The organism is Paenarthrobacter sp. 10L412, assembly GCF_056395565.1.
Genome location: NZ_JBFTJT010000009.1, coordinates 1 through 54,553, shown reverse-complemented (window position 1 = coordinate 54,553; position 54,553 = coordinate 1). Strand labels below are relative to the sequence as shown.

Genomic DNA, 54,553 nt, shown 5'->3' with positions numbered 1-54,553 from the left:
ATGGCTGCCTGCGTGAGCCATGGGGACATGGAAAACGCCACCAGCGTACCGGTGAGCAGTGCTGCGAAGGAGGCGATCTGGGCGTACGAGGTGATGATGCCGCGCTTGCCCTCAGGGGCGTGCTCAGCGAGGAAGGTCATGGCGCCGGCAGCCTCGCCGCCCACCGAGAAGCCCTGAAGAAGACGCAGGAGGACAAGCAGAATCGGAGCCGCAACACCGATGGCCGCGAATGGCGGCAAGAGGCCGATGCCAGCGGTGGCAACACTTATCAGGAGGATCACAAAGACCAGGAGCTTTTGCCTGCCGATCCGGTCTCCGAGGTAGCCACAAACAACAGCGCCGAGGGGTCGCACGAAGAACGAAACGGCGTATCCAGCGAACACGAAGAGCAGGGCGTTGTCCGGGTTACCCGGTGCCAGGAAGACGAGCGCCAGCGTGCCCGCCATAAAGGCGAAAATGCCGTTGTCGTACAGTTCCACGAAGATGCCAACGCAACCGGCGGTGACAACTTTGCGGGTTTGGCGGCCCGTGAGCCGCTCATGCTGCGTGGGCGCAGCGTTGGTGCTTGCGGTCATGACTTTTCCTTACTAGATGAGCGTAGCAACGCCTACTGGTATGACGACAGGGTCTTTAGCTGCATGCCGCAACTGGTAGGTCCTGCCACTGGGGACGGCATCCGATGCCGAGGAGTCCGAAGACGGTGTTGACGGATTCGCGGAGGGTTTCAAGCTGCGCCCGCGAGCGCCGATGGGCGGCAGTTGCTTCTGCCACTGTGGTTTTCCGAAAACGGACTTTGTCCCCCGGCCGTGCTTGGGCCAGGACATCCAGTCCGGTGCTGGTTACTACTGCGAGTACGGGATACCCGGCGGTGACGCCGCGTCCCCGGTGCAGCACCAGCAGTTCTTCCCTTGAAGGAACCTCGACGGCGCCCACAGGCACTCCGCGGGAAAGGACCTCTCCGGTGGAGGTTCTTTCCGGAAGGTCTCCGCCAAGTCGCAGGCCGATATGGTTGCTGCGGCCGCTGACGGTGTACTCCGAGGTGAAGAGCAGTTCACCGGATTCGCCAAACTCGGCGATGTCCGGTCCGTCGGTCACATCGACCGACAGATCTGATCCCATGGTTGGCCGTTCAAGGCCCAACCGGAAAAGGGGGAGGTCGAAGTAAGGCTGGCGCACCGGGCCCACGCTCCGACGGGTGGGAAGGCTGGTACCTTCCTTGAGCTGGAGTCCAAAGCCCACCACGGTGTCCGGGGCTACACTGCCAAGCAGCGTGTCTGCCTCGATGGAACCATGGATAGCGAGGTAGGCGCGCAGTCCGCTATTAAGTCGACGAATGGACACTGATTCTCCCGCCCTCACTGACACCGGTTCCCATTGGCTCGATGGGCGACCGGCGACGGTGAGCGTGAGCGGGGTTCCGGTAACGGCGATCAGGATGTCAGTGGTGGCTTTCATGCGGAAGTCGAGGGCTGTGATCTCGATCAGCGCATCGTTGTCCAGATTGCCCACCAAAATGTTGGCCGCTCGGGCTGAGTACTGGTCCAAAGCTCCATTGACCGGCAGCCCGAAACGGGGGCCGCGTGTACGTCCGAGGTCCGTGACCACCGCGTTACCGGGCTGCTGGATGAGGATTCCGCCGTTCATGGCCGCACTCCGGACCCCGAGGGAGCCAGTTCCAGCGGCTCCAATTCCAAGCCCGCGTAGTGGTTGAAGTCCTCGGGATGGATCTCCCGGAAACGCAGGATGTCGCCCGGCTTGTACGGGACCAACGGTTCCCGGCGGATATTCAGGACTGACAAGGGGGTTTGGCCAATGACGCACCAGCCGCCGGGGGCCACAGCCGGAGCGATGACGGCTTGGCGGCCGGCGACTGCAACAGCACCTGCCGGAACACTCAGCCTGGGATCCTTGAGGCGGGGTACGGGCTTGGGGAACGCGGGTCCGTCCATCATGGGCGAGCCTGCAGGCGCACCCAGGCAACGAACCGTGTATGTCTTTTCGGTGTGTAGCCGGATGACTTCCTCAGTATCAATCCCCTGATACTGCGCAACGCGCTCCAGGTCCGGGCCGTAGTGGCCGCCATAGACCACGGGAACATCGAACTCGCGGGGAGCCGTTGCGGTTTCGCCCGTACGTCCAATTTCAAGCAGTCCGAGTTTCACGAATGCCCGCATCTGGCGGGCGGAAACCAGGATCGGATCGAATTCAACCAGCACCGAATCGTATGTAGGAACCGCCCCGTGAAGGCCCTCGGCGCCGCAGCTTTCCAACCAGTCTGCCAGGCGGTGAACGGTCAGCCAGTTGTCTTCGCTGGCCTGGGAGATAGCTACCACGCGCAGTGCGGAGTCTCCGGATTCGTAGATCTCGGTGGGAGCCGCTGTGAGCACTGGCATGTCAGGCCGCCTTCCTCTTGGCGTCCATGACCTCGGCGAGCGGGGCGACGCGGACACCTGCGGAGATGAGCTCCGAGCGGATTAAGCGGGCGAGTTTTACGGCACCGGGGTTGTCCCCGTGCAGGAGGACGGTGTCGACGTCGATCGTCATGTCCACGCCGTTGGCGCAGCGGATCTTGCCCTCAATCACCATGCGGAGGGTCCGCTCAACAATCTCGGCAGAATCGTGGAGCACGGCACCGGGCTGGCTGCGGGGAACCAACGTGCCGTCCTCCTGGTAAGCGCGATCCACGATGCCAACAATGGCCACGTCCAGTCCGGCGGCACGGGCGGCGGTGGCCAGCTCGCCTTCCTGCGCCACCACAATGAGTTCGTTATCCACCCGCGCTGCCGCCTCAGCAACAGCCCGGGCGTAATCGGGGCGTACGGCCACCAAGTTGCCGAGCCGGCCGTGGGGCGCGAGGTGGGTGACCTTGGTGCCGTGGAACGCGGCGAAACCGTTGAGCGCACCCAGCTGGTAGAGGACGTCGTTCTGTACTTCGCTGGCGGAGAGGCCCATATCGCGCCGGCCGAAACCTCGCAGGTCCGGGAAGCTCGGATGTGCACCGATGCCAACCCCACGGCGAACACATTCAGCAACAGTGGTTGCCATAATGTCCGGATCACCGGCGTGGAACCCGCACGCAATATTGGCACTTGTGACGATCTCCAGGAGGTCGGAGTCGTCGCCAATGGTATAGGCGCCAAATCCCTCTCCGAGATCCGCTACAAGATCAATTGTCGGGTTCACGTGATTCTCTTTCCGTGGTTGTCATTACGCATGGGGAAAATGGCAGCGTCTCCGCAGGCGATAAATTGAATTCGGGGGAATTCCCTGCGACTTCTACAATCCACATCGCGGCCTGAAGTTCTTCCAAAAGTCTCGCACCGCCCAACGACGTTGCACAAAGACCTAATAGCTATCCCGTAATAGCTCTCCGTTATGACGTGCACCACCCTGTACTGTGGCGTGGGTCCCAGTGCTGCCAGATAGAATTTCCCCATGGCATGCCACCCGGGGACGTGGCCCCTCCAGGAAGGCAGACATGGATACGCGCAAACTCGCATACTTCGTGCAAATCGTTGACTCCGGGAGCATCACCAAGGCAGCTGCTGCCCTCCATGTTGCCCAGCCGGCCCTCAGTCAGCAGGTGTCTGCACTCGAAAACGACCTCAAGCAGCGTCTGCTGATCCGCAGCAAGCAAGGCGTTGAACCCACCGCGGCGGGACACACCCTCTATCGCCACGCCCAGTCGATCCTGCGCCTGGTTGAACAAGCCCGGCAGGACGTGGCCTCCTCAGGCGCCGCCCCCTCCGGCAGGGTCTCCATCGCGATCGCGCCCTACAGTATGGCGTCGAGCCTCACGCCCAGGATCATCAGCGAAGTCGGCCGACGCTACCCGGACATCGTGCTCCACTTGACCGAAATTTTCGGCGGTGTCCTGAGCGAGGCCATCAAGAACGGACGCCTCGACATGGCGCTGATCTATGAGCCGGGAAAGATCCGGGGCGTGCAATTTACCACCATGATCGTCGAAGACCTCCACCTGGTGGTCCATCCCGACGTGGATGTCAACCACGGCAAGGACACGGTCACTCTTGCGGAAGCGAGCACGGTGGGGCTGTTCCTTCCGGAGAAGAACCACACCTTGCGCCAAATCATCGAGAAGGGCCTGGCCGACCAGGATCTGCGGCTCCGCCTCGTGGGGGAAGTGGAGTCCGTCCCCTCCCTGACCCGGCTTATCCGCGCCAACCTGGGTGGCACCGTGCTGCCGAAGTCAGCCGCCGACGCCCTCTTCCCGGATCAGGACTTCAAAGTGCTGCGGATCGTGGAGCCCGGGCTGCAAAGCAAAATCGCCCTCTGCACCCCGGACCACGAGCCACTGTCCGAGGCAGCGTCGGCGGTGCTCTTGGTGGTCAAGGAGATGCTGCATCAACAACTCATCAGCAAGTACGGCACCGACCCCGTGCAGTTGCCGGCCCATCCATAACAAACACTTATCCGGACAGACAGCTTTGGTCTTATTCAGCAGCGTTTTAATTTCCTAGTATCGAATTAGCAAGAAATTCGAAAGCAGCTCACGGATTCCGCGGGCAAGTTCAAAGGAAATAACGGTGAAAAGGATCAGCACAGCCGGATGGGTTTCGAATCCAACGCGCGGAACGATGAGCGCACGAACCGGATTTCACTGCCCACGGAATGGTTTTTGGCGGCCAATCGGCGGCATCGGCGAACCATTATTCGTCTTCGAGGGAAGCCTGATGCCCGCCCACGCTGGAAACAGCATCGAATGGCACCTCGTCGATACCCGCCCGGGACACTCCGGACTCGACTAAGCCCTCCCGAACCTGACCCGGCCCACTCCTCGCCGGCCCTCCTCTCTGAACCCGGCCATCCGCCGTCGTACTTTTACCCAAGCTGCAGCACCCTAAGGCGCCCTGTCACCGACAAGGCGCCTTTTCCGTGCGCAAAAAAGTGCACACCAAAGGGCCGGCCACAACGCCATTCAAGACGCGCGACCGGCCCGGACGGAGGTGCCTAGTCTTCGACCAGCAAGCCCTTGGCCTTCAGCTTCTCCGCCAAGCCGCAGAGCTCAATGGTGTTGCCGCCGTCGTGGTACAGCTTGATGAGTTCACGCTCATGGTCGTCGCGGGCCTGGGACAAAGCGATGACTTCCTCAGCCTCTTCCCGGCGGACCACCACGACGCCGTCAGCGTCGCCTCGGAGAATGTCGCCGGGGTAGATGATTTCATCGCCGAAGACGATCGGGTGGTTGATGGGGCCAAGCGTTTCCTTGACTGTGCCCTTGATGCTGACGCTGCCGGAGAAGACAGGCAAACCGAGTTCGATCAGGTCCTGGGTGTCGCGCACACCGGAATCGGTGACCATCGCGGCGATCCCCTTTGCCTTCATGGCATTGCCCAGGACGTCGCCGAAGGTGCCGGCCTCGGCCATTTCCTGCGCGCCGACCAGCACCACGTCGCCCGCCTGTGCATAGTGGATGGCGACCTGGAGCATCAGGTTGTCCTGCGGTGCACAAGCGACCGTGACGGCCGGGCCGCAGAAGGACATGGAGCGGTCGATCGGCTTGATCTTGGAGCTCAATGCGCCGCGGCGACCCTGGGCTTCATGGATGGTAGCTGAGGAAAAGGCAGCGAGGCGGCTGACGACGTCAGCGTCGGGGCGCTCGAACTTGGTCTTGACGTGGATCATTTTTCAAGATCTTTCTGTGGGCTTAGGACAGGGCGTTGACGGCATCGCGGATCGAGTCCACGCCGTCGTTGATGGTCTCCAGCGAGGTGGCGAAGGAGATCCGGAAGTAGGGGCCAAGGCCGTAGGCCGAGCCCTGGATGACAGCGACGCGGGCAGCGTCCAGCAGGTACAGCGTGAAGTCCTGGTCGTTCTCGATGACGTTGCCATTGGGCGTGGTCTTACCGATGACGCCCGAGCAGTTCACGTACGCGTAGAAGGCACCTTCCGCTGGAGAAACGGAAAGCCCATTGATAGCGTTCAAACCTTCGACGGCGGCGTCCCGGCGTTTGCGGTACACCTCCACACTGTCGCGGACGAAGGATTGATCTCCGTTGAGCGCCGCTACGGCCGCGGCCTGGCTGATGGACGACGGGCACGAAGAGGTCTGCGATTGCAGTTTGTTCATGGCCGCGATCAAAGGGGCTGGGCCGACGCCGTAGCCAAGGCGCCAGCCGGTCATGGCGTACGCCTTGGAGACGCCGTTGACCAGGAGGATCCGGTCCTTCAGCGCCGGCACAGCGGTGACCAGACTGATGACGCGGCCATCGCCGAAGTGGATTTCGTCGTAGATCTCGTCAGTGAGAATGAAGACGTGGGGGTGCTCCTCAAGGACCGCCCCCAGCGCCTGCAGTTCCTCGCGGGAGTAAACGGCGCCGGTCGGGTTGGACGGAGCGTTAAGGATGAGCCACTTGGTCTTGGGGGTGATGGCTTTTTCCAGGGCAGCCGGCGTGAGTTTGAAGCCTGTATCTTCGCCGCAAGGAACGATCACCGGTGTGCCATCGTTGGCAAGGACCATATCGGGGTAGGAAACCCAGTACGGTGCCGGGACGATCACTTCATCGCCAGCGTTGAGCGAGGCCATGAGCGCAACGTAGAGAACCTGCTTGGCACCGCCGCCGATAGTCAGCTGGTTCCGTTCGTAGTGGTGGCCAGTGTGGTTCTCGATCTTGTGCAGAATGGCCGCCTGCAACTCGGGTGTCCCAGTCACCGAGGTGTACTTGGTCTCGCCGGCCTTGATCGCCTCGATGGCTGCGGCCTTGATGTGGTCAGGGGTGTCGAAGTCCGGCTCGCCGACGGTCAGGTCGATGATCGGGATGCCTTCAGCTTTTAGTTCGCGGACGCGGGCGGCGGCCGCAACGCTGGCTGAGGACTTGATGCGGGTGACCCTCGACGCCGGCAGGTAGTCGGACATGTCTCCTCCAGGAATGTGGAACCCGGGACGCGCGGATTCGCGCATCCCCTTTTTCGAGACTAGGGATCCGCGAGCGCTGTGGATAAGACCTAATGTGCGTGGATCAATAAGGGACTCTTATGACGTCTGGGCCTGTACAGGGATTCGCGCGCCCTTCGACGTGTTTTCTCGCTTATATGGGTTGCTTCCATGCACTTTGCTTATGGGTTCACGCGGTATTGGTATTTCCGCGGCTCGGTGAACGCAGCCTAGATTCATAGCTCAGAAGTGTTCGCCAATCGTCGGAAAGGGAGCCAATGCGAGCCTCAACCACTTCCGTTTCAGACCGGTTACGCACCGGGCGGTACACCTATCGAGCCAAGGCACCCCGCCCGGCCCGGGCTGCGGCCAAAGGGGAGCACGCCAAGCTCACGCGCGCCCTCGGAGTGCACAGGCAGCTCCTCTCCCACGCCTGCAGTGCAATCCGCACTCTGGCCGCTGCCCGGAACGAGATGATCGCCCAGACATTGGAGGATGGGCTCACGTTGGCAACCATCTCGGCCGTGACTGGTGAGAGCATTCGGGCAGTACGAAACATCGCCTTGGCTTATGACGACCTCCAAGCGAGCGGGCTCCCCCGCAACGCACAACTCGACGCGCTGAAGGCCAAGAGCGAGGAGTTGAAGGCGGCAGAAGGGCACCGCGACCAGATCACGGAACGCCGCGAAGCTTTGATTGTCATGGCTCTACAAACCCAGGTCTGCGACGAGCTCGAGCTTGCCTCACTCACCGGATTGACGCAGGACCACATTCGCCGGTCGACACGAGGCCACACCCGGTCAGCGTAGAAGCCTTCCCAGTTACCTCCCCACCGTTGAACCCCCAGGTCCCGGAGGGTAGAACGGAGGCATGACCGACGTGAACTCCTGGATGAGCCAATACATACGCGCGTGGACCTCGAATGAGCCCGATGACATCCGGGCGTTGTTCACTGAGGACGCCATCTACTACGACAGGCCGAACACTGAATCACCGTGGAACGGCCATGAAGAAATCGTGCAAGCATGGACCGACGCTGGCGACAAGCCCGATGATTGGACCTTCGAGTGGACACTCCTTGGCCAGGATGGTGACACGGCTTTCGTCCAGGCCGTGACCACATACCTCAACGGTGAGCCCACCTACGACAACCTTTGGGTCATCCGCTTTGCCGAGGACGGCCGTGCGCGCGAGTTCACGGAGTGGTACATGGCGCGGAAAGACACCCCCGCCGAACCCAACTAATACGAAAGTAGAGCGGGTCAGGTGCGGCAGCGCCGCTCACCTGCTACTTGGGTCAGTTTCGGGATGGCTTGCTGATCAGGACATTCTCGTGGATCAGGGTCCAGCCCTGATATTCCGGTCGGTTGGCGTCGACGCCGTCGTTGATGAGCTTCGCCTCTGTGCCGTCCCCGCCAGTGATGGTGACGATCTGCTCGCTTGTCGCGACCGCTGCGCAACCCGGCCGGACCCGAGCAGCCGGTAAGCCCCAGCGCGGCGACTACGGAAAACACAGCTATCGCACGACGATTCATAGCGCTGCCGCCTCAGGCTGTGGTTCGTCGAGCTTAACCCATCCGGGTACGTCAGTAGCTGTCGCGCTCCGCCGTTTCGGACACGGGAATGAACGTCGAGGCGAACCCTTCCGAGGCCCGCGCCAGGACAGCAACATCGGCCCCCACCAGCACAAAGGAGGCACCGGCGTCGAGATAAGCGCGGGCCGTGGACTCATTGAACGCGTTCACGCCGGCTGGCTTGCCGGCCGCTTTTGCAGCTTCAAGGCAATGCTCGACGACGGCCTTCACCAAGGGATTTTCCTGCTGTCCCAGCAAACCCATGGAAGCTGCGAGGTCCGAAGGCCCGAGGAAGATGCCGTCCACGCCATCGACGGCCAGGATTTCCTCCACAGCCGAAGCCGCTGCCTCGGATTCAATCTGGACGGTGAGGCTGATCGATTCTGAAGCAGCAGCAAGGTAGTCAGGAACGCGGTTCCAGCGTGACGCCCTGGCCAAAGCAGAACCCACACCACGAACACCCAGCGGCGGATACCGGACGGCGGCCACCGCAGACGCGGCTTCGAACGCAGAATTCACCATGGGAATCAGGAGGTTCTGCACTCCGAGGTCAAGGTATTGCTTGATGACCACGGTGTCGTTGACCGGCGGGCGGACCACGGCCTGAACGGGGTAGCCACTCACGGCATGGAGTTGCGCAAGGATCGATTCGAGGCCATTGGGACTGTGCTCGGCGTCGATCAACAGCCAGTCCAGCCCCGATCCCGCACAGACCTCAGCCACCAACGGGCTACCGGAACAAACCCACATGCCAGCCAACGGACGGCCAGCCTCTGAGAGGGCTGAATAGAACGTGGGGTTCAGTCGAAATTGCATGTCACGACTCCCAAGGGTCCGTAGTCCGCGTGTACGGTATCACCTTTGTACACCCACAAGGGCCGGGTAAACGAGCCCGCAAGGATAATATCTCCGGCCTTCATTGAGTCCCCGTGCGCGGCGATTTTATTGGCCAGCCAGTGCACGCCGTTCGCCGGGTGATCAAGCACTCCGGCTGCCACTCCGGTCTCTTCCACGGTCTGGTTTTTGTACAAAATCGCGGAGACCCAGCGCAGGTCGACGGCGTCCGGACGCACTGGTCGGCCGCCTATCACCATGGCCCCCATCGCGGCATTGTCCGAGATGGTGTCCACGATGGTCCGGCCCTCCATTTCGATCCTGGAGTCCAGGATTTCGAGGGCCGGAACCACGTAGTCGGTGGCGTTGAGGACATCGAAAATCGTGCAACCAGGCCCCTTGAGTGCGTCCTTCAGCACGAACGCTAGCTCCACTTCGACACGGGGGTGCGTGTACTGGTCCCATTGCACGGAGCAGCCGGTTTCCAGGACCATGTCATCGAAGATCGCCCCGTAGTCCGGTTCGGTGATGCCGGTTGCGGCCTGCATGGCTTTGGACGTGAGGCCGATCTTCCGCCCCACCAACGTGCGCCCGGCTTCCTCGTTCCGTCGCCGCCACAACTGCTGGACGGCATAGGAATCCTCCACCGTCATGTCAGGGTAGCGGGCGGTGAGGCGGGGGACCGGCTTGCGGTTCCGGCCGGCCTCGAGCAGTTCGTCGGCAATGGCTTCGATCGTCTTCGCGTCCATCATGGTTAGACCTGCGCCCCCAATTTGAAACCTTCAGCAGCCTCGCCGGATGAACCTGAGGGGCGAGTGTAGGAGAAACCGTCGGCGCCGACGGTGACGGCCATTTCGGACTTCTCTTCGCGTTCGATGACGGGCTGGGTGTTGCCGTCCAGGTCCAGGACCAGGGAAGCCTCGGTGTACCAGGACGGGACGACGGGGTTGCCCCACCAGTCGCGGCGCTGGTTGTCGTGGACGTCCCAGGTGACGGTGGGGTTGTCCGGGTCGCCGGTGTAGTAGTCCTGGGTGTAGATCTCCACACGATGGCCGTCCGGGTCAAGGATGTAGAGGTAGAACGCGTTGGACACGCCGTGGCGTCCGGGGCCGCGTTCGATGCGGTCCGAGATGCGCAGGGCACCCATCTTGTCGCAGATCTGGATGATGTTGTGCTTCTCGTGGGTGGAGAACGCGATGTGGTGCAGGCGGGGTCCGTTGCCGCCGGTCAACGCGGTGTCGTGCACGGTTTGCTTGCGGTGCATCCACGCGGCGTACGTGACGCCGTCGGAGTCTTTGATGTCCTCGGAGACGCGGAAGCCGAGGTCTTCGAGGTACTTGCGGCCGCGCGGGACATCCGGGGTGACCTGGTTGAAGTGGTCCAGGCGGACCAGTTCGCCGGCGGAGTAAAGGTCGTAGCGCTGGGTGAGGCGTTCCACGTGCTCCACGTCGTAGAAGAATTCATAGGGGAAGCCCAGCGGGTCTTCAACGCGGACGGAGTCGCCCACGCCCTTGGTGAAGCCTTCCTTGCGGCGCTCCACTCGGCAGCCCAGTTCGCGGTAGTAGGCCTCGGCGGCGTCCACCTCGGCCGGGGACTTCACCCGGTAGGCGAAGGCAGCGGCGGCGGCGACCGGTCCTTTGCGGAGGACCAGGTTGTGGTGGATGAACTCCTCGAAGGAGCGCAGGTAGATGGTGTTCTCGTCTTCCTCGGTGACGTGCAGGCCGAGGAGGTCAACGTAGAACGCGCGGGACTTGGCGAGGTCCGTGACCACGAGTTCCAGGTAGGCGCAGCGGACGATGTCAGGGGCCGGAACGGTCGGGGTGGGGATGGGGCCGGTAAACGGGTTGTTCATGGGATTCTCTCTTCGTTGAAAGGGTGGTGCGGGAACCCAACTGAGTAGCAGTAGATGCCGTTTTGGAGGCTCAAAACGCGCACTATTGCGACCTAGTTGGGTACTAGGCGCCGAACTTGGGTGTGTGCACGGAGCCGAGGGTGATGTGCACGGCCTGCTGGTCGGTGTAGAAATCGATGGAACGGTAGCCGCCTTCGTGGCCCAGACCAGAGGCCTTCACGCCACCGAAGGGGGTGCGGAGGTCGCGGACGTTGTGGCTGTTGAGCCACACCATGCCGGCTTCAACGTTCTGGGAGAAGTTGTGGGCCCGGGTCAGGTTCTGCGTCCAGATGTAGGCCGCCAGGCCGTACTTGGTGTTGTTCGCCAAGGCGAGGGCTTCGTCGTCGTTCTCGAAGGGCGTGATGGCCACAACCGGACCGAAGATTTCCTCTTGGAAGATCCGCGCGTCAGGCGCGACGTCGGCAAACACCGTGGGTGCGATGTAGTTGCCTTCGGGCAGGTGGTCGGGTCGGCCGCCACCGGCAAGCAGCCGGCCCTCGGACTTGCCGATCTCCACGTAGGACGCCACTTTCTCGTAGTGCTCCGGGTGGACCAGCGCACCCACCTGGGTCTTGGGATCGTGGGGATCGCCCACCACGATGTTCTTGGCGCGGGCGGCGTACTTTTCGCAGAATTCGTCGTAGATGGCCCGCTCCACCAGGATGCGGGAACCGGCGGTGCAGCGTTCGCCATTGAGGGAGAAGACACCGAACAAGGCGGAGTCGATTGCGGCATCGAGGTCGGCATCGGCGAACACGACGCACGGGGACTTTCCGCCGAGCTCCATGGACAGGCCCTTGAGGTTGGCTGCGGCGTTGCGGAAAATCGTCTGGCCCGTGGTGGTCTCACCGGTGAAGGAGATCAGCGGCACGTCCGGGTGCTTCACCAGTGCGTCGCCGGCTTCTTCGCCCAGGCCGTTGACCAGGTTGAACACGCCGTCGGGAAGGCCAGCATCCTTGAAGATCTGCGCCCACAGTGACGCGGACAAAGGCGTGAACTCGGCAGGCTTGAGGACCACCGTGTTGCCTGTAGCCAGCGCCGGAGCGAGTTTCCAGGACTCCAGCATGAACGGAGTGTTCCATGGCGTGATCAAGCCCGCGACTCCGATCGGCTTGCGGTTCACGTAGTTGATCTGTGAGCCGGGGACCTTCATGGCGTCATCGAACTGTGCCACGATCAGGTCAGCGAAGAAGCGGAAGTTCTCGGCTGAGCGCAACGCCTGGCCCTTGGACTGGGTGATCGGCAAGCCGGTATCAAAGGTCTCCAGCTCGGCCAGGCGCTCTTCCTGGGCCTCCACGGCGTCGGCGATCTTGTTCAGCACACGGGCACGTTCGCGCGGCTTCATCTTCGGCCACGGGCCATTGATGAACGCTTCACGGGCTGCTGCCACAGCGAGGTCGATGTCTTCCTTCTGGCCGGCCGCTGCCGTGGCGTAATTTCCGTTGGATACCGGATCCAGGACGTCAAAGGTCTTCCCGGAAACGGAGTCTACGAACTCACCGTTGATGAAGTGCTGGATGTGCGTGGGCAGGTTCTCGGGCACGTGGTGCTTTGCTGATGTTTCTACAGGGGTCGTCATCGTTGTCTTCCTTTTTCATCCAACGCGGGGTCACTTATGGCCCATGTGGGGTGCGTTTGGGGGCCATAAGTGACCCCGGGTTGCTTTAGTTGGTGGTGGCGAGATACGCGTCCAGTGTTGCGGCGCGGTGCCGGCGGGCGGCGTGTTCGATCGTGTCGGCGTCCGCTCCAGACTCGATGAGCTGCAGCAGCGCCTCGTGTTCTTGCACCGATTCCTGCGCGCGGCCGGGAACAAAGCGGAACGTCGACGAGCGGAGCGATGCCAGCCGGTTCCATCCACGATGTACCAGGTCAAGAATGTGCGGATTGGGGCAGTGCTCAAACAAGACACTGTGGAAGTCCTGGTTCAGCGCGGTGAAACGAACGGGGTCGAAGTGCTCCAGGCATTCCCGCATTTCCTCGTTCACGGCGCGGGCTCGGGCAATCGCGACGGAATCGATCAACGGTGCGGACAACGCGGTGGCCGCCCCCTCCACAATGCTCAGCGTCTGCATTGTGTACAGGTACTCCGTGGGATCAATCCCGGAAACGGTGGCACCAACGTTCCGCTCGAACTTCACCAGACCTTCAGCTTCCAAGCGGCGGATCGCCTCCCGGACGGGGACCACGCTGAAGCCCAGGTCCTCGGCAATCTTCGCGAGCACCAGCCGGTAACCCGGCGTGTAGATGCCTTCCACGATCCTGGCCTTGACCGCGGTATACGCCTGTTGGGACTTGCTTTGCGCAGCGGCGCTTTCGACGACGGTTTCAGTCACTGTTGGCTCCCTTGCCGGCTCTGCCAGTCAGCTGTGACCCACTCTGCGTACCGCGTCTGCCATTCCTTGTTCATCGGGTAAAGCCCATCCACGCCGTTGCCTTCCTTGACCATCTGGAAGATGAACGCCTCTTCCTTTTCCTGCTGGATGCAGTCATCCACCAGTTCCTCGGCGATGGCGGGCGGGATCACCAGGATGCCGTCCGAATCGGCAACAATGATGTCTCCCGGCTGAATTGTTGCACCACCGCATGCGATGGTGATGTCCGTATCCCACGGAATGTGCCGGCGACCAAGGACTGCCGGGTGCGGATTCGCGAAGTAGGTTGGCATGTCGAGATCAGCCACGGCGGAGTAGTCACGGACGCCACCGTCGGTGATGATCGCAGCGGCTCCACGGACCTGGGCGCGCAGAGCGAGGATGTCGCCAACGGTGCCGGTGCCCTTCTCGCCGCGGGCTTCCATCACGAGGATTTCGCCTTCATTCACGGAATCGATCGCGCGCTTCTGTGCATTGAATCCCCCGCCGTGGGTCTTGAACAGATCCTCGCGGTTGGGCACATAGCGCAGGGTCCGGGCAAGGCCAACTACCTTGCGGTCGGGGCGCGTGGCCTGCAGGCCGTCGATGCTTACGTTGTTCAGTCCGCGCTTGCGGAGCTGTGAAGAAAGCGTGGCGGTTGCGACGCTTTCCAGCTTCGCCTTCAGCTCGGACGTCAGGACAGAGACAACAGCAGGCAGGCCCGCCGCTTCACGCGATCCGTACGCCTCTTCCCGCTGGGTGTCATCAGTCTTGGGCTTGGCACCAAAGTCCGCGAACGGCGTCGTGCCTTCCGCTACTTTGGTGGTCAGGCGGCCGCTGCTGAAGCTACTGCCACTGACCTCAACCTCGACGACGTCACCCGGTTTGGCGACCGATGCACCGGCTGGGGTGCCCGTGAGGATAATGTCGCCCTCTTCGAGCGTGAGCAGCTGTGAGAGGTCCGCGACGAGTTGCGTGAACGGGAAGAGCAGGTCCTCGGTGGTGTCGTCCTGGACGAGGTCGCCGTTGTGCCAGGTGCGGATCCGCAGCTGGGCTGGATCAACGGCGTCGGCAGGGATCAACAAGGGCCCCACCGGCGTGAACCCATCGCCTCCCTTGGACCGGACGTTGGAGCCCTTGTCTGCGTAGCGCAGATCGTAGACACCCAGATCATTGGACGCGGTCACCCACTCGACGTGGCTCCAGGCATCCTCGAGGCCAACGCGGCGGGCCGACTTCCCGATGACGAGGGCAATTTCGCCTTCATAGCCGAGCAGCTCGCAGCCGGCAGGGCGCTCAACGATGCCAGGAGTTTCGGCGGAACCGAGCGCCAGGGAAGACGGCGGCTTCAGGAAGTACGACGGTTGCCCTGGGGTGCGTCCGCGCTGGGCCGCACGGCTAGGGTAATTGATATGGACGGCAATGACTTTGCGCGTACGGGCCAGCATGTCTTGGCTGACTTCCCCGGTCCGGAACTCCAATGTCACGGCGCCTCCTCCTGATCGAACATCTATCGAGTACGAAATCGTATACGATAACTATTGCCTCCGAAGCGCATGTCGTCAACCCCTTTTCCCAAACACATTCGTCCGGCCATAGTGGTTGTTCTGAGCTCCAAAGCAGTGGAAGGAAGTACGTGGCCGAAAAGAATGAGCTCCAGCTGCTGAGGTTTGCCAACGGTTCCGAATGGGAGTCATGGCTCGCCGCGAACCACGAAAAGAGCGCCGAAGCCTGGCTCGTGATCGGCAAGAAGAACGCCGGTGCCCAGCTACTCAGCATTGGGGAGGCTCTGGACGGCGCCCTGTGTTTCGGCTGGATCGACGGGCAGCGCAAAGGCAATGACGAAGCGACTTTCCTGCAGCGCTACTCCCGACGCCGGGCACGGAGCTCCTGGTCACAGGTGAACGTTGGCAAGGCGGAGGCGTTGATCGAATCGGGGCGCATGCATCCCGCGGGGTTTGCTGAGATCGACACCGCAAAGGCTGATGGCCGCTGGGAAGCCGCCTACGTTTCGCAGGCCAACGCGGAGGTCCCGGAAGACCTGGCAGCAGCTTTGGCCAGCAATCCAGCGGCTGGCGAAGCCTTCGAGCGCCTCGGCAAGACCGAGCGGTACCTCATCATCCTGCAGTTGCTCAAGGCCCGCACTCCGGACTCGCGCGCCAGGGCAATGACACGTTCCCTTGGCAAGCTGACGGCCAAAGCCTAATTTCTGCTGGATCATCAAGCCCGTCGGTGGCCCCAGGACCGGCCCGGCGCGGACATGACGAGGTGGTCTGCCGAATGATCCAGCAAAAATGAGTGCATCCTCCGCATGGACTCCCGTAGGGTACCCGCATGGACATCATCCTGGTACCTGGTTTCTGGTTGGACGCGTCATCATGGGCGGAGGTGACGCCGCCGCTTGTGGCAGCTGGGCACTCGGTTCACCCCCTCACGCTTCCCGGGCTGGAGTCCGTTGACGCCCCACGCGCCGGGATTGGCCTTCGCACACACATCGACGCCGTGGTGGACAAGGTGGATTCCCTTGGCGGCAATGTGGTGCTGGTGGGCCATTCAGGCGGCGGCGCCATCATCCACGGCGTTGTTGACGCCCGTCCGGATCGCGTGGACCGGGCCATCTATGTGGACAGCGGGCCACTAGGTGAGGGCGGCGTGATCAATGACGAACTGCCCGAGGACGGCGACGAAATTCCGCTCCCACCCTGGGAAGGCTTTGAAGACGCGGACCTCATCGACCTGAGCGATGACCGCAAGGAAGCCTTCCGCGCACGGGCCATCCCGGAACCGAAGGGCGTCGCCTTCGACCAACAACACCTCCACGATGTCCGGCGCTATAACGTCCCCGCCACCATCATCGCCTGCCAGTTCCCATCATCACTGCTTCAGGAGTGGATGGACGCCGGGCACCCGTTCACAGCGGAACTCGCGCGGATCCGGGACGTCGACTACATCGACCTACCCACCGGACACTGGCCACAGTTCACCAAGCCACGTGAACTGGGCGAAGCCATCCTGTCGGCCGTCGAGCGCACCAAGTAACGCTCAACGGCGGGACGGGCCTTTCGGGCAAGGGGAACCCCCGGGAACGCGGACCTTTTGAGGCTTGCCCGTAAAGGGTCAGGGCTTGGCGGGCGTGTTGGTCGCGGGCCCTTCCGGCGCCGCACCGCCTTCGTCCGTCCAATCGCTTCCCGTCTGATCATCGAGTGCGGGATCGGATACTACGTCCGATCTGACTGGAGGCGTTGAGGTAGAAGCCGGAGCGGAAGCAGAAGCAGAGGAACCGGTGCTGGAGTTGCCTTGGTGCCCGGACTTTGCCTCCAGGATGCCCGGAAACATCGTCTCTGCCTTCTCCAGGAGCTTCTTGCCCGCGGCGTACAGATTATCCAGGATGTCCGGGACTGATTCCTGGACGGTTTCAGTGGCCTGATGGACGTTGTCTTGAACCTCCGGGTTCTTCCAGACCTTTTGGGCGCCTCCGCGAACGCGCCGATACACCTCCGGCCAAGACTTGGACCCCCACACATAGCCAACAGCGATGCCAGCGGCGAACAATGCTTTCCCTTTCACAGGACCAACTCCTTTCGAGGTGCTATTCCTACGACACTAGTCCGGCCTTCACCCACTGTCACGTGTGCTTTCAAGGCTGGACGGTTAATGGCCATTTGCTGAATTGAGAAAGAGGACTAAACTTTAATGCCAACCAGCGGAAAACCCGCAGGCCACAACCACATGGCAACCCGAGGAGTGAAAACCATGGGACTGGATGACAAGATCAAGAATGCCACGGAAGAAGCAACGGGCAAGGTCAAGGAAAAGACCGGCGAAGCCACAGGCGACCGGGACCTCCAGGCCGAGGGCGCGGGCGAGCAAGCGTCTGCCAATGTGAAGCAGGCTGGCGAGCACGTCAAGGACGCCGCGAAGGACGCCTTCGGCGACAAGTAGCCGGATTTCAAGGCCATACCACCCCCGTTCGAGGGGCACGGACCCTGACCGGCAAAATAGCAAGGTTACTTGCTGTTGTTCCCGGGACCAGCTAGCGTTGCTGTTGTAGTACTACGGTCCGGCCCCTTGGACAGGAGTGCTTTTGGCTGCACTTAATAATTCATCGACGTTTGCAAAATAACGTCCCGCCCCATATTCCACTGGGCCTCATGTGGCCCTGTTACAGCGCTTATCCGCTGGAACTGACAACCGATGAACGGAACCGCTTCACCGAGTTCATGGAATTTCCATCAACAAGAAAGTAGGAGCAAAAATGGGTTTCTTTGGTTTTCTTTTGCTCGGCCTTTTGGCTGGGGCTATCGCAAAACTTATTCTTCCGGGACGCCAAGGAGGCGGCTGGTTCGTTACCTTGCTGCTCGGCGTCGTTGGCGCCCTGTTGGGCGGCTGGATCGGTGGCCTGATCTTCGGCGAGGGACTGACACAATTCTTCGCCATTCGGACGTGGCTCCTGGCCATTGGCGGATCCATTGTCGTTCTGCTGATTTACGGCCTGGCCACAGGAGGACGCCGGGCCCACCATGGCTGACGAAACCACGCCCAACACCAACGAGGACGACCTTGAGGGTCAGTACGCAGAAGGTGATTACGGCGCTGCCGGAGCATCTCCTGAGGCCCTGAAAGAAGACGCTGGCGGGGACTATACCGCAGGCGACTACGCCGAGAAGACCGTCCCGTCTGCGGACGCTGAGCTCGACGAGCGCAATACGGAGGACACGCCCGCGGACAGGCCGTTCTCATCCGAGCCGGATGACGAAGCTTCCGGCTCGGGACACCCTTAACCCTCAGGCATCCGCAAGGGTCCTGAAAACCACAAGAACCCGGAGACTGCAGTTGCAGCCTCCGGGTTCTTGCTCTGCCCGTGTCCTGGCGCTGCGAAACGCATTGGCGCTGCGAAATGCATCGCCGCGGGGCTGATATTCGCGGGCCTGATATTTTCGGGCATGGATAGTCGGGGCAGCGGCTGAGCCGGCACCGTAGCGTGATGGTCAGGAATGGGGCGACAGTGCAGGAATGGACCCGGGCGCTTGAGCTCATCGAGCAGGACCTTACTGAATCGGTCGAGGTCAGCACCCAGCCTCAGCTAAGGTTCCACCTCCGTATTGAAGGGAATACCGTCATGAAGCACCGAATAGTCAACAAGGAGGCCTTCCGCCTGATCGGCCTCAAGGTCCGCGTTCCGCTGGTCCACGAAGGTCCAAACCCCGCAATCATCCAGTTTCACCGCAGCATCGACCCGGATGCCACGAAGCGTCTGATGACGTTGGCCGACACCGAGCCATCCGGACCCCTGTCCGTAACGGACAAGATTGACGAAGAGCGCCGCGAGGGCAGTGAGCTGGACTATTGGCATGCGGTGGCTTCTACCCAGCCGGCTCCCGAAGGTTTCGAGAGCCTGGACATCCCCGCCGGCCAATGGGTGGTGTTCGAAACCGAAGGAAAATTCCCGGACGCCCTGCAGCGCATGTGGGCGGACGCTGCTACTGAATGGTTCCCGGCCAACCCGTACTTTTGGGCACGCGGCCCCGAACTGCTCAGTGTCAGGCCGGACGCGGATGGCACCCGCGGGAGCGGGCAACTCTGGATTCCCATTGAGTCCAGTCAGGAGCCCTTCAAGAGTTCCAGCACGTCGTCAAGCGGCAAGACCCTCTGACGATATTCACGGGTAAGAACCCGGAGGACTGCCTCCGCAGCCTCCGGGTTCTCTGTTGCCACGGCCTCAGCCGCATAAATCACCCGGATGTTATGGGCGAAAGCATCAGCAGCAGTCTGGGCAATGCAGTTGTGGGCCGAGACCCCGGCCAGAATTACGGTTTCCACACCCCAGTTCCTGAGGCGCATCCCCAAGTCGGTGCCCATGAAGGCGCTGACGCGCGTTTTGACCATCTGTGGGAAATCGGCCGTCACCAGGCCAGGAACGAAACTGGCCTGCTCGCTTCCCCTGAAGATGAAGCCTTGGTCATCGTCAAGCATGTTCAGGCTCCACGTGGATTTGTCCCGCTCATGCTGGGTACCAACCAGGAGCACGTTTGCCCCTGCCTCGCGCGCTGCGCTGGTCAACGAGTTGCAAGCAGCAACAACTTCTTCCTGACGCCGTTTCAGTGCCGGTTCCTCAAAAAAGGCGTTCTGCATGTCGATTACCAGCACAGCAATCATGCGCGCATGCCCTTCCCTGTCCTGGGTCAGAGACCCTTGCCGCCGGTCACCGGAAGCACAGCGCCTGAAATATAGGAGCCTTCGTCAGATGCGAGGAGCACATAGGCAGGTGCCAGCTCAGCAGGTTGCCCGGCACGGCCCAGCGGCGTGTCCTGGCCGAATGTGGGAAGCTTGTCCGGCCACTCGGTGGCGGGGATCAACGGCGTCCAGATCGGGCCCGGGGCCACGGCGTTGACACGGATTCCCTTGGGCCCGAGTTCCTCTGCCATGGCTTTGGTGAATGCCACTTGGGCTGCCTTGGTCATGGCATAGTCCACTAGTTGGGCGGAAGGATTAAAGGCCTGGATAGACGCCGTGACGATGATCGACGCCCCTGGGCGAAGGTGCGGAATCGCAGCCTGTGCTGTCCAGATCAAGGAGTACAGGTTGGTTTTGAACACCCGGTCGAATTCCTCGGTAGGAATGGTCTCCAAACCCTCGCGGTTCTTTTGGTACGCGGCGTTCAGGACCACAACGTTGAGGCCGCCGAGCTCCTGCACCGTTCGCTCCACAATCTCAGCCGCAAACTTTTCGTCGCGCGCGTCGCCGGGCAGCAACAGTGCCTGCGCCCCGCACTCACGGATCCATTCCGCCGTCGACTTCGCGTCTTCTTCTTCCTCTGGAAGGTAGCTGATGGCGACGTCGGCACCTTCGCGCGCATAGGCGATCGCTACGGCTGCACCGATGCCCGAGTCACCGCCGGTGATCAGGGCCTTCTTGCCCTGCAGGCGGCCGTGCCCAACATAGCTGGACTCGCCATGATCGGGCTGGGGGTTCAAGGGCTTGGTCAGGCCAGGCTGTTCTTGTTCCTGCTGGGGAAATTCGTCGGAGTGATATCCGCTGCGGGGATCCTTGGGTGCCGAGGTGAGGCGGTGATCCCCGCTTGCTTGCTGTCCGCTGTGGTTTGGGTCGGCTTGAGTCATGGTTCTGGCCTTTCTCAGATGTCTGATTCCCGGCTTGCGACGCTACCGTTGGCTGTACCCAGGCACATTGGACTCTAAACGCACACCAAGGGCTAGGTCCGGAGCGTTTTGGCCTTCACCATGAGGAACAGTCCGTAGGCGATCAGGCCCACGGCAACGGCTGCCAAAAGGTACGGACCGTACGGTTGCTCCCTCAAAGCCCGCAGGCTTCCATCAAGTCCTGTGGATTGCTCGGGCTGAACGCGAACCGCGGCAATGACCACCAGCAGGCCTACGAGCAAGAGGGCTATGCCTTTGGCGATGTAGCCTACGACGCCAACACCCGATTGGAACTTGCGGGCCGGCTCATTGACGGACAGCGCGAGGTCCTTTTCGAAGGTCCTCATAAAGCCGCGCACCGCGAAGACAACGCCGGTGATCATGATGCCGGCGCCAATTGCGACAAGCAGGACTATCCCGAATGGCGCTTTCATGAGCGTCACGGTTACATCGCTGGCAGACTCCCGGCTGTTTTTTCCCCTGCCCATGGTGAAGGACAGGATGGTGGCCGCCAGCCCGGCAAACACGATTGCCTGGGCCACAGCGGAAAGCCGTTTGGATGGCTTGTTGTCCGACGCCTTGCGGTAGCCGAGGGTTGCGTTGCCCAATTGCCACAGGGCCAAGGCAGCGCAGGCGCCGAAGCACGCCCACAGCAGGATGGGACCCACCGGTTGTGCGGCCAGTTGGGCAACAGCGCCACTGACGTCGGCTTCACCGCCGCGCCCAAAGGCGAGCTGAAACGCAATTGCCCCGATGAGTAAGTGCAGGAGTCCGCTGACGGCGTATCCGGCCCTCGCAAAAATAGTCAGGGCACGTGAGTTTGAGGCTTCCTCGGCCACATCAGCGGCCTTCTTCATCTCCTCTTTGATGACAAGCCTCCTTATTATTTTGTGACTTGTCACCATGGTGCCACTCGAACGAGTACAAGACCACGGGGCGCAGGTGGCTTGCTAGAAACCACACACCGACTGCGGCCAGATGCTCCGAAGCCCCACACCCAAAGGGTTGAACTGCTCGCGGACGGAGGTCACCGCACGGGCCTGGCCAGGGACTTCGCCTCCATGACCGCCGGCCTCCGCGGTACCCGCGAGGGGGTCAGACTTTACGTGGGCAGCTCCGGTATTCAGGGACGTGGCTGCGATCTGGTCAGGCATTTCGGTGGTCCTTCCTGAGAGTTCCCATCAACTCCATTGGCTGATAGTTCAACCATGGGACGGGGCCCTCAAGAAGGACGCCTGGTCATCTCAAGATTCACTCAAGAATCCACGCGGCCTTGAAAAGCTTGCTGGGAAGGCAGGTTCAGAAGGCGAAAAGGACCTCCAGTTGTTGCCCCGTCGACAGGGTAACGTGCCCCCTGACGCGCGCTCCGTCGTCGTCAATCACGACGGCGGCAGGAACCGCTGCAGGTGCCTCGCCTCCCAGGTACACCAGTGATGCGAAGATGCTGCGCGCTCCTGCCAAACGGCCTTCCAGATATCCACAAGCGGCGTGCACACCCAAGGGCGACACGCCCTCGGCGCGGAAGGTGCCGTTGTCGAAGTATCCGTACAGCGGCCATATGCCTGCGTGAAGTCCGTCGACTCCAAGAACGTGGTCACGCAGTTCAGGCGTCCGGGTGGCTGCGAGCGCATATCCGCCGTCGCGGACGCGCAGCCTGGACGGCCCCAGCCCTGGGTTGGCCGCGCCCACGTTTGGCGCCTCAACCACGTGGACCCGGAGCTCATATCCGCTGGCAGCAGCTGTCGCTGTTGCCACCCGCCAGCGGGAATTGGCGGGATCCTCCACGTCGTTCCAGACTGGCGCATGCCAGCTTGCGGCTTGGCCTTGCGCGGCTTTGAGATGCCCGGCTTTGAGCCGCTGGATCCGGGCGCGACGACTGGGTGTTCCACTGGCGTCGAGGACCGCGAAGTGGTTGTCCACGGGGTTCTCGGTGAAGAGCGGCGCGGTGTGGCTCGAATAGGCCAGGCGGCGGTAGTGGGGGTCATCCGGTCCGGGCGCGTAGTACTTGTCGCTGCCGTGGTTGAGCAGGCGTGCGATGCCGTCCACAGCCGTGGAGTGGAGCAGGTAATTGGGGCCTTCTGTATGTCTGATGGCGTCCATGCACTCCAAGGGCGAGGGCTCTTCGACGGCGGTCCACACCGGATGGTCGGCGGGGAGGAGAAGTCCCACGAACGCCTTGGAGGTCCAGTACGGCGAGGCCGGGCCGGAATAATCCTGGGTCATCGGCTCAAAGGCGCCGAGCCACCCGAGTGACGGCCGTCCGTCGTCGTAAGCGCCGCCGTCGAGGAAGAACTTTGCGGCGCCGCTGGCGATCCGGCGGCTCTGTCCGGGGTTGAGGGGCGTCGCGCCGATGGCCTCCCCGAGGAACAGCGGCGCCACAGCGGCGTAGCGGTAAATCAGCGAGCGGCCCTGGAAAACCGGGGCGCCGTTCCCGCCGAAGAAACTCACATGATCATCCAGGAACTCGGCGAGACGGGCGCGGTAGACCTCCGACCTGGCTTGGGCCTCCGGGTGCCGGTTGGCCGCAAACCCGGACCACAAGACCGGATAAAGGTGGAGGGCCCAGCCGCAGTAGTAGTCGAAGAAATCGCCCGTGCCGTCGTTATCCCCGTCCCGGTACCAGCCATCGCCGACGTACCAGTCCTCAAGCCGCTTCAGTCCATGTTCGATCTGCGCCGCGTTGTGCTCGAACCCGGCGCCAGCCAGGAACTCGGCGATCAGGACCTGGAAGAGCACCCAATTGTTGTCCACGCAGGTGCTTCGCGAGGAACCTTGCAGCCACTCGGCCACCTGGGCCTGCTCGCCCCCGGACAGTGTGTCCCATAGCCAAGGTTTGGTCAGGTGCAGACCCAGCACAATGGACGCGGCTTCCACCATCGGCTGCGAGCGATCAGAAATGGGTAGCCACGCTTCAGGACTACCCGGCCGCGTACCCTCAAGGAGGCCCGTCTTGTACAGGTCAAGATGGCCGTGCGGGTCGTCGCCCTGTTCCCCCGCCACGCGGAAGGCGGCCAGCATAAACGTCCTGGCGAAGCCCTCCATCCCGTCAGACAAAACACCCGACGACGACGGGCGGCCGCTCAACCGGATCAGCGCCTTCTGCGCGGAGAAGTAGGGGCGCACCGCGAGAAGCTGCTGATCCGCGAAAGCGACCCAATGCTCCCGAGTCCACCCAGTGATGGGGCTGAGATGGTAATCCGGGGCGGGCATGGTGAAGCCGGTGGCCATGGGTCTCCTGCGGGCGTGCTGACTCGTAAGCCCTAACCGTAGGCTCCCCAGCGGCGACATGGCGCGAGTTGAACAAAACCGAACGTGTCCCTCCCGTCTTGGACCGAGTGCGCGATAGTTCATAATGAACAAACTGAACATAAATGAACTTGAAGGTGGAAACCTGCATGCTGTCCGAGGATCGTCAACAGCTCATCCTGAGGGAATTGGCCCTACACGGATCCCTGAACGCTGCCGAGTTCGCAGCCAAGCTGGGAACGTCCGGCATGACCGTTCGGCGGGACCTTGCAATACTCGCTGAGCAGGGCTTGCTCGAACGGGTCCACGGCGGAGCTGTACCGCTTGGCGGCCGTACTGCCGGAAGTAGCGCAACAGCACAGCAATCAACGTCGTGGCGGCCGGGCGGAAGGCGACCCTTGGCGACGATCGGGATGATCGTTCCCTCGGCGTCGTACTACTTCCCGGGGGTGATCCGCGGCGCCGAGGCCGCTGCCCACGAAGCGGGTGTGCGGTTGGTGTTGGGCGTGACCAACTACTCAAGCGAGGAGGAACGCCGCCAACTCCGCCGCCTTTATGAACATGGGGTGGACGGGATCCTGATCACGCCGAGCGAGCAATCCTTGGCTGGTACAGAGACGCTGGACCTGTTGGCCGAAGCGGAGGTGCCGGTAGTCGTCGTCGAGCGTTCCATTGACAACGCGCTGGGCCATGGCCGGCTCGAAGCCGTGCGAAGTGATCACGTGCGGGGCGCGGAGATCGCCATCAACCATCTCCTGGGCCTCGGCCACCGCAAGATCGCCATGTGCCTTCGCGAGAACAGTCCGACGGCGCCGCAGCTGATCGATGGCTACCATCTGGCCATGCAGCGTGCCGGGCATCCGCCCGAGGACTCGATGGTTCGTTCGATGTCCCGGGCCCAGAACGATCCGGAGGCCCATCGCCTGGTGGTGGACGGCATCCTCGATTGGTGCGCCAAAACCGATGTCACGGCGGCGATTATCCACACCGATGAGGACGCACTCCAGTTCGCCAGCGCCTGCCAGGAACGGCAGCTTCGCGTCCCGGAGGACTTTGCGATCATTGCATACGACGACGAAATCGCCGCCCTGGGGGCCGTTCCCCTGACCGCGGTGGCGCCTCCGAAGTACGACGTCGGGCACCAAGCCCTGGTGATGTGCCTGAACCGGATCGGCGCACGACGTGGAAGCACGTCAGCCCTGCAGCGCGTGAACCTCTCGCCGGAGTTGGTGGTTCGGGAGTCAACGCAGGTGTAGAGCGCGCTACATCATTTGTTTACTTCTGTTCACTTCATTGCCCATGTTCACTTTTGTGGCTTTCATTGTGCCTAGTCCAAGGTGCCGCCAGTGCACACCACGACTTCGCATCGTGAACTTCAAAGGAGAACAGAATGAAGCGTCGCCAGCTTCTGCTAGGAGCCGCCAGCATCATGGCAAGTGCTGCCCTCATCACCGGCTGTGGCAGCACCCCGGCAGCCACGCCAACGCCCGCTGAAGACCCCTCAGGGACCATCACGTTCTGGTCGTCGATGGCGGGGATGGACAAGGTGGCCGCGGCCTTCAACGCGAGCCAGGGCAAAATCAAGGTTAACTTCGAAACCGTCCCCAACGGAGCGAGCGGCGGCTACGCCAAGCTCTCCACAGCGATCACCGCAGGCAACGGCCCGGACGTCGCCACGATCGAATACCCACAGCTTCCCCAGTTCGTCAGCAACGGTCAGCTCCAACCTCTGGACGGGCTGATCAACAAGGCCGAAACAGTGGACAAGCTCACGGACGAGACCAAAGCCCTGGTGCAATTCGGCGAGGAGACCTACGCCCTTCCGTACGATGCCGCGCCGATGATCATGTGGTACCGGAAGGACATGCTGGATAAGGCCGGCGTCGGCGTCCCCAAAACCTGGGACGAATTCGAAGAGGCCGGCAGGAAGCTGAAGGCAGTAGCCCCGGAAGCACACCTGGCCAGCTTCAACCCCAACGAAGCTGCACTCACTGCCGCCCTGTCCTGGCAGGCCGGAGCCAAATGGTTCGGCACCGAGGGCGACAGCTGGAAGGTTGGCGTGAACGATGAGCCCACCCAAAAAGTCGCTACTTTTTGGCAGAAGCTGATCGACCAAAAGATCGTCAAGGTCCAGCAGTCCTTCAGCGACGAATGGTCGGCAGATTTGGCGAGTGGCGCCGTCGTGGGTGTTCTGGGCGCCAACTGGAGTGCCACCGGCATCCAGAAGCGTACGGAAGCCAGCGGCCAGAAGGGACAGTGGATCGCTGCGGAGGTGCCCAACTGGGGAACTCCGGCAGATGCGTTCTATGGCGGCTCCAGCTTCAACATCACCAAGAGCAGCAAGAATCCGGCCGCTGCGGCCAAGTTCATCGAGTTCCTCGCAACCAACCCGGACGCCATCAAGGCCCGCGGCAACACCGGTTCGGCTTTCCTCGCTTTCCCGGGACTGACACCCGTTGCACAGCAGGCATTCGACGCCAGCTACTTCGGCAACGACATCTACGAGGTCTTCGACAAGTCGTACTCCACCATCACCCCGGGCTGGCAATGGGGTCCCAACTGGGACGTCACCAACACCGCCCTCAAGGACGCCTACGGAAAGTTGACCACCGGCGGGAAGGTCCTGGAAGCCGTTGAATCGGCCCAGACGGCAACCGTAGCCGGACTCAAGCAGAACGGTCTCTCCGTCAAGGAGTAGGCCCGCAGGGTGGGGTGGTCCCTTCACAGGGGCGCCCCAGCAGCGAGGAGAATAATCATGGCCAACCAGGCACCTGCCACCTCCCGGAGCAAACCGCGAACGATGTCCGGAACCGGCGGCCGCACAGCGGCGCTCTTCCTGACCCCGTTCTTCGCGGTGTTTACCCTGGCGATGGTGGCACCCGTCATCTACTCGATCGTGCTCAGCTTCTTCGCCCAGCAGAAGTCGGGACTCGGCTTCGGCCAAGCCAAGACCTCGTTCGTGGGACTTGAGAACTATCTGCAGGTCCTGCAATCGGAGAGTTTTGTGGGCGGAATAGGCCGCCTCATCATGTACTGCCTGCTGTACATCCCGTGCATGGTGGGCGGAGCGTTGGCGTTCGCACTTCTGCTTGATGCCGCCGCAGCGCGTGCCCGGAAGCTCTTCCAACTCCTCGTCTTCCTCCCCCACGCGGTGCCCGGCGTCATCGCCGCACTGATCTGGGCCTACCTCTACACACCCGGTGTCAGCCCGATCGTTTCGGTCCTGGAAACGGGCGGCATTTCGCTGAATTTCCTGGACAACCACATGATCCTGCCGTCCATCGTGAACATCGCGGTGTGGGAGTGGACGGGGTACAACGTCATTGTGCTGTTCACCGCGCTTCAGGCGGTTCCGCGGGAAACCCTGGAGGCCGCCCGCGTGGACGGCGCCGGCGAAATCCGTGCCGCCATCAGCATCAAGCTGCCCCTGATCCTGCCGGCACTTAGTGTCATCATGCTGTTTACCGTGATCGGAACCCTGCAGCTGTTCACCGAGCCCTCCATCATCTCCAAAGCCACGGCATCCGTTACCAGCACTTGGGTTCCCAACATGTGGGCCTACGATGCCGCCTTCAACCGGCACAACCTCAACCAGGCCGCGGCTGCCTCCATCATCATCGCGCTCATGGCAGCGGTGCTGTCCTGGGCCGTCACCCGCTTCAGCTCAAGGATGAACAAAGCATGAGCACGTCAACGTTGTCCCGTCCGGGGCTTACCAGTCCGGTTGCGGCATCTGGGAAGCGGCGCCGGAATCGCGGCTCCAGAGGCGGCTTCGCGAGTGCGTTCACAGTGAACGCACTGCTGATACTGGGTTGTGCCTACATGGTGCTGCCTGTCCTGTGGTTGTTCTTTGCCTCCACCAAGAACGCCGCCGACCTCTATTCCACTGGTGCGTATGCTTTCGGGCAGCCTTCCTTTGTGCAGAACGTTGGCGCAGTTCTTGGGCAGGATGGTGGCGTGTTCTTCCGCTGGATGGCCAACTCCATGTTCTATGCGGGGTTTGGGGCCATCTTTGGTGGACTGATCTCTGTCATGGCCGGCTACGCGTTCGATAAATTCCAGTTCCGCGGCAAGGACTCATTCTTCGGCCTGGTCGTAGTGGGCGTGCTGATTCCCAACACAGCCACGGTCCTCCCGATGTATTTACTGGCCTCCGTGTTTGGCATCACCAACACGATCTGGGCCATCCTCATCCCCGTCCTCTGCAACCCGTTCGGCGTGTATTTGGCGCGGGTGTATTCGGCAGCATACGTCCCGGCCGAAACCCTGGAGGCAGCTCGCGTGGACGGAGCCGGACCGATCCGCTCCTTCTTTTCCCTGGGGCTGCCCATGATGATGCCGGGGTACATCACCATTGCGTTGTTCCAGTTTGTTGGCGTGTGGAACAACTTCATGCTCCCGCTGGTAATGCTCCAGGACCAGCAGCTGTTGCCTGTCAGCGTCGGAATTTCGATCTGGCAGGGATACTCACTGCCCCAGCCTGAGTTCACCCCGATGGTTATCACCGGATCACTTTTGTCCATCATTCCGTTGCTGCTCGCGTTCATCATGCTCCAACGCTTCTGGAAATCCGGTCTGACGGCGGGAAGCGTGAAATGAGCCTGAACGTTGCCTTGGCCATGCCTGTCCACACTGCCCGTGCCGTATTCCCGTCCCGAAGCCTGGATCCGCTGGAACCTGCTCTGAACCTGCTCAGCCGGGAGCCGATCGAAGACTTCGGTTCAGGCTCCGGCCGAGCCTTGTTGAAGGAAGCGGACATCCTCATCACTGGTTGGGGTTGTCCAATGATCGACGACGACGTCCTGGACGCTGCTCCACGGCTACGTTACGTGCTGCACGCCGCCGGAAGCGTCAAGCACCACATCAGTGACGCGTGCTGGGAGCGGGGCGTGTTGGTGAGTTCCGCCGCGGACGCCAACGCCATTCCAGTGGCCGAATACACCGCGGCCATGATCATCCTGGCCAACAAACGGATCCTGCAGATAGCCCGCGCCCTTCACACGAGCCGGATGGAGGTCCTGCCGGAACAGCTGTTTCCTGACATGGGCAACTACCGCAAGCGTGTCGGGATTATCGGGGCGTCAAAGATCGGCCGTCACGTCATCCGGCTGCTTGCCGCTTACGAACTGGACATCGTGGTGGCCGATCCGTACCTGTCGGCAGCTGAGGCGAGCGCTCTCGGCGTCGAGCTTGTAACTCTGGACGACCTGGTGGCGGGCTGCGACATCGTCAGCCTCCACGCGCCGTCGTTACCGTCCACAAAGAACCTCATCGACGCCGGTCGTATCGAACGGATGCGGCCGGGGGCTACGTTTATCAACACCTCGCGCGGCGAGTTGGTGGACCAGGGTGCCCTGTTGGCCCGGCTTGAGCGCGGCGATTTATACGCTGTGTTGGACGTGACGACGCCGTGGGTGCTGCCTTCCGATTCCCGGTTCTACACGCATCCCAACGTGCTGCTGACACCCCACGTTGCGGGGTCGCTGGGCAACGAGCTGGAGCGGATGGCGGCAAGCGCAGTGGGCGAAGCTTTGCGGCTGTCCAAGGGGAAAGCACTGCAATTTCCAGTGGCGGCGGAAGACCTGGCGTTCATGGCATAGCGCATTCTCGGTGGGCTGTCGTGGCGCCGCGCCGCGCCGAAGTAATGTTGCGCAGATCACATTTGCTGCCTACGCTGGGGTGGCTGCAGCGTGGCAGCGAACGGATGAAAGGCAGCATATTGACCAGCGAGAAGCTCTCTGTAGTTGTTCGAGTCGACCTTGACGGAGCACAGATCCAGATCGCAGCAACCGGTCACGTGACCACCTCCAATCTCCACGCGCTGTATCCAATCGTTCAACGCACCAACAGCCTGGCCGACGGCAGGGACGTCGAGATGGACCTTACGGGTGCCCTGATCGAGCCGGATGCGCTTGAACAACTGCAGGGCTACGCGATGCTCCACGAGTTGCCGGTTCGGGTTGATCCCGGCCCAGCGGATCCGGATCTGGCGTCGCTGTCTTCCCTCCCGGCCCTGGCAGGATCGAAAATGGCGGGGGCCGGGCTGGCGGCGTGAGTTGCGCCGGCCCTCAAGCCGAAGACTAACCTGACTGACATGACTCAGTCAGCGCGGGCGTGGATCGGGACCATTGTCTTCCTCTTCCTCGCGCCCGGCATCGTGGCAGGTCTCATCCCGTGGCTCATCTCGGGATGGCGGCTCTACGACTGGGACGGCATGGCGTGGCTGGTGATGCCCGTCGCCTGGATCGCGATCACCATAGGGGTGGCTTTCCTGCTTCACGCCTTCGCGCTGTTCGCCCTCCACCGGGGCACGCCCGCGCCGGTCGCGCCGACCCAGACGCTGGTTGTCACCGGGGTTTATCGATTCGTGCGCAATCCCATGTACCTCGCGGTGCTCACGATTATCCTCGGCCAAGCACTACTCTTCGGCAGTTGGTGGCTCGTCATCTACGCCGGGATAGCCCTCATCGCCGTCGTCACTTTCGTGAAGGCGTATGAGGAACCCACCCTTACCGACACGTATGGCGAGCAGTACCTCGAGTACCGGCGCAACGTCCCCGGGTGGTGGCCGCGGCTGACGCCTTGGCGCGCGGGATGACGGGCCGAGGCTTAAGCGTCCGCCAAGACAGCGGGATCACATGTGATCCCGGGTGTGATGCACCCGTTGATCAGGCCTGCGATCCATGAAAGTATGGGTCCATGACTGCAGTCGCAGGAGCCCGTGGAGGGCTGAAAGCGCATCAAGATTCCATCAGGTTGCCCGAGGCCGAGCTGGTCCGCGACCTCAGGGACATCCTCGGCGCAAAACTCGTTGCCTACATCGGGTCGGTGAAGGAAACCCGCGCCGTGCGCCAGTGGGCCGACGGTGACCGGAAGCCATCCGCCGAGGTCATGACCCGGCTGCGGCATGCCTACCATGTGGCGGCACTGTTGGCCGAACGGGATTCCAGGGCTGTGGTGCAGGCCTGGTTCCAAGGCATGAACCCCCAACTTGATGACGTTCCTCCTGCACGACTGCTTCGTGAAGGCCACGTGGACGAGGCTGCACAAGCGGTCCTTGCCGCTGCCCGGGCCTTCGCGGCAGCGGGCTAACGGGTGACTGAGGACGAACTGAGCCTGGTCTCTGCCGCAGGAACAGTGTGGCGTATTGGCTTCCAGCCGGAACCCTGGGCATGGAGTGGCTGGGAATGGGCCACGGACGGCAGGTTTCCCGGGCGGTGGGATGATCTGCACGGCAACTTCCGCACCATCTATGCCGGCTCCAGTTTGAAGTCATGCCTCCTCGAAGTGTTGGCAGGCTTCCGTGCGGACGCCCGGCTCACTGCGGAACTGGACGAGATCGAGGAGGACGACGAAGACAATGTCTTTCACCCCTCAGTACGGCCGGGCGAAGTGCCGCGCGAGTGGCTCAATACGCGGGCGGCAACACGTGCGGAGCTGTCCGGCAAATACTGCGCCGTCTCGTCGTCAAAGACTGTTAGCGCCCTATACCCGCACTTCATCGGCGTAGCGCTGAGCCTTGGCTTGGCTGATTTCGACGCAGCGGCGCTGAAAGACGCGCGCCCCAGACAGCTGACCCAGGCCATAGCAGCATGGCTTTACGAATCCACTTCAGTGGACGGTGTCACCTTCACTTCCCGCCACGGCGACGACCTTCAACTATGGGCAATGTTCGAACGGCCAGATAATGGCGCTGTCAGCCCGAAACTCACGGGCGCCGAAACCGTTCGGCTCCATCACGACTCTGCGGCCATCCAGGAAGCCTTCGAAATCCTCCGCCTCAAATGGCGGGACGAGTAGCGGTCTTGGCCGCTGTCGGATGGAACTGGCGGCGGAAAGTTTCCTGACCGAACCCGAGCGACACGATTTTGCTGGATCATTCGCGGGCTCCACTCGCTGATGCCTATATAGGTGCAGACAGCAAACCCTTGGCCTCACGGATGATCCAGCAAAAAGTCGTCCGACTGCGAACGTCCCGCCATCGAACGATGTCTGCCCTCCACACAGCCACCGTCAGCCAACTCCCCCGACCCAGCCAACTCACCGGCTCAGCCGAGCGGCCGCCTCCTGCTGGACGCGCGCAGCCTTGCTTGAATAATCCGCGATGATCCGGAGTTCGTCGTCGCTATAACCCTCCAGCAGCGCGGCCATCCCGGCCATGAAATCGGTGAAATAGGGCGCCGCTGCGGCAACCTGGTCACCCACGAGCTCGATCAGGACCTTCCGCTTGTCCTCGTCGTGCTTGACCCGCCGGGCCACGCCTTTGCTTTCGAGTCGCTGCATGAGCCCGGTGACCGATGCGGGGGCCAGCCCGGACTGTTCACCGAATTCGCCCGCCGTCATTGGACCGTGGCGCAACAGGATATCGATTGCCTTACCTTCTGTCGCTGACAGGCCTCGGAGTTCAGACAGTGCGGTGTGAAACATGATCGCGGCAGTGGACAGCTCCCGGCCCGACGCATAAACGGCTTCCAGCAGAGCTTCGCGTTGCCCCTGATTCGTCATGCTCCGAGGCTAGCAAAGTCTTTCGCTTGACCGAAACGATTGACCGGCGCAGGGCGCAGGATTATATTTCTTTTAACCGAACGAAATAAATCCACCAAGGAGCTCCCGTGCTGAACTGTCTTGTTATCGGATCCGGCGTAGCCGGCCTTTCCACGGCCCTCTCACTTCAGAAAGCCGGCCACTCCGCCACCGTTTTTGAGGCGCACAATGGACCTTCTGACGGAGTCGGCGCCTTCCTCACCCTCGCCGTCAACGGTTTCGACGCCCTGGACACGCTGGGCCTCAAGGAGCAAGCCGCGCAACTGGGCTTCAGCACCCCGCTCATGTCCATGTACTTGGGCAGCACGGGTCGCCACCTGATCGATTTCGATTTCGGCGGCACGCTCCCGGATGGCACCACGGCCCGGACCATGACCCGCTCGGAGCTTTACGCCCACTTGCGGGAGGAGGCGCTGCGCCGTGGGATCCGGATCGAGCACGGCAAGCGACTGACAGCGGTGGAGGAACAGCCCGACGGCGTCACAGCAGTTTTCGACGACGGCACCTCCGCCCGCGGCGACCTGCTGGTGGGCGCCGACGGGCTGCGCTCAGCGGTGCGGCCGCTGATCGACCCCGCCTCCCCCGCACCGCGCACCATCCCGCTGCTCAACACGGGCGGCATCATTCCTGCCAACACCGCCTTGGCGCTCAAGGATGTGGATCTGGGTGTGAACCCGGGGCGCATGAAGATGGTGTTCGGCAAGCGCTGCTTCTATTGCTACATGCCCAGCCCCGACGACAGGATCTGGTGGTTCGCGAATCCGTTGCAGCGCTCCAGTGCTGATCCGTCTTTGCTGGGACAGGAGGAACTCCGGGCTTGGTTAACAAGCTTGGTAAAGGGAGACAGGACACCTATGGCGGCCCTGATTCGCGCCACGGAAGACATCATCAAGCCGTATTCCACGTTCGATTTCCCAAGCGTCCCCCGCTGGCACCGAGGCAGGTTGGTCCTGGTGGGCGATGCCGCCCATGCCGCTTCCCCGTCCTCCGGGCAGGGCGCGTCGATGGCAATCGAGGACGCCGTCACACTGGGCCGCGCCCTTCGGGGAGCCACGAGCGACGACATAGAACCAGGAAGCCTCACCACCCGGTTTGCGGCCTACGAAGCGGAGCGCCGCCCCCGTGCAGAGACGGTGGTCGCCTGGGGCCGTCGGAATTCTCAACCCAAGGTCAGGAACCAGTTCACCCGCGTGCTCCAGGACCTGGCTATGCGTGCCATTTTCCGGGGACTTGCCCGGAAGGCGGCGGACAACTTCGACTGGCTGTACGGTCATCACATCGACTGGGATGCTGTTCCCGAGTCTGCCGGCAGATGACCACGCCACTTACCCGGAAGACGCTGCGTCAGCACCCCCGGTAGCAACGCTCCCGCCACCGCCTCCTTCCGCTGCCTTCTCCAGATAGGACGCCGAGACCCTCCGGTAAACGGGCGTCAGGAAGGCGATCAGTGCCGCGGCAATGAGAATGAATCCGGCAATAAGGAACACGAGGGCGATCCCCCGGGACGTGCCCTGACCCAATAGTGGTTCGAGTTGGGCGGCGCCCTCGGCGGAGCGGGCGTACGGGATGATCCAGAACTGGGCGATCGGGGCGATGAGGAAAGCTGTGATGGGCGCTGCGGCGGACTCGAAGGCCATGGCGAAGCCGAATACCCTGCCCTGCCGGTTCAGGGGAACCACCTGTTGGATGACCGTCTGCTCGGCAGCTTCCACAATGGGAACCAAGGCCAGATACAACCAGATACCCGCAACATAAAGCCATGCCCATTCACGCAGGGTGAACACTGCACCCAGGAACCCCATGACGGCGACAACGATCAGCATGGTCCGCAAGGGATTGGAGCCGAGCCCAAACTTTCCTACCACCGCACCGCCCACCAGGAATCCGGTAGAGCCCAGGGCAAAGAACGTTCCCCACATCTCAACGGAGAACATTTCCAATCCGTAGGGATCCATCAAAGCCATGTACACACCGCCCACGAAGTTGTTGAACGTGGAAAATATGATCAATGCAAACAGCCCGGAGATGGCCAGCACAGCAGCGAGGGAACCACGGAAGTCGAAACCGCCCTTTGCGTCAGTGGCTGCCGCTTGCACCTCTTCGGGCATTCGCAAGGTGAGTAGGTGTGCGAACGCCAGCGCGGTGAAAACCAGTGAAGCCACAATGGTCCAGCCCATGCCCAGCAGGCCCACTGACAGTCCGGACAGGACCGAAGTAACAATGAACATGAGTCCCTGCACCATCCCCACCATTCCGTTGGCATTGGCCCGGCGATCAGGCTCAATGAGGATGGTGACGGTGGTGGAGAGGGCAATGTTGCGCAGGTTTTCCACGACCGCACCCACGAGGATGATCAGGGTGAAAATCCAGAACCAAGGCTGTGTCAGGTCCAGCAGAAGGCTTGTAGGGGTGACGAGAAACAGCACTCCGGACAGTACGAACATCACCAGGGTGAACCCAGCAGCGAAGCGCATCACAGCAAGCTTCCGATACCTGTCCACGAACGTGCCGAAGCTGATGCTGGAGAGTGCAATCAGCAGCATGTAGGCACCCCCGACGACCCCCGTCGCAATAACGTTGCGGGTTTCGAGGTAAACCCAGAATGTCAGGGCGAACCAGAGATAGCTTGTGGTGATATTTGCCAGGGCGGTGTTCACCAGGATCCCCATGAAGGTACGGGATCGCTCTGCCGGAGTGCGCAGGGAGAGGTCAATAACTTCAGTAACCCCAGCCGGTTCCTGCTCGGTCATGCGTTCCAGTGTACTGACACCAATTGCCTCAGATAAGGGCCAACGCCAACGCAAACCTTGTGACAATCCAACCCGGCTAACCTCCCGGTAGGATCGGCAGGGAATCCTAAAGAAGCCTGGGGGAAATTCTTGATGAAAGGTGCAAAAGGCCAGCTCGCCTTCACCGGCGACCTTAGCCGGGATCTGGAGTTGCGGGAGTACGGCCTGGACCCCGGAGAGGACTCCACCCTGCTTCCCAACTCCGCCGTCATGAGCGCGCTGCAGAACCTCGTGCGCCTTGCCACTGAGCTTTGCGGCGCCCCATTCGGGGTAGTCAACATCATCAGCGCCGAATACCAATACCAAATTGGCGCATGGGGCGTGGAACCGGGGATGTGCTCGCGCGAAGATTCCATGTGTGCCAAGGTGTTCCTCTCCCGCGAGATCACCGTTATCCCCGACGCTTCGCTGGATCCGCGGTCCGCTGACAACCCGTTCGTCACCGGTGAATTGGGCCGGGTTCGGTTCTACGCTTCGGTTCCACTGCAAACAGAATCAGGATTCGTTCCCGGCACTTTGTGCGTTTTCTCTGACAAACCCAAAGAGATACGGCCCGAGCAAGTCAGCATGCTGGAAGTCCTGGCCAAGCAGGTGGTGGAGCTGTTGGAGCTGCAGCACCGCACCATCCAACTGGACCGCACCTATGCAGAGCTGCGGGAGAGCAACGCCAAGTTGGCTGGTTTCGCGGGCCGCGTCAGCCACGATCTCCGGATTCCGCTCACCACCATCCTGGGTTATGTGGAGTTGGTGGAGGACGACCCGGACGTCCAGACAGACAGCGCGGCAGCCAAATACCTGAGCCGCATCGGGGCGAGTGGCCGCCGAATGCTGGGGATGCTGGAAGATGTCCTGAGCTACTCGAGGGTGGGCGGCGGCATCCAGCCGCAGCAGGTCTCACTTAAAGAGGCGGCGGGTGAGGTGGCCCGGGACCTCGGCATCGAGTACGACATCCTTGAAGTGCAGGACCTGAACCTCCAGGCAGACAAGGGCCAACTGCGCACATTGCTGCAGAACCTGCTGTCCAACGCCATGAACTACCGCAGCCCTGAAAGGGATCTGCATGTCCGGATCAGCGGCGTCTCCAATTACCATGGCGCCACCATCTTCGTGGCTGATAACGGCAAAGGCATCAACCCGGAGGACCGGGCCGAGGTCCTGGAACCGTTGGTGCGCCTGCGCCGCCAAGGCGACGGACCGGGCTCCGGCCTGGGACTCGCCACCTGCAGCAGCATCGCCAAGGCCCACGGCGGCGAACTCACCCTCTCGGAAACTGCAGGCGGCGGAACCACGGTGGCGGTGAGCTTCCCGTCCGAGCCCTAGCGGCAAGTTAGGCAAGAAAACGCACGACTGCGACCTCCGCCGTCGTGCGTTGGCCGCCTCAGGCGTTACCCGTGACCGTTCCCCTTACCTTTTTCAGGCTTGGTTTCGCTCTTTCCGCCGCTCTTGGCGTCCGCGAGATCTTGGGGATCAGTGCCTGCACCATCTTGGGCAGGCAAGGTGGCTTGAACGGCTGGCGCCGGAACGGGCTGCTGATCTTGCACATCCACAACTTCGACTGCAGGCGCCACCGCCGGCGGAGCCGTTTCCACCGGAGTCGTCGGCCCGCCCGGTTGGGACTCAACAACGGAGACACCGGGATCGACCTTCCGCGTCGGTTCGGCTGAAGGTTCCGACGAAAAGACGCCATTGGTGAGCAACGCCAACGCGACCGGAACGGCGAGGGCAGCCGCAACCAGCCCGGCGAGCACCTTGGGCTGCTTCCCAAAAGCCCTTGGACCCGTAGCGGAAGCGCGCCTTCCCGGGGCCGAAGCAGCCACGTTCGGACGGGAAGGCACCACATGCGGCGGCCGCGACGGCAAAGCCGGCTTCGATGGGACTGCAGGCGCCGCTGAAACTACCGGCAGGATTTCCGTTGCCATAGGCGGCAGCTTCCGACGTCGGCCCGCCAGGACCTCTTCAACGTCGCCCGCCGTCGGACGTCGGTCCGGATCCATGTCCGTCATTGCTTGGAGGAGTCCGCGCAGCCCGTTGGGAAGTTCTTCCGGGATCTCGGGTGCCCGATGAAGTCGTGCCGAGGCCGTCTCCACCGGGGTTCCTGGGTATTCGGGCTTGCCGGTGAGGCACTCCAGGAGCACCAAACCCAAAGAGTAGATGTCGCTGGCAGGCGTCAGGTGCAGCCCTTGTGCCTGCTCCGGGCTGAGGTACTGGGCTGTGCCGACGGTGAAGCCCGTTGCGGTGAGGCGGCTATCGTCCATGACCAGGGCGACGCCGAAGTCCGCCAGTTTCACAGATTCGGTGCCATCTGCCCCCTCGGAAACCAGGATATTCGCCGGCTTGATGTCGCGGTGAATGACGCCCTGGGCATGCACCTGGGCAAGGGCGCCAGCGAGTCGCACGCCGATGCGGGTGGTTTCGGGATGCGTCAGGGGCCCGTCGGATAGTACGGCCTTCAGGTCACGACCCTCTGCGAGTTCCATGACGAGGTAGGCGCGTTCTTCGCCATTGCGGGTATCCACGCCCGCATCGAAGGCCGCCACCAGGCCTGGATGGTCAAAGGCGGCGAGCAACCTCATCTCGGTTTCCTGGCGGGCCCTGAACGAGTCGTCGCCAGAGCCAGGCAGAAAGATCTTGATTGCTACGTCCCGGCCAAGGAGCAAGTCCGTGGCCCGGTACACCGTGGACATAGCTCCTCGGCCCAAAACAGGTCCCAGCTGATAGCGGCCAGCGATGGTGGCAGCCACACTGGCATCGGTCACGTGGAACTCCACGGCCTCGTCATTGTTGCCCACGAATTGTCACGCCCTTCAGGCCCACCTGCGTGCCTCGGACCCCAACAGGGTCCGCTGCTACCAGGCAACGCCGCCGATCAAACTTTCACGAGAGCCGCGCAGCCGCCCTGTTCGGCGAAACCGCTACGGCTTGAGCAGTCCTGCGTCAAACAGCATCATCCGGATTCACCAGACAAGTCATCAGGATACTTAGTATTGGCCCGGAAGGGAAACGCGTCATCAATGAGGAGGCCGATTAGTCCTCCGCGAGCGCCGTAAGTCGCGACACGAGCAGGGCCTGCAAATGCCGCCGCTCGCTGGCAGTCAACCCCTGTCGCAACCGATCTTCCACCTCGTTGGCAGCCTCACTCGCTGCCTTCAGTCGCTTACTACCCAATGGAGTTAGCTTCACGGGGAGTGCCCGCCCGGCGACAGGCTGCTCCGGCCTTGAAACCAGCCCGTCCCGTTCCAGGGCCTGCAAAAGCACGTTCATTGACTGCCGGGACACGAAGGCTCCGCGGGCAAGATCGGAATTGGAAAGGCCTGGACGTTGCGCCAGGAGCTCAAGACATGCGTACTGCGACACCGTCATTCCGAGGGGTCGGAGGGCGGCGTCCATTGCGCTCCGCAAAGCACTGTGCACTTGCTTCAGGAGATAACCCAGGGAGGTGTCCAGATCCACGCCACTGCCGTCTTGACTCATGTCAACATTCTGACATAGCTTGTCCATGTCAACATACTGACATAACAAGGAGAGCAAGCATGGCTACAATCGGTCCAGATTTCATTTCCCTGCAGGTCCGCAATCTTGAGCGTTCGGCACTGTTCTACGAGCAGCAACTCGGGCTGACGCGCTCGGTGGCCGGTCCGCCGCACGCCGTCGTTTTTGACACCAAACCGGTGGCCTTTGCGGTGCGGGAGCCACTGCCGGAAACCGAGCTGGATTCGCTCCCGCAACCCGGCGAAGGTATTGCCTTGTGGCTGCGGGCCACCGACGCCCAGGAACTCCATGACACGCTCTCCGCCCACGGCACGCAGATCACGGCAGCACCCATCGACGGACCCTTCGGGCGCACCTTCACCTTCGCAGATCCGGACGGGTACCGGATCACCATCCACGACGCCGCCTGACGCCAACCGCAACAAGCGTCCGACGGCGACCTCCCGCCGTCGGACGTTTTCCTTACGTGACGCACGGAACTGCGGCCCGGACGGCCGGAAGGCACAATGGAAGGCATGACCCTTACTACCTTCGCCCTCGTCCGCCATGGCCAGACCGACTGGAACGCGGAGCGCCGGTTGCAGGGTGCCACTGACATTCCACTGAACGACGTCGGCCGCGAACAGGCGCGTGAAGCCGTTGCCACACTGGCCAATTACCAATGGGACGCCATTGTTTCCTCGCCGTTGAGCCGTGCGGCAGAAACGGCGGACTTGATCGCAGAAGGCTTGGGCCTCACGGTGGCCGGGCGGGTTCCCGAGCTCATCGAGCGAAGCTTCGGACCTGCAGAAGGCCTGCAAGCCGGCCCGGAACTCGAAGCACTTCGCATCCCAGGCGGTTTCCGCGGCGGCGAGAGCGATGATGACGCGGCCAGCCGCGGTATGGATGCCCTGGAACAGTTGGCACAGGAATTTTCGGGACAGCGCGTCCTGGTGGTAACCCACGGTACGTTGATCCGACTGTCACTGAGCCGCGCGATTGGACGCACGCTGGACAGCGTCCACAATGCCGTACTGAACCTCGCCCATCACCACGCCTCCGATGGCTGGAAGCTGGAGTACTTCAACGGTGAGCTTCTGACAGCCAACGTGGACAGCTGACACAACCGCGAAACTCAGCGAATCTTATTGACATCGCGCATGCAAGTTTCTGTATGCTCAAGTGAGTCAAGCAGTAGGCGCCTGTCGCTCCGCTGCCCTGGAGGTCAGCTTGGCTCTCACACTTGTTGGCTCCAGACTCGTGACCACCGAAGCCTGCCGGGTCAACGCAATTACACTGACGGCAAGGGTAACGCTGGCCACCGACGGCTGGTTTGAACTTCGCGTCATTCAAATACCAGGGCTGGTGCTCCACGTTTCCCGGCTGGAAGAGGCGGCACAGGCCGTGCTCGACGCCGCAACCACCTCGAGCGGACGCAAGCGGGAAGAGTTTGACGTCCAGTTCCAATGCTGAGCAAGCCGATGCCGAACGAGCAGAAACTGCTGACTGTTGGGCATGGCGCCACACCCCAGGCCGACTTTGAGGACCTTTTGCACGCCGCCGGCGTGGAGTCGTTAGTGGACGTTCGGATTGGCCCGGGAAGCCGGAAATACCCTCACTTCGGAAGAAACCACATGGAGGAATGGCTGCCCGCTGCCGGAATCGCTTATCGCTGGGAACAGCGACTGGGTGGCGTCCTGCTGGACTTACAGCCCGTCAGTCATCTCATGCCAGGAGCCAAGCTGGTCCCCCACGTCCCTACGGCCGGAGTGAGGGTGCACCGGGGGCACCTGCAGTACGACCTCCGCGTGGACGAGTCGGTGGGTTAGGTCAGCGGGTTGGGTCAGCGGGCCTCAAGCCGGCTCCGCAGTTGCTGTGCGAAGTCGGGGTAAGCTGCCGCAATCTCTTCCAGATCAACCGTCTGGGGGAAGTCGATCACGGGTTGGTGCTCGGCAAGGAAGTTGGCCGTTTCTTCAGTAATAAGCTGCCCATCCTGGCCGCCCAGCCTGGCATCAGTCAGGAATTCCGGAGTGATCCGAAAGACGGATTCCCCGGTCTGCCCTTCGGATGCCCAGCGGACCAAGTACTCATCCTGGTTTACGAGTTCTACATCGAATGACTTCTCCATGCCAGCAGCCTACGTGGTGTTCAGCCGTGACCACTGGTTCTTCACTAGGATGATTGACATGGCAGCCATCGAATCTGTAATTCTCGAGGTCGCTCCCACTACTCAGGTGGCGGAGGCCTTCTACACCGACGTTTTCAGCATGGGCGGCAGGGTTCAGGTACGTTCATCCGAGGCGCCGGCCACCGGCTTTCGCCGATTTACGATGTCGCTTGTCGTCTCCCAGCCGGCCACCGTCAACAGTCTTATGGACAACGCCCGCGACGCCGGCGCGACAGTCATCAAGCCGGCCGCTAAATCGCTGTGGGGGTACGGCGGAGTAGTTCAAGCTCCAGACGGCACCATCTGGACAGTCGCCTCCTCGTCGAAGAAAGACACCGGTCCGGCCGATCTGCAGATTGATGCGATGGTGCTCCAACTGGGAGTCGCGGATGTCGCTGCAAGCAAGCAGTTCTATCTGGACCGAGGCCTCACCTTGGCCAAGAGTTTCGGAAGCCGGTACGTCGAGTTTGATACCGGCCCCATCAAGCTGACGCTCAACAAACGTGGCTCGCTGGCCAAGACCGCCGGCGTATCACCTGACGGCACCGGGTCTCACCGGCTCTTCATCAGCGGCGATGCAGGCACCTTCACCGACCCTGACGGATTCGCCTGGGAAGCACCACTGGGCTGAGGGGAACGGCGACAGTGTTCCGTCAGAGCTTTTGCGCCCGGACCGCACGCAAGAAAACGCACGACGGCGACCTCCGCCGTCGTGCGTTTTTCCTTGCTTTAGAGAGAGCTAAACTTCGGGACGCGGGCGCCGGTCGATGATGGTCTCTGGGGCATCGCGCCGCTCCACGACATGGTCCGTACGCCGGGTGCGGCCTGCCATGATGATGGAAATGATCAGGCCCAATACGCCTACAGCCATCAGGATGTAACCGATCAGGACCTGGTCCACGAAGGGGATGAGTCCGGGGGCAAGCGCAAAGGCCAGAATCGCTCCAATGGCGATCAGTGCTATGGAAGAACCTATTCTCATGTCGTGCTCCTCTCACTTCCGACCGGCCCGCGAACGGGTGATCACGGAACTGCGTCGATATCGTAAGCATACTTCCCAATTTGCGACGCGCGAAAGATTGTGCCCGTCATTGTTCGCTTACCAGGCGTGCCGAAGTGGCCGTCGTTCAGTGCCCGAAACTGGCTGCAAACCGCGCGATGGCGTCCTCGGGAGTGGGCGGCGAACCAAAAACTTCAGCTTGCCGGCTCGTGTTGGCAACGTATCGGCCCGTCTCGAACCAAGCCGACATGCTGGCCATGTCGCTTACCAGTGGGGCAAAGCGCGAGGTGACTTTGCCCAACCCTTTGAGCACCGGCGTCGGAACGGCCATGATCTTGATGTCCTTGCCGCCCGCCTCGCCGTGTTTGGACAGGAGGCCCGCCGCTTCTGACATGCTGACGGGTCGGGTCCAGCCGATGTCGATGCGTTCGCCATCAACTATCTCCGCATCTACCGCATCCGCAAGGTAACCCGCGAGGTCGCTGGTGAGGACGAAGGTCAGCGGGGTGTCCTTGGAACCGATCCACATGACGCGGCCCTTCTCCAGAGGGTCACCGCCCATCCCAGCGGTCTGGTCGAAGAACGCACCCGGACGAAGCGCCACGAAAGGGACGCCCAGCTGTTCGAACGTGTCCTCGGCCTGTTTCTTGTGCCAAAAGTGCGGAACCTGGGGCGTCAGATCACAGGTGAGGATGCTGATGAGAACAAACCTGGGAACGCCCGTTTGTTTGGCGGCGACGGCCAGGTTGCTGTAGCCAAAAGTGTCTATCGCGTTGGCGTTCTTGTCGTTCCGCGTGTACCCGGCGGCAGTCGAAATCACTCCGGCTACACCCGTCATCGCGTGGATCAGGGACGCCACATCAAGCATGTCGCCCCGGACGATCTCCACACCTTTGGCTTCGAGCTTGCCCGCGTTGGATTTTGCCCGGACCAGCGCCCGGACGCTCTTGCCGCGTTTGAGCAGTGCATCAACCACCTGACTGCCAAGGTAGCCGGTGGCACCGACCACGAGGACAGGCTTTTCTTCAGCCATGATTTGCTCCTTGGACTCGCCGGGTTCGCTCCCAGGAACAGTCGTAACATGCCTCGTGGCGCTGATTCCAGACTTCACGCAAACGCACGACGGCGACCTGCCGCCGTCGTGCGTTGACCCCTCACTGTCCATGCCCCTTGGTGACCAGCCGGTCAGATGGTGATGGCGATCTTTCCGCGTGTTTTGCCGGCGTCGAAGTAACGCATGGCTTCTGGAACGCGGTCAAGGGCGTAGCTTCGGTCGATAGCCGGGACGATGGTTCCGGCTTGAAGGAGCCCGGCGAGGTACTCGAGGTCCTCCGAACGCTCCGTGCCAACAATCATGGTCAGTTTTTGGCTAATGAACGGGGACAGGGCCAGTGCCCGGAACTGCCTGTCCATGCCACCAGTTAGCGGTCCGCCCTCTTCCCCGCCCGTAAGGACTGCCGTTCCGCTGTGGGTGAGCGCCCGGCGAAGGCGCTTCAGGCTGGGGTTTCCCGCGAGATCGATGATCACATCATAGTGCTCAGACCCGTCCGCGAAGTCCTGCTTGGCGTAATCGATCACGTGGTCGGCGCCGAGTGACAGCACATGGTCCACCTTGCCGCTGCTGCAAGCCCCGGTAATTTCAGCTCCTGCGGCTTTAGCGAATTGCACTGCGTAGCCGCCAACCCCGCCGGAGGCGCCAGTGATCAGCACCTTGAGGCCTTTCGCGGATTGCCCTGCTGCTGTCCCGGCTTCTATCCCACCTGCACGAAGCGCCTGAAGGGCGGTGCAGGCTGAAACGGGAACCACTCCGGCTTGCTCGAAGCTGATGCTTGCAGGTTTGAGGGCGAGGTGGTCTTCCCCGGCTAGTGCATACTCGGCGAAGGAACCCTTTCCCACGCCGAAGACTTGATCCCCGACCGCGAAGCGGGTTACTTCCGGTCCAACCGCTTCGACGGTCCCGGCGAGGTCGAGCCCGGGTACGGGATTCTTGGGGCCCCGGAACCCAAAGGCCAAACGCAGGGCGTAAGGCTTCCCGGTCATGATGTGCCAGGTCCCACGGTCCAGCCCTGCAGCGTGGACGCGGACCAGCACCTCGTTGCCCGCCACCTCAGGCCTGGGGATGCGCGCCAGACGAAAGACGTCGGCGGAGCCGTAGGCATCCTGCACGATGGCCCGCATTGTGTCTTCCGATGTGGGTGCCACGTTGGATGCAGACGTTTCCTTGGCTTGCTGACCAGTGGTCATGGCCGTTCCTTTCAGGAGTTCAGCTACTTTTCGTACGCTGTACTAAAGACGCTACCGTACAATGTACCAAAACGGAACACCCAAAGGAGATCCAGTGTCAGCCGTCAGCCCGGAGCGCCTTCCTCTTAGCCGCGAAAGGGTTCTCACATGCGCTGTGGAACTCGCAGACGAATCGGGGATATCGGCGCTGACCATCCGCTCTCTCGCGCAGAGCATGGGCACCAAGCCGATGTCTTTGTACTACTACGTGGCTAACAAGGACGAGATCCTGGACGGCATCGTGGACATGGTGTTCAGCGAAGTTCAGTTGCCCTCGCCCTCCGGGAACTGGCGGGACGAAATGCACAGTCGGGCACACGCCATGCGCGCAGCCCTCACCCGGCATCCGTGGGCGGTGGGGCTGCTGGAAAGCCGCTCCTCCCCTGGCCCCGCAACACTTCGACACCACGAGGCGACGCTGGCCACTTTGCGGGCAGCAGGATTTTCGATCCAACTGACCGCCCACGCGTACGCAGCGCTGGACAGTTACATCTACGGCTTCGCCCTCCAGGAAGCAGCTTTGCCGTTCGAAGGCAGGGATACTGCAGCCGAAATCACCACCCCCATCATGGAGCGATTCTCAACCGGGGAATACCCGCGCATGGTGGAGATCGCCGTCGAGCATGTCCTCAAACCCGGCTACGACTTCGGCGACGAATTCGACTTTGGACTGAACCTAATTCTTGACGGCCTCAGCCGATTGATGGGTGATGGCGGCGCAGCAGTTGAATAACCGACGCATCCGTTGAGGTGCGTGAGGCAAAAGGGTACGGTCAGGGCATACTCGACGCCGTCTGATTTAAGGATCTGATGCCATGGCCAGAATTGAGGACTATGCGATCATCGGGGACTTGAATACGGCGGCCTTGGTGGCACGCGACGGATCCATTGACTGGATGTGCCTGCCGCGCTTCGACTCTCCCGCGTGCTTCGCCGCCTTGTTGCATACCCCTGAAGCTGGCCGGTGGCTCCTCGCGCCCACAGATGCAGGGGCGCGGAACGGCGGAAACTGCACGCGGCGCCGCTACCGTCCGGACACCCTGATCCTGGAAACGGAATGGGAAGTGGACGGCGGCGCGGTCCGTGTCACCGACTTCATGCCCGTCCGCGACGACGCTGTAGACCTCGTGCGGATCGTGGAAGGCCTGTCCGGCGAGGTGGCCATGCGTGGCGAGTTGATTCTCCGTTTCGACTACGGTCGCGTGGTCCCGTGGGTGCGTCACACCAAGCACGGAATCAGCGCCGTGGCGGGGCCCGATTCCGCCTATCTCACGACGCCCGCTCCTCTAATGGGCCAGGACATGCGCACGGTTAGTGACTTCAGCGTCCGCGCCGGGGAACGCATCCCCTTCGTGCTTCGCTGGGCACCAAGCCATGAGCCGGAGCCCCGGCGTATCGATGCAGCCAAAGCATTTCACGCCACGGAATCCTTCTGGCGCGAGTGGATTGATCAAAGCGAAATGGAGGGCAAGTACAAGGACCCGGTGGAGCGATCCCTGATTACCCTCAAGGCGCTGACCTACGCCCCCACGGGCGGCATCGTTGCGGCTGCGACAACGTCCCTTCCCGAGCAACTGGGCGGTTCCCGCAATTGGGACTACCGCTATTGCTGGCTCCGCGATGCAACACTGACCCTGCAGTCGTTGCTTGCCGCCGGATACACGGAAGAAGCAGCAGCGTGGCGCGAATGGCTGCTCCGTGCTGTGGCGGGCGATCCTTCCGAGCTGCAGATCGTTTACGGCCTGGACGGCGCCCGAAGATTGCCGGAGGCAGAGATCCCGTGGCTTTCGGGCTACGAAAATTCCCGGCCAGTCCGCACCGGGAACGCCGCAGCTCCCCAGCTGCAATTGGACGTTTGGGGCGAAGTGTTGGACGGACTCTCGCTGACAAGGGCAGCTTCCCCGCCGGGCACCGTGGACACATCCTGGGACATTCAAGTGGCGTTGATGGAGTACCTGGAAGGGGCCTGGGACCAACCGGATAACGGGCTGTGGGAGATGCGCGGCCCCCGCCGGCATTTCACGCATTCCAAAGTCATGGCATGGGTAGCTGCGGATCGCATGGTCAAAGCCGTAAGAACTTCGGGATTGCCCGGCCCCGCGGACCGCTGGGCGGCGCTTCGCAGGCAAATCCACTCAGAGGTCATGACGCAGGGGTTCGATGAAGAGCTCAACAGCTTTGTCCAGTCCTACGGCAGTAAGGAGCTGGACGCCAGCCTGCTCCTCATCCCCCGGGTTGGCTTTTTGGGGCACCGCCATCCACGGGTTGCGGGCACTGTGAAAGCCATCCAGGAAGGGCTGACCGATGATGGTCTGGTGCTGCGCTATCGAACCGAGTCCGGCCACGACGGCCTGCCTGGCGATGAGGGAGTCTTCCTTGCATGCTCGTTCTGGCTGGTGGACGCGCTGCTGGGCATTGGCCACGCCGGCCAGGCAACCGCACTGTTCGAGCGACTGTTGACGCTCCGAAACGATGTTGGGCTGCTCAGCGAGGAATGGGATCCCAGGACCCAACGACAACTCGGCAACACTCCGCAAGCGTTCAGCCACTTTCCCCTGATCCACTGCGCCCTGCAGCTCCATCACGGCGAAGCCCATGGCAGTGACACGCCGCTGCGCAGGCCGAAACACCCGGAGCAAGGTACTGACCAGCTCCCACAACAGGCCATCTCCGAAAGCGGCCCGGGGACGGATCATCCGGCGCCCAGAAAGCACCCCGAAACCAGCCGCTGAAAAGCGGCGCAGTTACGATTCCGTTTTTTGATCGTCCGGATCCGCGGCTTCAGCCTTGTGCTTGGCTTCCTCCAGGTGTTGATCGAGCTTGCGCTCGGCCTCCCGCCGACGCTGGCCGATGGTCCTCATCTGCTGTGTGGTCGGAGATCCAGCATCCGTATCCTGCCACTGATCGCGTTCCTCTGACCCTGCGCCCAAGGGCACGCCAGGGCCCTTCTTCTCTTCATCGCCCATAGGGAAATCGTCCCATCGCCTGGGCTTCTGCGGTAGGACCAGCTGGCTGGATAAGGGCCCGACGGCGGCCTCCCGCCGTCGGGCGTTGACCCCTCAGTGGTGCGGCAGGTGCCGCACGCTTCAGCGGCGGGTATCGCGCGTGCCTTCAGTTTCAATGTTTTCCTTACGGACTTCCTCATTGACGGGGACTTCATCCGTGACGGTGTCCTTTTCCAAGCGCACGCGCTCCACAGGGACGGTTTCCTTATCCACTACCGGCCGCTCTTCGTGAAGCGTGACCTCATGCTCGCTTTCTGTGAGGTCAGGGCCGGACATGGCGTCTCCCTTATTGGCATCCGTGATCGGCTCACGCTCAAGGCGGACTTCCTCGCGCTCGACCGGCACGGTGGTAGTCACATTTTCGGTGGTGATGTACTTGCGAAGACGCGCCCGTCCGGCCGCTGTCCTTTCCGTCCCGACGTTGAGCCGCTCTTCAGAACGGGTCATGGCATCGTCGCCCCCGCGTGCCGTTCCGGCGGTGTCAACGTCCATACCGCCGACGCTGTCCACTCCGGCGCTCGTGTCCACTCCAGCGCTCCGGTTCCCGTAGTCATTCTGACCCTCGAAACCACCCCGGTCCTGGATGCTGTAATGGTTGTAAAGCCGCTCTTCTTCACTGGGATCGAGGTGCCCGTCTTCGGCCACGCGGGGAGCGTCCTTGATGTGATCCTTGCTGTAGGGAACCAGGACGTCGTCGCCCTCAACGGTGGCTCCCTCCAAGGGAATGAACGATTCAGAAGTGCCGAAAAGACCGGTTTTGACTGTTACCCATGTTGGCTCCCCCGTGTCGTCATCGGTGTAGAACGTGCCGATTGACCCAACCTTGTCCCCCTCCGTGGTCCGAACGTTTCCGTTGAGGCCCATCAGACGGTCAATGTTCTCCCTGGCGAGCATGATGTCTCCTTGGAATCTGATTGTGTTGCACTTGGTGCCCAGCGGCCTGCATCACCGGGCATGGGTTCCGGGATCATGACGGGGAATGGATTCAACCCGCTGACTTGGCGGAACAGCAATACATAAGCATGCTTACTATTTCTTTGGCAAGACCCAATCGAATCTGCCGCGGGATTGATCCACGTGGAGTACCACAGAGTCCCTCGGAGAACCCCCATCAACCGGGACTCCCTCAGGCTGAATGCCTGTGATGGTCTGGAATCATGACCACTAATACTTGGCGTGCACCAACAACCCGTCGCCTGCCGCTTGTTACCTACGTGCTTGCCGCGGGCGTGTTCCTCATGGGCACCACAGAATTCGTGGTGGCCGGGATCCTTCCAGAGATCGCCCAGGACCTGGGTATCACGGTAGGAAATGCCGGGTTGATGATTACCGTCTTCGCGGTTGGCATGATCGTTGGAACGCCCACCATGTCGATCCTCACCCTCAAGATGCCGCGACGCGTCACGCTTAGCCTCGCGTTGGTGGTTTTCGCCGTTGGACACGTCATCGTTGCTCTTACCACCGACTTCGCAGTGATACTCGGGGCCCGGTTCCTGACGGCTCTGGCCACCGGAGCCTTCTGGGCCGTCGCCGCCGTCGTGGGTGCTAAGGCGGCTGGTGCCGCTTCCGCCTCCCGCGCGTTGGGGGTGGTCCTGGGCGGTGGCATGCTCGCCAACGTGATCGGTGTTCCGTTGGGGGCATTTGCCGGCCAGTCGATCGGTTGGCGAGGCCCTTTCTGGATCCTCACCGTCCTGGCACTCGTGGCGGCGTTGGTTGTTTACCGTTTGGTCGGCGTCGGGCCTTCCTCTGGCCCCATCCCCTCAGTTCGGGCCGAGATCGCGAGCATGCGTGACGCCAGGGTCTGGCTTGTCCTTGCAGGTTGCGCAATCGTGTGTGGATCATCCCTTGCGGCCTACAGCTTCATCTCTCCGCTCCTGACACAGAACACGGGCATGGGAGCAGCAGCGGTTCCGCTGGTTCTCGTGGGCTATGGAGTGGGAGCGTTCATCGGTTCCAACGTCGGTGGCCATGTTGGCGCGCACCGCCCCTTCACGGCGCTGTTCGTCTCGGCTGCAATGACGTTTCTAGTGCTCGGGGCACTCTGCCTGCTCTCAGGCAACGCCGTGCTGACGGTGATCCTCATCTTCTTGCTGGGTCTGTTCGGCATGGCAACCAACCCCATCCTCATAGGCAAAGCAGTCGGGTATGCCCACCACGCACCCACGCTCGCCTCGGCCCTCAGCACATCCTCGTTTAACCTCGGCACCGCAGTGGGCTCCTGGATCGCTGGCTTCGCCCTCGAGTCCGCGCTCGGTGCCACGGGCCCTGTGGTAGTGGGTACGTGCATAGCGGCACTGTATTTTCTCCCGCTCACCATCCTGCTGCGGAAGGAACGGTCACCTCAGCCGTCCGAGGCAGCCCTCTCAGGCTCAGCCTGAGCTGCGGTGCCATACTCGCTGGCAGCCCACGAAGCGAGCAACTGCAGGCGCTCCGCCGAAGGCGACCCCGGTTCCGCACTGTAGATCGTCAGGGTCAAGCCGGGCTCAGCGGCCATTTCCAACCCTTCATAAGCTAGCGTCAGCTCGCCCACAACGGGGTGATTGAACGTCTTGAAACCCGTCCCATGGTGGCGGACGTTGTGTGCACCCCAGCGTTTCCGGAATTCATCGCTTCGGGTTCCCAGCTCACCGATGAGGTCATGAAGTTCCTTGTTGTGCGGGTCGCGACCTGCTTCAGTCCTCAGGATTGACACGGTCACCTCGGCGAACGCATCCCAATCCGGATAGAAATCATGGGCGCGTTCATCCAAGAACGTGAATCGCGCGATGTTCGGCGGTTGACCCGGCATGTCGTAGCAATCTTTGTAGAACGCCCGCGCCAAGGGATTGACCGCCAACAGATCCATCCGGCCATTGCGAACGAACGCCGGACCAGCGGTGACAGCATCGAGCGCCCATTGCAGGCTCTGATGCGGAACGTAGGACTTGGAGTTGCGCCGCCGTGGCGGGCGGGCCACCGGACTGGCCCCATGGGCGAGGTCGAATAAGTGGGCCCGCTCGGCGTCGTCCAGGCACAACGCCCTGGCGATGCTCTCAAGAACCTGCGGGGAAGCTCCGCTGATCGCGCCACGCTCAAGGCGCGTGTAATACTCCACGCTCAACCCGGCAAGCGTGGCCACTTCACTACGCCGCAAGCCTTTCACCCGGCGATTGGTCCCAGTGGGCAGTCCAACCTGCTCAGGGGCAACATGGGCACGCCGTGAGATCAGGAATTCGCGGACCTCCGCTCGATTATCCATGGCTCCACGCTAGGCCAAGCAGGTATCAGGAGGGAGTCCCTCCCGATACCTGCTTCGCTTAACGCACGACGGCGACCTCCCGCCGTCGTGCGTTTTCCTCACCCAATTCCTCGCCTCAACACCGCGGTGTCGGTGTGGAACGTTAGGGTTGGTCCCAAGACATCTGACGAGGAGAGCAATTGCCGTACATCGTTGACTTCAAGAACGTTTCCACCGAGGGCCTGGAGTCTTCTCCGGTTGCCGAGACGCTTGCAGGGTTGCGGGCCAACGAGGCCCGTTATTACAAGAACAAATACGACCATGAATTCACCGTGAGTCCCGCCAGCGAGGTGCCGGAAGTCGTGGATCGCGTGAGCCGGATCCTGAAGGAAGAGCGCGACATCGTCATCGATTCCCGCCCCTTGGAGGCGACGGCCTTCGAAGTGGACGGCTTGCGGATGGACTACGTGTTCTACGAGTCCGGGCTGTCCATCAACGTCATGTACAGCATCGAGGAAGGCGGGAAGCGGGCGGTCGGTTTCAAGCTCGCTGAGGGCATGGACGTTCCAGCAGAACTGGAATCGCGCTTCAAGTTCGCCCGTCAGAAGTCCAAGCTGGCAGGGGTAATCCGGGGGTCGTACTTCGTGATCAAAGGCCAGTACTGACCGCAGGCTGTGACTACGGGCCCTATGCCAACGGGCGGGGACCCTCTATTCTCTTGACATGGGCGTTTGGGGAGCGTTGTGCCGCACCAAACCTGGTTGCAAGAGCATCGGGCGCAGGTGACGCATGGATCCTCACAACAAGGCTCCTTCCCCGGACAATTACGCCGCATTCCTCGCAAGGTTGGACGCGGCAACCACAAGCCTGAGCACCCGGGCGAGGGCCCTTGACAAGGCGCTGTCGGCGATCTCGCTGCTCTTGGGACGGTATCAACGGGCCCTTCGGGGCTGGGAACGAAGACTGGTCCGCGTCAATGAGGAACTAGCCCGGCACTCCGGCGAGCCTCAGACGTCGGCGGCCCTCCATGAGCTCCAACGAACTGCCGTTCAGATGGGGTCAATGCACAGTGCACAGGTCCTGCGGCTCACAGAGAAACTGTCATTCATGCAGGGACGACGCGACGCCATCGGCCGCTCGCTCCTGGAGCTTGAAGTCAGCAGAGCCAAACTGGATACGTCCCGGAGGTTGTCACAGGACCGCGAAAACCTGAGCAGGGCCCTCTACGAGCTTGCTGGTACCGGCGGTGGCGCCGCGAAGATCACCGATCTGGGATTGCGGAACGATCTTAAGGAAGCCCGCGAGGCAGTAATTCTGGCCGAAGCACTCCTCGAAGTGAAGGGATCCTGACCATGGAGAACGCGTCCGACGCTGTTGAAATCGTGCGCTGGGTAAGGAAACCAGGCGACAAACCCATCATCAAATTCGTCACTTTCACCATTCTTGCTGTGATCCTGTGGCTGACCCTGATGATCTTCATGCCTGCCCTGAGAAGCGTTGGCCCAGCCTCGATGTTCACGGCCGTGTTCGCAGCGATCCTTACCATTCCAACCGTCGCCGCCCAGAGGAGCCTGATGCGCGGCTTGGCAAAACGGATCAACGACACCCTCACGGAGCTAACGGGCAGCTCCGACGACAAGATCTCCACAAAGCAGCTACGGAAATTGATCAAGAGCGGTGAGCAGCTCCCACTGCTGATCAACGGTGTTCCCGGTTTGCGGCTGCACGTGAAAAGGGTCGCAAGTGCCAAGGAAGACGGCTCCGAGAAACTCCTCGCGGTCATCAGCGTTGCTCCGATGAGCAGTGGGACTGCCAGCTTTGACCGGCTGCTTGAGGCGGCGCTGTACGGAGGTCGGTAGGGCGGGGCTGCCTGGCTAGCTCTTGGGCACTAGAACGGGACTATCACGTTTCAGGCGAAGCTTCCATGGCGTCAGCGCAGATTCAAGCTGCTCCCGGAGATTCATTTTGGAAGCCCCCTCCACGCGTTCTTCAAAATGAATGGGCACCTCGGTGATCTCAAGGGCCCGCTGAGCGGCCCTGTAGTTCATCTCGACTTGGAAGGAATAGCCATCACTCTTGATCGTTGAGACGTCAATGAGGCCGAGGGCTAAAGCACTCCAGGCTTTATACCCGGCCGTGCAGTCCTTCACTTTCAACCCCAAGATCACACTCACGTAGAAGTTGGCCCAAGCGGACAGTGCCTTTCGGTGCCAGGGCCATTCCGACGCCGTAGAGCCCCCGGCAATATAGCGCGAGCCGATAACAACGTCGGCATTCTCCTTCAGAATCTTGTCAATCATGGCTGGGATTGCTGCCACCGGATGGGATAAATCAGCGTCCATTTGGATGACAATTTCTGCATCTTGTGCCAACGCCCGGGTCATCCCAGCCACGTAAGCTCGGCCCAAACCATCCTTTTCAGCCCGATGCAGCACGGAAACGGCGCCATTCGATTGCTTTGCCAACCTGTCTGCGACCTCCCCTGTCCCATCTGGGGAATCGTCATCAACAATGAGCACGTGGAGATTCGGAATGCCCAGTGAATCAAGCTGGGACGTCAGTAGCGGAAGATTCTCCCGTTCATTGTAAGTCGGTACGACAACGGTGATTTTTGGCGCTGTAGTGGTCAAAATATGGGTCCCCAATTCGGTTTCAGAAAGCGCCCGGTCCGTGCTGAACTGCACATGTCCGGGCCGGGTCAGTCTATTGATATCGCAGGGGCAATCTGAAACCGGGCCCACGCCAATCCGTGGGCCAAAAATGTCTGACACTGGACACATGTTTGATCCATCGAGACGGTTGGGAATCTTGCGGCACCCAAAGGGTAGCGGCGCTGGGCCCTAAAAATGTCAGACCCTGGTGAGAGGCTTTATTCATGGGAAGTATTGGGGAGATGTTGGCGCGTCGGGCAGCGATGTCTGGCGCCGCCTTGCGCCCTCGGCGTGTTCCCCGAGGAAGCCACGCCGGTCCTGCCAGCGGCCAAGCGGGCTGTGAAAGCCCGACGGCGGTAGTCACCGATTCGGAGAACGCCAGGGCCATGGCGCTGCTTCGCGGCATTGAACCACGGCCCTTCTCTGACCCTGGTGACGTCGAGCCTAAAGTTGGACCTGACGTCGTCCCTGTTTCCCCTGGGCTGAGCGATTTCCCTGGGCTTGATGGTTCCAAGGGGCTTAGCGTTTCTCAGGGAATTGACGGTGCGTTGGGACTTGAGGGTGCGCTGGCTGACAGCGTTGAGGCGTTGGAAAATCTGCGTTCCTTCACTGTGGCCGGTGCCCTGACGTTCGGGTTTGCCGAGGCCGCGGCGTTCGCCGGGCGGGTGGAGGAGATCTCCCGCACCGTGGAGTACCTGCAGGTCATCGCGGCGCACGCCGTGGAACGGACCCGCACGCAAGCCCAGCAGGCACGGCCCTCATCCGCGGCGGGCACGGGATGGCAGACAGGCTGGACCGACCCCGGAACCACGGACCCGGACTCAGTCGGGGCTGTTACCGCGGCAGACGCTGCTGCGGTGGCCGATGACGGCTACCGGAACGCCGCGGAATTCCTGCGCGCGAGCCTGCGGATCAGCAAAAGCGAAGCCAACCGCCGGCTCGCCCTGGCCTCCGAGGTCCTCCCCCGGACCGGAATCGCCGGGCAACACATCCCACCCCGCCGGGAAATCCTCGCCCAGGCCCTCGAAACCACGCACATACCCACCCGGTCCGCGACGATCATCAGCAGCGCACTGGACAAAGTCCGGCTGCTCACCGATGACGACACCCTCACCCGGATGGAACACGCCCTCACCGCCACGGCCGTTGAATCCGACCCGGACTTCGTCACCAAAATGGCCAAACGCTGGATCGATTCGATCGACCAAGACGGTCCCGAACCGTCCGAGGAAGTTCTCCGCCAACTCCAAGGCGCGTTCTTCCGTCGTCGACGCCGCCACGGGCTCCACCACATCGAAATCTTCGCCACCGCGGAACAATACGAAACCCTCACCACCGCCATGAACACCGCCACCAACCCCCGACTCACCACCGGAAACGGTAATGAGTCGGGAACCACCAATGCCACTGGCGAAGGCGACGGGAACGGCGGCGACACCAACGAAGGCAGCGAAAACGGGCAGAGCGGCGGCGGGATCAAG

General features: G+C 61.9%; 63 protein-coding genes (1 of these 63 cut by a window edge). 33 read left to right on the top strand and 30 right to left on the bottom strand.

The window, feature by feature from the left end; translation table 11 throughout:
* The 4 genes in view from AC1DD7_RS13825 to AC1DD7_RS13810 are tightly spaced (at most 55 nt apart) and all read right to left on the bottom strand, a layout consistent with a single transcriptional unit that may run on beyond the window.
* Window positions 1–575, bottom strand: the beginning of a protein-coding gene (locus tag AC1DD7_RS13825) for an MFS transporter (RefSeq protein ID WP_477515432.1). Its footprint begins 766 nt before the window's first position; 575 of the gene's 1,341 nt are visible here — the first part of the coding sequence; it begins with the start codon at window positions 573–575; its stop codon lies beyond the left edge, outside the window.
* 55 nt (window positions 576–630) lie between these two features.
* Window positions 631–1,644 carry a 5-oxoprolinase subunit C family protein gene (locus tag AC1DD7_RS13820; protein ID WP_477515431.1) on the bottom strand — a complete coding sequence of 338 codons (1,014 nt, stop codon included), beginning with the start codon at window positions 1,642–1,644 and terminating at the stop codon, window positions 631–633.
* Complete coding sequence (locus AC1DD7_RS13815) at window positions 1,641–2,393, bottom strand: 5-oxoprolinase subunit B family protein (protein ID WP_477515430.1); 753 nt, start codon at window positions 2,391–2,393, stop codon at window positions 1,641–1,643. The genes AC1DD7_RS13820 and AC1DD7_RS13815 overlap by 4 nt, the downstream gene beginning before the upstream one ends.
* 1 nt (window position 2,394) lies before the next feature.
* The gene (locus AC1DD7_RS13810; protein WP_477515429.1) at window positions 2,395–3,183 is read right to left on the bottom strand and encodes a LamB/YcsF family protein; all 789 of its coding nucleotides are present in this window, start codon (window positions 3,181–3,183) and stop codon (window positions 2,395–2,397) included.
* Between the two features lie 295 nt (window positions 3,184–3,478).
* Here AC1DD7_RS13810 and AC1DD7_RS13805 point away from each other — a divergent pair, with 295 nt between their 5' ends.
* Window positions 3,479–4,423, top strand: a complete 945-nt coding sequence (locus tag AC1DD7_RS13805) for a LysR substrate-binding domain-containing protein (RefSeq protein ID WP_431117103.1) — start codon at window positions 3,479–3,481, stop codon at window positions 4,421–4,423.
* A gap of 175 nt (window positions 4,424–4,598) precedes the next feature.
* Window positions 4,599–4,769, top strand: a complete 171-nt coding sequence (locus AC1DD7_RS13800; protein ID WP_477515428.1) for a hypothetical protein — start codon at window positions 4,599–4,601, stop codon at window positions 4,767–4,769.
* 202 nt (window positions 4,770–4,971) lie between these two features.
* Here the strand turns inward: AC1DD7_RS13800 and AC1DD7_RS13795 are convergent, their stop codons facing one another.
* Entirely contained in the window at window positions 4,972–5,646 is a 675-nt protein-coding gene (locus AC1DD7_RS13795) for a 4-carboxy-4-hydroxy-2-oxoadipate aldolase/oxaloacetate decarboxylase (RefSeq protein ID WP_477515427.1), read from the bottom strand.
* Between the two features lie 22 nt (window positions 5,647–5,668).
* The gene (locus AC1DD7_RS13790; RefSeq protein WP_477515426.1) at window positions 5,669–6,877 is read right to left on the bottom strand and encodes an aspartate transaminase; all 1,209 of its coding nucleotides are present in this window, start codon (window positions 6,875–6,877) and stop codon (window positions 5,669–5,671) included.
* A gap of 296 nt (window positions 6,878–7,173) precedes the next feature.
* On the opposite strand from AC1DD7_RS13790, the gene AC1DD7_RS13785 reads away from it, so the two are divergent.
* Entirely contained in the window at window positions 7,174–7,704 is a 531-nt protein-coding gene (locus AC1DD7_RS13785; RefSeq protein WP_477515425.1) for a hypothetical protein, read from the top strand.
* A 61-nt stretch (window positions 7,705–7,765) separates the two neighbouring features.
* The gene (locus AC1DD7_RS13780; protein WP_477515424.1) at window positions 7,766–8,140 is read left to right on the top strand and encodes a nuclear transport factor 2 family protein; all 375 of its coding nucleotides are present in this window, start codon (window positions 7,766–7,768) and stop codon (window positions 8,138–8,140) included.
* Between the two features lie 341 nt (window positions 8,141–8,481).
* On the opposite strand, the gene AC1DD7_RS13775 is transcribed toward AC1DD7_RS13780, so the two are convergent.
* From AC1DD7_RS13775 to AC1DD7_RS13750, 6 genes are all read right to left on the bottom strand, one after another.
* Window positions 8,482–9,285, bottom strand: coding sequence for an aldolase/citrate lyase family protein (locus tag AC1DD7_RS13775; RefSeq protein WP_477515423.1), 804 nt, complete (start codon window positions 9,283–9,285; stop codon window positions 8,482–8,484).
* On the bottom strand, window positions 9,270–10,055 hold the full coding sequence (gene hpaH / locus AC1DD7_RS13770; RefSeq protein ID WP_477515422.1) for a 2-oxo-hept-4-ene-1,7-dioate hydratase: 786 nt from the start codon (window positions 10,053–10,055) through the stop codon (window positions 9,270–9,272). Before hpaH ends, AC1DD7_RS13775 begins: the two co-directional genes overlap by 16 nt.
* 2 nt (window positions 10,056–10,057) lie before the next feature.
* Window positions 10,058–11,155 (bottom strand): 3,4-dihydroxyphenylacetate 2,3-dioxygenase, encoded by a 1,098-nt coding sequence (hpaD, locus tag AC1DD7_RS13765; RefSeq protein ID WP_477515421.1) that lies wholly within the window; start codon window positions 11,153–11,155, stop codon window positions 10,058–10,060.
* 103 nt (window positions 11,156–11,258) lie between these two features.
* On the bottom strand, window positions 11,259–12,773 hold the full coding sequence (gene hpaE / locus AC1DD7_RS13760) for a 5-carboxymethyl-2-hydroxymuconate semialdehyde dehydrogenase (RefSeq protein WP_477515420.1): 1,515 nt from the start codon (window positions 12,771–12,773) through the stop codon (window positions 11,259–11,261).
* Between the two features lie 85 nt (window positions 12,774–12,858).
* The gene (locus AC1DD7_RS13755; protein ID WP_477515419.1) at window positions 12,859–13,527 is read right to left on the bottom strand and encodes a GntR family transcriptional regulator; all 669 of its coding nucleotides are present in this window, start codon (window positions 13,525–13,527) and stop codon (window positions 12,859–12,861) included.
* On the bottom strand, window positions 13,524–15,032 hold the full coding sequence (locus AC1DD7_RS13750; protein ID WP_477515418.1) for a fumarylacetoacetate hydrolase family protein: 1,509 nt from the start codon (window positions 15,030–15,032) through the stop codon (window positions 13,524–13,526). Before AC1DD7_RS13750 ends, AC1DD7_RS13755 begins: the two co-directional genes overlap by 4 nt.
* Window positions 15,033–15,181: 149 nt before the next feature.
* Here AC1DD7_RS13750 and AC1DD7_RS13745 point away from each other — a divergent pair, with 149 nt between their 5' ends.
* Together AC1DD7_RS13745 and AC1DD7_RS13740 are read left to right on the top strand one after the other, a co-directional pair.
* Window positions 15,182–15,751: a YdeI/OmpD-associated family protein gene (locus tag AC1DD7_RS13745; RefSeq protein WP_477515417.1), complete on the top strand. Its 570-nt coding sequence runs from the start codon at window positions 15,182–15,184 to the stop codon at window positions 15,749–15,751.
* A gap of 128 nt (window positions 15,752–15,879) precedes the next feature.
* A complete protein-coding gene (locus tag AC1DD7_RS13740; RefSeq protein WP_477515416.1) occupies window positions 15,880–16,584 on the top strand; it encodes an alpha/beta fold hydrolase in 705 nt (234 codons plus the stop codon).
* A 78-nt stretch (window positions 16,585–16,662) separates the two neighbouring features.
* On the opposite strand, the gene AC1DD7_RS13735 is transcribed toward AC1DD7_RS13740, so the two are convergent.
* Window positions 16,663–17,112, bottom strand: a complete 450-nt coding sequence (locus AC1DD7_RS13735) for a hypothetical protein (protein WP_477515415.1) — start codon at window positions 17,110–17,112, stop codon at window positions 16,663–16,665.
* A gap of 186 nt (window positions 17,113–17,298) precedes the next feature.
* On the opposite strand from AC1DD7_RS13735, the gene AC1DD7_RS13730 reads away from it, so the two are divergent.
* The 4 genes from AC1DD7_RS13730 (at window position 17,299) to AC1DD7_RS13715 (ending at window position 19,198) form a co-directional block, all read left to right on the top strand.
* On the top strand, window positions 17,299–17,487 hold the full coding sequence (locus tag AC1DD7_RS13730) for a CsbD family protein (RefSeq protein ID WP_431117116.1): 189 nt from the start codon (window positions 17,299–17,301) through the stop codon (window positions 17,485–17,487).
* A gap of 313 nt (window positions 17,488–17,800) precedes the next feature.
* Complete coding sequence (locus AC1DD7_RS13725) at window positions 17,801–18,073, top strand: GlsB/YeaQ/YmgE family stress response membrane protein (RefSeq protein WP_442004382.1); 273 nt, start codon at window positions 17,801–17,803, stop codon at window positions 18,071–18,073.
* Window positions 18,066–18,326: a hypothetical protein gene (locus AC1DD7_RS13720; RefSeq protein ID WP_477515414.1), complete on the top strand. Its 261-nt coding sequence runs from the start codon at window positions 18,066–18,068 to the stop codon at window positions 18,324–18,326. Before AC1DD7_RS13725 ends, AC1DD7_RS13720 begins: the two co-directional genes overlap by 8 nt.
* A gap of 224 nt (window positions 18,327–18,550) precedes the next feature.
* On the top strand, window positions 18,551–19,198 hold the full coding sequence (locus tag AC1DD7_RS13715) for a GyrI-like domain-containing protein (RefSeq protein ID WP_477515413.1): 648 nt from the start codon (window positions 18,551–18,553) through the stop codon (window positions 19,196–19,198).
* On the opposite strand, the gene AC1DD7_RS13710 is transcribed toward AC1DD7_RS13715, so the two are convergent.
* From AC1DD7_RS13710 to AC1DD7_RS13690, 5 genes are all read right to left on the bottom strand, one after another.
* On the bottom strand, window positions 19,147–19,701 hold the full coding sequence (locus AC1DD7_RS13710; RefSeq protein ID WP_477515412.1) for a cysteine hydrolase family protein: 555 nt from the start codon (window positions 19,699–19,701) through the stop codon (window positions 19,147–19,149). The two genes, AC1DD7_RS13715 and AC1DD7_RS13710, sit on opposite strands and share 52 nt — an antisense overlap.
* A gap of 26 nt (window positions 19,702–19,727) precedes the next feature.
* On the bottom strand, window positions 19,728–20,663 hold the full coding sequence (locus AC1DD7_RS13705) for an SDR family oxidoreductase (RefSeq protein ID WP_477515411.1): 936 nt from the start codon (window positions 20,661–20,663) through the stop codon (window positions 19,728–19,730).
* A 92-nt stretch (window positions 20,664–20,755) separates the two neighbouring features.
* Complete coding sequence (locus AC1DD7_RS13700) at window positions 20,756–21,559, bottom strand: DUF1206 domain-containing protein (RefSeq protein WP_477515410.1); 804 nt, start codon at window positions 21,557–21,559, stop codon at window positions 20,756–20,758.
* Window positions 21,560–21,652: 93 nt separating this feature from the next.
* Window positions 21,653–21,856, bottom strand: a complete 204-nt coding sequence (locus AC1DD7_RS13695; RefSeq protein WP_477515409.1) for a hypothetical protein — start codon at window positions 21,854–21,856, stop codon at window positions 21,653–21,655.
* 145 nt (window positions 21,857–22,001) lie between these two features.
* Window positions 22,002–23,930 (bottom strand): DUF2264 domain-containing protein, encoded by a 1,929-nt coding sequence (locus AC1DD7_RS13690; protein WP_477515408.1) that lies wholly within the window; start codon window positions 23,928–23,930, stop codon window positions 22,002–22,004.
* A gap of 167 nt (window positions 23,931–24,097) precedes the next feature.
* On the opposite strand from AC1DD7_RS13690, the gene AC1DD7_RS13685 reads away from it, so the two are divergent.
* From AC1DD7_RS13685 to AC1DD7_RS13645, 9 genes are all read left to right on the top strand, one after another.
* On the top strand, window positions 24,098–25,204 hold the full coding sequence (locus AC1DD7_RS13685) for a substrate-binding domain-containing protein (protein WP_477515407.1): 1,107 nt from the start codon (window positions 24,098–24,100) through the stop codon (window positions 25,202–25,204).
* Between the two features lie 134 nt (window positions 25,205–25,338).
* Window positions 25,339–26,646, top strand: coding sequence for an ABC transporter substrate-binding protein (locus AC1DD7_RS13680; RefSeq protein WP_477515406.1), 1,308 nt, complete (start codon window positions 25,339–25,341; stop codon window positions 26,644–26,646).
* Between the two features lie 57 nt (window positions 26,647–26,703).
* Window positions 26,704–27,633: a carbohydrate ABC transporter permease gene (locus tag AC1DD7_RS13675; protein WP_477515405.1), complete on the top strand. Its 930-nt coding sequence runs from the start codon at window positions 26,704–26,706 to the stop codon at window positions 27,631–27,633.
* Entirely contained in the window at window positions 27,630–28,547 is a 918-nt protein-coding gene (locus AC1DD7_RS13670) for a carbohydrate ABC transporter permease (RefSeq protein WP_477515404.1), read from the top strand. The genes AC1DD7_RS13675 and AC1DD7_RS13670 overlap by 4 nt, the downstream gene beginning before the upstream one ends.
* Complete coding sequence (locus AC1DD7_RS13665; RefSeq protein WP_477515403.1) at window positions 28,544–29,548, top strand: hydroxyacid dehydrogenase; 1,005 nt, start codon at window positions 28,544–28,546, stop codon at window positions 29,546–29,548. The genes AC1DD7_RS13670 and AC1DD7_RS13665 overlap by 4 nt, the downstream gene beginning before the upstream one ends.
* Before the next feature lie 119 nt (window positions 29,549–29,667).
* Entirely contained in the window at window positions 29,668–30,003 is a 336-nt protein-coding gene (locus AC1DD7_RS13660) for a hypothetical protein (protein ID WP_477515402.1), read from the top strand.
* Window positions 30,004–30,042: 39 nt separating this feature from the next.
* Window positions 30,043–30,546: a methyltransferase family protein gene (locus AC1DD7_RS13655; RefSeq protein WP_477515401.1), complete on the top strand. Its 504-nt coding sequence runs from the start codon at window positions 30,043–30,045 to the stop codon at window positions 30,544–30,546.
* A gap of 101 nt (window positions 30,547–30,647) precedes the next feature.
* Window positions 30,648–31,040, top strand: coding sequence for a hypothetical protein (locus AC1DD7_RS13650; protein ID WP_416417687.1), 393 nt, complete (start codon window positions 30,648–30,650; stop codon window positions 31,038–31,040).
* 3 nt (window positions 31,041–31,043) lie between these two features.
* On the top strand, window positions 31,044–31,748 hold the full coding sequence (locus tag AC1DD7_RS13645; RefSeq protein WP_477515400.1) for an RES domain-containing protein: 705 nt from the start codon (window positions 31,044–31,046) through the stop codon (window positions 31,746–31,748).
* Between the two features lie 240 nt (window positions 31,749–31,988).
* Here the strand turns inward: AC1DD7_RS13645 and AC1DD7_RS13640 are convergent, their stop codons facing one another.
* Window positions 31,989–32,453, bottom strand: coding sequence for a MarR family transcriptional regulator (locus AC1DD7_RS13640; protein WP_477515399.1), 465 nt, complete (start codon window positions 32,451–32,453; stop codon window positions 31,989–31,991).
* A 107-nt stretch (window positions 32,454–32,560) separates the two neighbouring features.
* Here AC1DD7_RS13640 and AC1DD7_RS13635 point away from each other — a divergent pair, with 107 nt between their 5' ends.
* Complete coding sequence (locus tag AC1DD7_RS13635) at window positions 32,561–33,808, top strand: FAD-dependent oxidoreductase (RefSeq protein WP_477515398.1); 1,248 nt, start codon at window positions 32,561–32,563, stop codon at window positions 33,806–33,808.
* Between the two features lie 9 nt (window positions 33,809–33,817).
* Here the strand turns inward: AC1DD7_RS13635 and AC1DD7_RS13630 are convergent, their stop codons facing one another.
* Window positions 33,818–35,242, bottom strand: coding sequence for an MFS transporter (locus AC1DD7_RS13630; RefSeq protein WP_477515397.1), 1,425 nt, complete (start codon window positions 35,240–35,242; stop codon window positions 33,818–33,820).
* Between the two features lie 132 nt (window positions 35,243–35,374).
* Here AC1DD7_RS13630 and AC1DD7_RS13625 point away from each other — a divergent pair, with 132 nt between their 5' ends.
* Window positions 35,375–36,601, top strand: a complete 1,227-nt coding sequence (locus AC1DD7_RS13625; protein WP_477515396.1) for a GAF domain-containing sensor histidine kinase — start codon at window positions 35,375–35,377, stop codon at window positions 36,599–36,601.
* A 65-nt stretch (window positions 36,602–36,666) separates the two neighbouring features.
* On the opposite strand, the gene AC1DD7_RS13620 is transcribed toward AC1DD7_RS13625, so the two are convergent.
* Both AC1DD7_RS13620 and AC1DD7_RS13615 read right to left on the bottom strand, forming a co-directional pair.
* On the bottom strand, window positions 36,667–38,070 hold the full coding sequence (locus AC1DD7_RS13620) for a serine/threonine-protein kinase (protein WP_477515395.1): 1,404 nt from the start codon (window positions 38,068–38,070) through the stop codon (window positions 36,667–36,669).
* Between the two features lie 235 nt (window positions 38,071–38,305).
* A complete protein-coding gene (locus tag AC1DD7_RS13615; RefSeq protein WP_477515394.1) occupies window positions 38,306–38,752 on the bottom strand; it encodes a MarR family winged helix-turn-helix transcriptional regulator in 447 nt (148 codons plus the stop codon).
* Between the two features lie 59 nt (window positions 38,753–38,811).
* Here AC1DD7_RS13615 and AC1DD7_RS13610 point away from each other — a divergent pair, with 59 nt between their 5' ends.
* The 4 genes from AC1DD7_RS13610 (at window position 38,812) to AC1DD7_RS13595 (ending at window position 40,578) form a co-directional block, all read left to right on the top strand.
* Entirely contained in the window at window positions 38,812–39,180 is a 369-nt protein-coding gene (locus AC1DD7_RS13610) for a VOC family protein (RefSeq protein WP_477515393.1), read from the top strand.
* A gap of 96 nt (window positions 39,181–39,276) precedes the next feature.
* Window positions 39,277–39,870: a histidine phosphatase family protein gene (locus AC1DD7_RS13605; protein WP_477515392.1), complete on the top strand. Its 594-nt coding sequence runs from the start codon at window positions 39,277–39,279 to the stop codon at window positions 39,868–39,870.
* Window positions 39,871–39,979: 109 nt separating this feature from the next.
* Complete coding sequence (locus AC1DD7_RS13600) at window positions 39,980–40,222, top strand: hypothetical protein (protein WP_477515391.1); 243 nt, start codon at window positions 39,980–39,982, stop codon at window positions 40,220–40,222.
* An 8-nt stretch (window positions 40,223–40,230) separates the two neighbouring features.
* On the top strand, window positions 40,231–40,578 hold the full coding sequence (locus AC1DD7_RS13595; protein ID WP_477515390.1) for a DUF488 family protein: 348 nt from the start codon (window positions 40,231–40,233) through the stop codon (window positions 40,576–40,578).
* A 14-nt stretch (window positions 40,579–40,592) separates the two neighbouring features.
* On the opposite strand, the gene AC1DD7_RS13590 is transcribed toward AC1DD7_RS13595, so the two are convergent.
* Window positions 40,593–40,877, bottom strand: a complete 285-nt coding sequence (locus AC1DD7_RS13590; protein ID WP_477515389.1) for a hypothetical protein — start codon at window positions 40,875–40,877, stop codon at window positions 40,593–40,595.
* A 58-nt stretch (window positions 40,878–40,935) separates the two neighbouring features.
* Here AC1DD7_RS13590 and AC1DD7_RS13585 point away from each other — a divergent pair, with 58 nt between their 5' ends.
* Window positions 40,936–41,547 (top strand): glyoxalase, encoded by a 612-nt coding sequence (locus AC1DD7_RS13585; protein WP_477515388.1) that lies wholly within the window; start codon window positions 40,936–40,938, stop codon window positions 41,545–41,547.
* 108 nt (window positions 41,548–41,655) lie between these two features.
* Here the strand turns inward: AC1DD7_RS13585 and AC1DD7_RS13580 are convergent, their stop codons facing one another.
* The 3 genes from AC1DD7_RS13580 to AC1DD7_RS13570 form a co-directional block, all read right to left on the bottom strand.
* Window positions 41,656–41,898 (bottom strand): DUF6458 family protein, encoded by a 243-nt coding sequence (locus AC1DD7_RS13580; protein WP_431117140.1) that lies wholly within the window; start codon window positions 41,896–41,898, stop codon window positions 41,656–41,658.
* 145 nt (window positions 41,899–42,043) lie between these two features.
* On the bottom strand, window positions 42,044–42,949 hold the full coding sequence (locus AC1DD7_RS13575) for an SDR family oxidoreductase (RefSeq protein WP_477515387.1): 906 nt from the start codon (window positions 42,947–42,949) through the stop codon (window positions 42,044–42,046).
* A gap of 152 nt (window positions 42,950–43,101) precedes the next feature.
* The gene (locus tag AC1DD7_RS13570; RefSeq protein WP_477515386.1) at window positions 43,102–44,160 is read right to left on the bottom strand and encodes an NAD(P)-dependent alcohol dehydrogenase; all 1,059 of its coding nucleotides are present in this window, start codon (window positions 44,158–44,160) and stop codon (window positions 43,102–43,104) included.
* Between the two features lie 94 nt (window positions 44,161–44,254).
* Here AC1DD7_RS13570 and AC1DD7_RS13565 point away from each other — a divergent pair, with 94 nt between their 5' ends.
* A complete protein-coding gene (locus AC1DD7_RS13565) occupies window positions 44,255–44,932 on the top strand; it encodes a TetR/AcrR family transcriptional regulator C-terminal domain-containing protein (protein ID WP_477515385.1) in 678 nt (225 codons plus the stop codon).
* Between the two features lie 82 nt (window positions 44,933–45,014).
* Window positions 45,015–46,931 carry a glycoside hydrolase family 15 protein gene (locus tag AC1DD7_RS13560; RefSeq protein ID WP_431117144.1) on the top strand — a complete coding sequence of 639 codons (1,917 nt, stop codon included), beginning with the start codon at window positions 45,015–45,017 and terminating at the stop codon, window positions 46,929–46,931.
* 12 nt (window positions 46,932–46,943) lie between these two features.
* Here the strand turns inward: AC1DD7_RS13560 and AC1DD7_RS13555 are convergent, their stop codons facing one another.
* Both AC1DD7_RS13555 and AC1DD7_RS13550 read right to left on the bottom strand, forming a co-directional pair.
* Window positions 46,944–47,165: a hypothetical protein gene (locus AC1DD7_RS13555; protein ID WP_477515384.1), complete on the bottom strand. Its 222-nt coding sequence runs from the start codon at window positions 47,163–47,165 to the stop codon at window positions 46,944–46,946.
* Between the two features lie 120 nt (window positions 47,166–47,285).
* On the bottom strand, window positions 47,286–48,098 hold the full coding sequence (locus tag AC1DD7_RS13550) for a DUF2382 domain-containing protein (protein WP_477515383.1): 813 nt from the start codon (window positions 48,096–48,098) through the stop codon (window positions 47,286–47,288).
* A 263-nt stretch (window positions 48,099–48,361) separates the two neighbouring features.
* Between AC1DD7_RS13550 and AC1DD7_RS13545 the strand changes: the two genes are divergently transcribed.
* Entirely contained in the window at window positions 48,362–49,582 is a 1,221-nt protein-coding gene (locus AC1DD7_RS13545) for an MFS transporter (RefSeq protein ID WP_477515382.1), read from the top strand.
* Here the strand turns inward: AC1DD7_RS13545 and AC1DD7_RS13540 are convergent.
* Window positions 49,546–50,442: a helix-turn-helix transcriptional regulator gene (locus AC1DD7_RS13540; RefSeq protein WP_477515381.1), complete on the bottom strand. Its 897-nt coding sequence runs from the start codon at window positions 50,440–50,442 to the stop codon at window positions 49,546–49,548. The two genes, AC1DD7_RS13545 and AC1DD7_RS13540, sit on opposite strands and share 37 nt — an antisense overlap.
* Before the next feature lie 179 nt (window positions 50,443–50,621).
* Between AC1DD7_RS13540 and AC1DD7_RS13535 the strand changes: the two genes are divergently transcribed.
* From AC1DD7_RS13535 to AC1DD7_RS13525, 3 genes are all read left to right on the top strand, one after another.
* Entirely contained in the window at window positions 50,622–51,086 is a 465-nt protein-coding gene (locus tag AC1DD7_RS13535; protein WP_431117149.1) for a phage tail protein, read from the top strand.
* 124 nt (window positions 51,087–51,210) lie between these two features.
* The gene (locus AC1DD7_RS13530) at window positions 51,211–51,771 is read left to right on the top strand and encodes a hypothetical protein (RefSeq protein WP_477515380.1); all 561 of its coding nucleotides are present in this window, start codon (window positions 51,211–51,213) and stop codon (window positions 51,769–51,771) included.
* Between the two features lie 2 nt (window positions 51,772–51,773).
* Complete coding sequence (locus AC1DD7_RS13525; protein ID WP_477515379.1) at window positions 51,774–52,280, top strand: hypothetical protein; 507 nt, start codon at window positions 51,774–51,776, stop codon at window positions 52,278–52,280.
* A 15-nt stretch (window positions 52,281–52,295) separates the two neighbouring features.
* Here the strand turns inward: AC1DD7_RS13525 and AC1DD7_RS13520 are convergent, their stop codons facing one another.
* Window positions 52,296–53,192: a polyprenol monophosphomannose synthase gene (locus tag AC1DD7_RS13520; RefSeq protein WP_477515378.1), complete on the bottom strand. Its 897-nt coding sequence runs from the start codon at window positions 53,190–53,192 to the stop codon at window positions 52,296–52,298.
* Between the two features lie 104 nt (window positions 53,193–53,296).
* Between AC1DD7_RS13520 and AC1DD7_RS13515 the strand changes: the two genes are divergently transcribed.
* The coding region (locus AC1DD7_RS13515; protein ID WP_477515377.1) for a DUF222 domain-containing protein at window positions 53,297–54,553 on the top strand (1,257 nt) is incomplete at its 3' end.

Coding starts and splice junctions, on each gene's coding strand:
- AC1DD7_RS13820 (WP_477515431.1), bottom strand. CDS start 1,644: ATGAACGGCGGAATCCTCATCCAGCAGCCCGGTAACGCGGTGGTCACG.
- AC1DD7_RS13815 (WP_477515430.1), bottom strand. CDS start 2,393: ATGCCAGTGCTCACAGCGGCTCCCACCGAGATCTACGAATCCGGAGAC.
- AC1DD7_RS13805 (WP_431117103.1), top strand. CDS start 3,479: ATGGATACGCGCAAACTCGCATACTTCGTGCAAATCGTTGACTCCGGG.
- AC1DD7_RS13800 (WP_477515428.1), top strand. CDS start 4,599: ATGAGCGCACGAACCGGATTTCACTGCCCACGGAATGGTTTTTGGCGG.
- AC1DD7_RS13795 (WP_477515427.1), bottom strand. CDS start 5,646: ATGATCCACGTCAAGACCAAGTTCGAGCGCCCCGACGCTGACGTCGTC.
- AC1DD7_RS13790 (WP_477515426.1), bottom strand. CDS start 6,877: ATGTCCGACTACCTGCCGGCGTCGAGGGTCACCCGCATCAAGTCCTCA.
- AC1DD7_RS13785 (WP_477515425.1), top strand. CDS start 7,174: ATGCGAGCCTCAACCACTTCCGTTTCAGACCGGTTACGCACCGGGCGG.
- AC1DD7_RS13780 (WP_477515424.1), top strand. CDS start 7,766: ATGACCGACGTGAACTCCTGGATGAGCCAATACATACGCGCGTGGACC.
- AC1DD7_RS13775 (WP_477515423.1), bottom strand. CDS start 9,285: ATGCAATTTCGACTGAACCCCACGTTCTATTCAGCCCTCTCAGAGGCT.
- hpaH (WP_477515422.1), bottom strand. CDS start 10,055: ATGATGGACGCGAAGACGATCGAAGCCATTGCCGACGAACTGCTCGAG.
- hpaD (WP_477515421.1), bottom strand. CDS start 11,155: ATGAACAACCCGTTTACCGGCCCCATCCCCACCCCGACCGTTCCGGCC.
- hpaE (WP_477515420.1), bottom strand. CDS start 12,773: ATGACGACCCCTGTAGAAACATCAGCAAAGCACCACGTGCCCGAGAAC.
- AC1DD7_RS13740 (WP_477515416.1), top strand. CDS start 15,880: ATGGACATCATCCTGGTACCTGGTTTCTGGTTGGACGCGTCATCATGG.
- AC1DD7_RS13730 (WP_431117116.1), top strand. CDS start 17,299: ATGGGACTGGATGACAAGATCAAGAATGCCACGGAAGAAGCAACGGGC.
- AC1DD7_RS13725 (WP_442004382.1), top strand. CDS start 17,801: ATGGGTTTCTTTGGTTTTCTTTTGCTCGGCCTTTTGGCTGGGGCTATC.
- AC1DD7_RS13720 (WP_477515414.1), top strand. CDS start 18,066: ATGGCTGACGAAACCACGCCCAACACCAACGAGGACGACCTTGAGGGT.
- AC1DD7_RS13710 (WP_477515412.1), bottom strand. CDS start 19,701: ATGATTGCTGTGCTGGTAATCGACATGCAGAACGCCTTTTTTGAGGAA.
- AC1DD7_RS13705 (WP_477515411.1), bottom strand. CDS start 20,663: ATGACTCAAGCCGACCCAAACCACAGCGGACAGCAAGCAAGCGGGGAT.
- AC1DD7_RS13700 (WP_477515410.1), bottom strand. CDS start 21,559: ATGAAGAAGGCCGCTGATGTGGCCGAGGAAGCCTCAAACTCACGTGCC.
- AC1DD7_RS13695 (WP_477515409.1), bottom strand. CDS start 21,856: ATGCCTGACCAGATCGCAGCCACGTCCCTGAATACCGGAGCTGCCCAC.
- AC1DD7_RS13690 (WP_477515408.1), bottom strand. CDS start 23,930: ATGGCCACCGGCTTCACCATGCCCGCCCCGGATTACCATCTCAGCCCC.
- AC1DD7_RS13685 (WP_477515407.1), top strand. CDS start 24,098: ATGCTGTCCGAGGATCGTCAACAGCTCATCCTGAGGGAATTGGCCCTA.
- AC1DD7_RS13680 (WP_477515406.1), top strand. CDS start 25,339: ATGAAGCGTCGCCAGCTTCTGCTAGGAGCCGCCAGCATCATGGCAAGT.
- AC1DD7_RS13675 (WP_477515405.1), top strand. CDS start 26,704: ATGGCCAACCAGGCACCTGCCACCTCCCGGAGCAAACCGCGAACGATG.
- AC1DD7_RS13670 (WP_477515404.1), top strand. CDS start 27,630: ATGAGCACGTCAACGTTGTCCCGTCCGGGGCTTACCAGTCCGGTTGCG.
- AC1DD7_RS13665 (WP_477515403.1), top strand. CDS start 28,544: ATGAGCCTGAACGTTGCCTTGGCCATGCCTGTCCACACTGCCCGTGCC.
- AC1DD7_RS13655 (WP_477515401.1), top strand. CDS start 30,043: ATGACTCAGTCAGCGCGGGCGTGGATCGGGACCATTGTCTTCCTCTTC.
- AC1DD7_RS13650 (WP_416417687.1), top strand. CDS start 30,648: ATGACTGCAGTCGCAGGAGCCCGTGGAGGGCTGAAAGCGCATCAAGAT.
- AC1DD7_RS13640 (WP_477515399.1), bottom strand. CDS start 32,453: ATGACGAATCAGGGGCAACGCGAAGCTCTGCTGGAAGCCGTTTATGCG.
- AC1DD7_RS13630 (WP_477515397.1), bottom strand. CDS start 35,242: ATGACCGAGCAGGAACCGGCTGGGGTTACTGAAGTTATTGACCTCTCC.
- AC1DD7_RS13625 (WP_477515396.1), top strand. CDS start 35,375: ATGAAAGGTGCAAAAGGCCAGCTCGCCTTCACCGGCGACCTTAGCCGG.
- AC1DD7_RS13615 (WP_477515394.1), bottom strand. CDS start 38,752: ATGAGTCAAGACGGCAGTGGCGTGGATCTGGACACCTCCCTGGGTTAT.
- AC1DD7_RS13610 (WP_477515393.1), top strand. CDS start 38,812: ATGGCTACAATCGGTCCAGATTTCATTTCCCTGCAGGTCCGCAATCTT.
- AC1DD7_RS13605 (WP_477515392.1), top strand. CDS start 39,277: ATGGAAGGCATGACCCTTACTACCTTCGCCCTCGTCCGCCATGGCCAG.
- AC1DD7_RS13595 (WP_477515390.1), top strand. CDS start 40,231: ATGCCGAACGAGCAGAAACTGCTGACTGTTGGGCATGGCGCCACACCC.
- AC1DD7_RS13590 (WP_477515389.1), bottom strand. CDS start 40,877: ATGGAGAAGTCATTCGATGTAGAACTCGTAAACCAGGATGAGTACTTG.
- AC1DD7_RS13585 (WP_477515388.1), top strand. CDS start 40,936: ATGGCAGCCATCGAATCTGTAATTCTCGAGGTCGCTCCCACTACTCAG.
- AC1DD7_RS13580 (WP_431117140.1), bottom strand. CDS start 41,898: ATGAGAATAGGTTCTTCCATAGCACTGATCGCCATTGGAGCGATTCTG.
- AC1DD7_RS13575 (WP_477515387.1), bottom strand. CDS start 42,949: ATGGCTGAAGAAAAGCCTGTCCTCGTGGTCGGTGCCACCGGCTACCTT.
- AC1DD7_RS13570 (WP_477515386.1), bottom strand. CDS start 44,160: ATGACCACTGGTCAGCAAGCCAAGGAAACGTCTGCATCCAACGTGGCA.
- AC1DD7_RS13560 (WP_431117144.1), top strand. CDS start 45,015: ATGGCCAGAATTGAGGACTATGCGATCATCGGGGACTTGAATACGGCG.
- AC1DD7_RS13555 (WP_477515384.1), bottom strand. CDS start 47,165: ATGGGCGATGAAGAGAAGAAGGGCCCTGGCGTGCCCTTGGGCGCAGGG.
- AC1DD7_RS13550 (WP_477515383.1), bottom strand. CDS start 48,098: ATGCTCGCCAGGGAGAACATTGACCGTCTGATGGGCCTCAACGGAAAC.
- AC1DD7_RS13545 (WP_477515382.1), top strand. CDS start 48,362: ATGACCACTAATACTTGGCGTGCACCAACAACCCGTCGCCTGCCGCTT.
- AC1DD7_RS13540 (WP_477515381.1), bottom strand. CDS start 50,442: ATGGATAATCGAGCGGAGGTCCGCGAATTCCTGATCTCACGGCGTGCC.
- AC1DD7_RS13530 (WP_477515380.1), top strand. CDS start 51,211: ATGGATCCTCACAACAAGGCTCCTTCCCCGGACAATTACGCCGCATTC.
- AC1DD7_RS13525 (WP_477515379.1), top strand. CDS start 51,774: ATGGAGAACGCGTCCGACGCTGTTGAAATCGTGCGCTGGGTAAGGAAA.